The organism is Microcoleus sp. Pol17C6, from assembly GCF_036701145.1.
In the GTDB taxonomy this organism is placed as follows: domain Bacteria; phylum Cyanobacteriota; class Cyanobacteriia; order Cyanobacteriales; family Microcoleaceae; genus Microcoleus.
In genome coordinates this window covers 1-57,671 of sequence record NZ_JAUBQH010000022.1, presented here as the reverse complement: position 1 = coordinate 57,671, position 57,671 = coordinate 1, and the positions used below count along the sequence as shown (strand labels likewise).

Genomic DNA, 57,671 nt, shown 5'->3' with positions numbered 1-57,671 from the left:
CCGAATGTCATCTTGATCAATGCTTTCTGGTATACGGGTCTGAAAGACCCCCAAGATCAAAGGGGATTTCGAGATGCTTTAATCAGTCTAGGTTACACGGTTCGCACTAAAATTCTTAAGGAATATTACGACGATGCTTCGGGCAGATATTCTCAAAAGGCTAATTTAGACATAGAAATTGTGGTTGATATGTTTAATACCGTGGATCAATACGACCAAGTTGTGCTGTTTAGCGGGGATGGGGATTTTGAGCGGGCGATCGAACTGCTCCGCTCGAAAAATACTCATATTACTGTGGTATCAACCGAAGGAATGATTGCTAGAGAGTTACGAAATGCTACAGATAGGTATATAGACCTAAATGAAATTAGGGAACATATCGAGAAGATGGATTATTAGTCATTAGTCATTAGTCATTAGTCAGTAGTTATTAGTCATTAGTCAGTAGTTATTAGTCATTAGTCATTAGTTAGGGGTTAGGGGTTATTAATTATTCGTTATGGGCGCGAGACAGGGGACTGGTGACTGGAGGCTAAAAATCCAGAAAAACGGACAAGTAAAAATCAGGAAAACACTTTTTTAGAGCTATGAAAACTCAACCAAGTCAAGACCGGATTATTATTTTCGATACGACTTTGCGCGACGGAGAACAATCTCCGGGTGCATCTCTGAATGTGGATGAAAAGCTGACGATCGCTCGCCAGTTAGCGAGATTGGGCGTGGATGTGATTGAAGCGGGTTTCCCTTTCACCAGCACGGGAGATTTTGAGGCAGTCCAAAAAATAGCGCGATCGGTTGGCACGGAAGATGGCCCGACAATTTGCGGTTTAGCACGGGCGAGAAAGCAGGATATTAAAACAGCAGCAGAGGCTCTGAAACCAGCAGCCAATGCGCGAATTCATACGTTTCTGGCTACGTCTGATATTCACTTGGAGTATAAGCTGAAAAAGACGCGGGCTGAGGTTCTGGAAATTGTGCCGGAAATGGTGGCTTACGCTAAGTCTTTTGTGGATGATGTGGAGTTTTCGCCGGAAGATGCTTGTCGATCGGAACCGGAGTTTTTGTATCAGGTTCTAGAGCGGGCGATCGCAGCCGGTGCGACTACGGTTAATATTCCCGATACTGTGGGCTACACGACTCCGAGCGAGTTTGGGGCTTTGATTCGGGGAATTAAGGAAAATGTGCCGAATATCGATCGCGCAATTATTTCGGTTCACGGTCACAATGACTTAGGATTGGCTGTTGCTAACTTTTTGGAAGCTGTGAAAAATGGCGCCAGACAGTTAGAATGCACGATTAACGGGATTGGCGAACGGGCGGGAAATGCGGCTCTGGAAGAGTTGGTAATGGCGCTTTACGTGCGGCGCCAATATTATAATCCGTTCTTGGGCCGATCTGCGGATTCTGAGGAACCGCTGACAAATATTGACTCGCGCCAAATTTACAAAACTTCCCGCTTGGTTTCCAATTTGACGGGGATGTTGGTGCAGCCAAATAAGGCGATTGTCGGGGCAAATGCTTTCGCTCACGAGTCGGGAATTCACCAAGACGGGGTGCTGAAAAATAAGCGGACATACGAGATTATGGACGCTGAGTCGATCGGCTTAACTGAAAATCAAATCGTCTTGGGCAAATTGTCGGGGCGCCACGCATTTCACACTCGCTTGAAAGAGTTGGGTTTTGAAATGGCAGACGATGAGCTAAATAAGGCTTTTGTCAAGTTTAAAGATTTGGCGGACAAGAAAAAAGAGATTACGGATTGGGATTTAGAGGCGATCGCCAATAACGAAGTGCACCAAGCACCGGAACTGTTCCGGTTAGAATTGGTACAGGTTTCTTGCGGTGACAAATCGCGGCCGACAGCAACCGTCACTGTACGGAATCCGGCGGGCGAAGAATTGACCGATGCTGCGATCGGCACCGGGCCTGTGGATGCGATTTACAGGGCAATTAACCGGGTGGTAAACGTACCGAACGAGTTGATCGAGTTTTCTGTACAATCGGTAACAGCGGGCATAGATGCGATCGGCGAAGTAACAATTCGCTTGCGCCACGAAGGCAAAGTATTTTCCGGTCACTCAGCAAATACCGACATTATCGTAGCGTCTGCAGAAGCATACATCAGCGCTTTAAATCGCCTGTATCAGGCATTGCAGTCTAATCCTGAAAAAGCCTCCGAAAAACCAACTGCGATCGGAAATCAAGTTGTTGCAGAAGCACAGCGCTGATAAATTTACTGTCAGCCATTTTTCTTGAAACAAACCGCAGACGAACCCAGATCGAAGCAGATAACTCTCAATTAATCTGCGTTAATCCGGGTTTATCTGCGGTTTGAAATTACTTTTTTTACTAATAACAAACTCTTGAAAAATGCAAGACGAAACTTTAAAAAAAGAGCGACAATTCCACGATGCTTGGGCATCCACAATCGATATTGACGGCATTCGAGTCAATGATTACTTTGAAGCTTGCACCGCCCCAGAAAATAGATTTATCGTCCAGCAAATGGGCGATATTACAGGCAAACGCCTGTTAGATTTAGGCTGCGGCGCGGGAGAAAATAGCGTTTATTTTGCTAAAAAAGGCGCCGATTGTGTGGCGGCGGACTATTCTCAGGGCATGGTAGAAGTTGCTCTGAAATTGGCTGAGAAAAACGGCGTCAAAATAGGCGGCTGCACTGTCAATGCAATGGCTATGGATTTCCCGGACAACAGTTTTGATATTGTTTACGCTTCTAATTTGCTGCACCATTTACCGGAACCTGAAAAGGCAATTCGCGAAATGCACCGCGTACTGAAGCCTGGGGGTAAAGCTTGTTTTTGGGACCCGATGAAGCACAATCCGGTGATTAATGTTTACCGTAGAATGGCGACTGAGGTGCGAACTGAGGATGAAAGTCCTTTGGATATTAATATTGTAAATTTTGTCAATTCTTTGTTTTCCGAGACGGCTTATGATACGTTTTGGCTGACATCGCTGTGGATTTTTTTGCGCTTTTATTTAATCGAAAAAGTGCATCCGAATGAGGAGCGTTATTGGAAAAAGATTATCATTGAACAAGAGAGACTGAAACCGGAATACTCTCGATTGGAAGGGTTGGATGGGTTGTTAAAGAAGTTGCCTTTGATGAAGCGCTTGGCTTGGAATTTGGCTGTTGTGGCAACGAAGTAATTAAAAGAAGTACAATAGAAGTACAATAAGTCAAAGCATTTAATTAAGAGGCTAATTATGCCAGAAACTATTACTGCTATCTACGAAAACGGGGTTTTTCGTCCCTTGAGTTCTGTGTCTTTCAAGGATGGGGAAACTGTGCAGATTCAACTCTGGCCAGATGATCCAAAAAAGCAGGCAGAATTGGCAATCCAGTTTTTAGTTGACCGAGGATTGGTGACTCCACTACCTAACAATCCCCATAACGTCGAGGCTGTCACTGATGAAGATGTGTATGAATTGGCTAAAAGGTTAGGGGCCAAACCGGGCAAGCCTCTGTCAGAAATTATTATCGAGGATCGCGGTCCGTGGTAAACATTTATTTTTTGGATAGCAGCGCCCTCATCAAAAGATATGTGGTTGAAATTGGCAGCCCTTGGATAAAAACGCTCACGGATTCCCAGACTGGTAACTCGCTGCTTCTAGTCCGCATTACCTGGGTGGAAGTTCTTAGTGCTTTTGCACGCAGACAACGTGAAGGCGGTATAACTGCTGCGGAAGTTGCTGCACTTATTGCAAATTTTCGATCTGAATTCAATAGTCGGTATAGAGTTATCGAAGTTGATCGGGTACTGGTTGAAAGGGCGGGTGAACTGATTGTTCAATATCCACTGCGGGCTTATGACGCTGTGCAATTGGCGGCTGCTTTGCGCGTTCAATCTGTTTTAACATCAATCCCAGATACTCAACTAATTTTTGTTTCGGCGGACAACAGATTGCTGGATATTGCTCAGTCGGCAGGGTTGGCGATCGACAATCCTAATAATTATCCGTAATCAAGCTGTGTGTACTCAGGAATGCAAGTCTTCATACAAATCAGAGGACTCAAGTAATCACTAGCAACTAATTTTAGTGCGATCGTTATTTAGAGAATTTCTTTCAAAATTTTAAGTAATAGTTGATTCTGTTCCTCCGTACCTAAACTAATCCGCAATTTGTCTTCTAATCGCGGCTGATTGAAGTATCGAATCAATATTCCCCGTACTTTGAGTGTTTGATAAATTCTTTCTGCATCGCCGTTTGGTGGCCGCACTAACAAAAAGTTGGTTTGCGAGGGCCAAACGTCAAAGCCTAATTCCTGGAAGCTAACGGCTAGTTTTGCTCTGGAAGCCTTAATCTTTTCGGCGTTGGCTATTTTGTGGTCTTGATCTGCGATCGCAGCCGCGCCCACTGCATAGGCTAAAGCATCCACATTATAGCTGTCTTTGATTTTATTTAATTCTGCCAGCAGCGCCGGATTTGCTATGCCAAAACCCAGCCTCAATCCTGCTAGGGAATAACCTTTTGAAAGAGTCCTCAAAATTATAACATTACTGTACTTTTTTGTCAAATGCAAAGCATTTTCTTCGGCGAAATCTACATAAGCTTCGTCGATCACAAGAATGCCAGATAACTCTTTAGCCAGTTTCTCCAAATCTGCAATAGATACGGCTGTTCCCGATGGACTGTTTGGCGAAGCTATAAATGTCACTGCACCCTGGGCTGCTATTAGCAAATCGACTGGTAACTTGTAGTCGTCGGGATAAGGAACTTCGACAAATTCTGCATCTTGAATTTCTGCCAAAGTGCGGTACAATACATAGGTTGGCGCGGGACAAACAATCTGTTTCCCTGATTCGCCCACAGCGCGAACTATCAAGTTTAATAAATCGTCGCTGCCGTTACCTACAACAATCCAATCGTCAGCAACTCCCAAAACTTGACTAGCAGCAATACGGAAACTTTTGCCAGTTGGATCAGGATAGCGCCGCAGCATTTCTCCGTCTATTTCCTGAAGCACTTTTAAGGCTTTGGGAGAAGGCGGATAGGGATTTTCATTAGAATTTAGTTTAATAACTTTTGTGCCTAGCGGTGGCTGTTCCCCCGGCACATAGCCAGACATTTCGTGGATGCTTTTGCGAAAGTAATTCATCTATTATCTGTGTTTATCTGCGTTTATCTGCCTTCATCTGCGGTTAAAAAGTCATATCAAACAATTAGTGACTATCCGCGTTATACCCAAATTAATTAACTTTTGCATATCCGCTCGATCGTCCACCGTCCAGGCCACAATGTCAACTCTCTGACTCCGGCTTTCTTGAATTAGTGCGGGGTTTTCCAGCAAAACGCGATACTGGCTGCTAATCAAATTATCCTGATGCGTCACAGCTTGAGCTAATTGAGTTTTGTACGCTTCTAGATTAGCAACAATGTGTCCGATCGCCAAATCACCAGATAGCCGCCGCACTTGTTCGAGAAATCCAGCGTTAAAGGAGGTAATAACGCATTTGTGTTGGATTTCTTCGCCCTTCAAAGTATTGACAAAATCCGCGACATCGGCGTCAGACCACTCGCAGTGAGGTTTGACATCAAAATAAAGAAATTTGCCAACATTTTTGAGTATGGTTAATGATTCTTTTAAAGTAGGAATTTTTTCTTGTGAAAATTCATCGCTAAACCATTTTCCTGCATTAAATGTCTGCAACTCAGACAGGGTTGTTTCCCTAACTTTGCCAGAAACTCCAGTGATTCTATCTAATGTTGCGTCGTGAAAAATCACTGGTACGTTGTCGGCGGATAGCTGGATGTCAAATTCGATCGAATGAGCTCCATGGGCGATCGCCAGTTCAAAAGCTGCTAAAGTGTTCTCGGGGGCGATCGCCGAAAATCCCCGATGTGCGATAATTTCTAAATTCACTGTCTTGTGCCCTCTAAAAAATCTGCCACAGTTTGATTAAAAGTTTCCGGTTGAGTCAAAAAAGACCAGTGATTCCCAGGTACTTTTGCAACGGTAAGATTTTTCAAGTATCTCTTGTATGGCTGCATTTGCCAAGCCATGCGATTTACGCCTTTTTCCGGCTGTACAAACAAAGTCGGTATCTCAATATTTTCAGTTAAACCCGCAACTTTCATCACTTCTGCAAATATCTGATTTCTGGCTGCAATCGCAAATTTACTTCCCCAAGTTCCGTCGGATTTTTGTTCGATTTGGTGTTGGAATACCATTTGCTGCACGTCACTCCAATCTGCGTATTCTCCCGATTGTTTTGCTGCTGCTTCTGCTTGGGCTAAAGTCGCAAACGGGCCCACACATTTTAGACAGTCTAATTTTCGGTAAACAATTGGCAGGGTGAGTTTCATCGCGGCGGGCAGTTTGGTGATGAAGATCGGGTCTATTAAAATCATACTGCAAAAGCGATCGGGATTTTGCCTCGCCCAAATCGCTGCTAGTTTTCCCGTCCAAGAATGTCCTAAAATGTGTGCGTCAGACCAGTTGAGATGTGCCATCAAAGCTTCTAAATCTGCGATCGCACTTTCAAAAGTATAGTCTGTTTTCGGTTTGCTACTCTCTCCGTGACCGCGCATATCTGGCGCTACAATATGATACCGGTTGGAGAAATAATTGCCCAAGCTATTCCAGACACACGAACTATCTGCTAAACCGTGTAACAACAGCAAACGCGGAACTTTTTTACCTGTTTCTGGCTTCCATTCTAGGTATGAAAGTTCCATTCCTGGCAGGTGCAAAGTGTTACGACTTGGCATGATTAGGGGGTTTTATAGTTGGAGAAATTTGATTTAACTTTTTTATGAACAGGCAAGATGCCTGTTCCACAAAGAGTTAATTTTCTTCTACTGTTTTCATAAACAGGCAATATCCCTGTTTCACAAAGAATAAATCTTCTTGTGGGGTGGGGTGGGCTTCTAGCCCGCCCTTCTAACTTAACCTTTGCCCTTCAAACTCAACAAGATAAACTGAGTTTTCTGCGCTTCATCAAAATTGTCATCGCTGACCAAAACTAGACTCTGGCTGCCATCTGGCAAGCGCGGGCCGAGGGTCATCCCTTCTAAATTGTACAGGGGAATCCCGAGTTCGCTTAAGTCTAGCAACAACTTTTTCTTAACAGGTTCGACTGCCACTCGCCCTTTAAAACTCTGGATTCTCGAAGTATCTGTAGCCGCCCCAACCGCTACTTGATAAATCCTAGCGCCGTATCCCGACAGCCCAAAAGAACGTTCTAAACTCAGAATCTGACCGCCACCTACAGTTACTAATTCTGTTAAACCGTTCAAAACTGTCATGGGAACTTGGTCTAACTTGTAAAGATTTTCCGATACTAATTGCGGCGTTTTATCGACGATGACATAATGTAAAAGACGGAGTTTATTTTCCTGTTCCGGGTCTAAATCTTGCATTAACGGCGCTTCCGTAGCTGCAAACAAACGAAACGGATCTAGACCGCCCGGACTAAAGGTTTCTGGGTCGATGGTTAAAGATTCAAAACCTAAATTGTCCACCACTCCTTGCTGCTGTTTTTCATCGCTGGCATCGGGAATATAGCGCTTGGGTATCGGCAAATTTCCCCGCATTTGCCCTGTTTTGAGGTCAAATTCACCGAGAAAAGGAGGGATGCCAACATGAGTCACGCCTTCGCTGGCGACAAATACTGAATTGCGGGGAGAAAGGGCGATGCCTTCGGGATTGATGGAACCCCAAGAGAAGGTTTCACCGTCTGCTTTTTTGAGGGATGTAACGCCTTCAACGGTAACTTTTTGCAGGCGAATATTGCCGGGGTCACTTGATGTGAGGTCGAGTCTGAGACTGTAAAATCTGGCTTCTCCGTTTTCGCTGGGGTCGTCGGAAAGAGCGTAAAAGCGATAAGCTTTATAAGTGACTGCGCTAATACCTTTGGGGTCGTAGGTAATTCCTGACAAACCGCCGACTGGTACTCCTTCAAAATTCATTTTTGGCAATTCGTACTCGCCCAAAAATTCTAGGGACATTTCTGGAAAAGAGCGGTCTTTTGCAACTGCGGGAGGTGGGGCGCAAGCTGTGCAAACAGTTAAAAGAATTAGGGCTAGACTAAATAAGCGTAAAATACGTTGGCGAAGCCCTCGAAGAGGATCGCCCAGCGTCTTTAAATACCCATAATTGCTCAGCACGGTAATTTTTATTTTGTTGCTCTTGTTGAACAGTTTGCTTTTGTGCCATCTTTGTGACATAATTTATACCGTTTTGTAGATATGCAAAACTTGATGTTTCGAGAAGGAATGCCGAATCGCGGCAACCAAATTTTGAGAATGAGAAGTTCTGTACCAATTGGGTGCTTGCTTTTCCTGTGGCTGTGTGCTGGTTCTATTGCTAGCGCCCAAACTAATCCACCAGCCCTCGATCAATTTTCTCCTAATCCTCTAGAAATTACCACACCCGATCCCCTAACTCCCGCCACTGAATCTTTGAGCAGCACTCAGCGGGACGAACTGACAGCGGCTTTGGAAGAGTTAAACTTAGAAGCAGCGACTAAACTGCAAGCTGGAGACGGCGCGGGTGCTTTTGAAATTTGGTTCCGAGAATTGCGGCTGCGGAGGTATCTGGGCCCGGCGGCGGAAATTGCTGCTTTGAGTCGGGTGGGAAGTGTTGCTTGGAGTAACGGTAAAAACCTGGAACTACAGCTTATTACCAAACGGTTGCAAGCAATTCAAAAAGAAGTCAAATCCCAAGTACCACTTAATACTGAGTTGCTCCCCGCCTTCGCTGCGGCTTTTCAGCAGGTGCGCGCTAAAGGCCCGACTGTAGAAGTTTACCAACAAATTCTCGAAAATGCGCGCCAAAACGAAGATATATTGGCTCAAGGTCAGATTTTGAAGGCGATCGGGCTAATTCACATCAATTGGTTGAGTTACGATAAAGCTGCTCCCGTGTATGAGGAATTGGCAACTTTAATTCAGGAAAACCGCGCTTTATTTGCTGCTAATTCTGCTGTGCCAAATTCTGCTGTAGTTGCGGGAAACGGCGCGCCGCCGCAGCCTGTAACTCCTCCAACTGAGGTAGATACCCTGAGACAGTTGGCCTACGTTTACCAGCAGTCGAAACAACCCCTAAAGGCGATCGCAGCCAGGGAAAAACTAGCATCAGTGTATGTCAACCTGCAAAATCCCAGCGCCATACCACCGCTCAAAATTGCGATCGCCAGTGATTACCAAACCATAGGTCAAATCAATTTAGCAGCTCAATACTATCAGGAAGCCTACAATTTAGCCGTTCCCATTCAACAGTATGGCCAAGCTAGCGAAGCTTTAGATAAATTAGCATTGCTTTACCGAGCGCAAAAGCAGTGGGACTCGACTTTGCGGATTTATCAAATGCAGTTGCTGTTAGAAGAGCGGGCTTACAATTTCTACGGATTGATGAACACTTATGACAATATCGGTCAAGTTTATCAAGAGATGAAGGCTTACGATAAAGCTTTGGAATCCTATCAAAAAGGGTTGGACGTGGCTAAAAAATTGGGACACAGACAAGAGTATTTTGCTAAGAAAATTCAAAAAGTTAACAAGCAATTGCAAAGAACTTCGTAATTGTCAGCAGGCAATAATGACAATTTGCAATGTGAGTAATTTAAATGCAGTAAGGTGTGCATTGCACACCCTACTAAACTACTTTTGACTCGTAGGTTTCTCGCGAGATAGAGTAATATAGTACATCAGTTTCGTAATAACGAGCATTTTTTTCATATTTCATGCCAACTTTCTGTATCACCCGCTGGGAGGCGATATTTTCGGGTCGGGCGATCGCAACTATTCTGTCCAAATTTAATATTTGAAATCCATAGTTGAGACTAGCCAAAGATGCTTCTGTAACCAATCCTTGATTCCAATAAACTTTGTCGATCGCATAGCCCACCTCAACTTCCGGTGTTTTGTCCAGAAAAGCCAGTCCGCAGCGACCGATCAATTTACGGTCTATTTTATGTACTAAAGCCCACATTCCGAAGTTGTTTTCTGCCCAACATTTGAGCATGGTATGAATGGCGATTTGTGTTTCTTCTCTAGTTTTAACTCCTCTCAAGAATTTCATTACTTCTGCATCACTGTAAATACGGTACAGCTCATCTAAGTCTTCAGGCGTAAATTGTCTCAGATACAATCGGGCTGTCTCTATTTCGTGCATAATTTATCAGTACAAAGTCTAATACACTTTCATTAAGACGACGGTGAAATGTAGAATCAATCTCTTCAATGCAGTTCACTGCATTTTGAAAACCCAGCATTTGACACAGTAACTAAAACCAGTAGTAAACTCTATGTCTAAAGGCATAAAGTGGCAAGTAGCGGGTATCCGCAATTGTAATAAATATGGGTGACTGAGGGCTGTATGGTTGGAGAATTTGCTGGCTATGTAGAATATTTCCTAATTTGACTGACTCTATTTGCTACAATTATTAGTTGGATATATTGTACAGCTTTTTTGCTCTAAGCTGAGCGAACTGATCTCGCCCGCCCGCCCTACAAGCCACGCAGCGAAAAAAAGCTCGATATCCTCAGAAAAAGGCGCCGGATTTAGCAGCATAATAGCTTCTGCAATCTAAAATCTAAAATCTAAAATCTAAAATCGGATGACAACTTCCTCACCAGTAGCAGATACCAAAAATAAATCCGGCCAGGAAACAGACTGGCGGTTATTCATGAGGTTGGCATCTTACGCAACCCGCAGCAAACGCTTGTTGATTATTTCGATCGCACTATTAGTACCGCTAGCAGTCTCAGGAGCAATTCAACCGATTCTCATCGGACAGGCAATTTCCGTAATTCGCTCGGAACCTACCTACGAATTCTTGCGGGGATTGTCTTTATCTGCTGCCTTGAATATTTTGGCTATTTTGCTGATGCTAACTATCACACTTAGATTAGCACTGCAATCAGTTCAAGGCTATTTAGTCACGAAAGTAGGCCAAATAATTACTACAGATATTAGAAATGATTTGTTCGCCCACGTCACATCGCTAGCAGTGAGATTTTTCGATCGCACTCCTGTCGGTAAATTGATGACTCGCCTCACCAGCGATGTGGAAGCTTTGGGAGAGGTTTTCTCTTCTGGGGCGATCGGCATTGTCAGCGATTTATTTTCCATTTTAGTAATTGCCATTTTCATGTTTACCATGCAGTGGCAACTAGCTTTAATGTTGGTGCTGATGATGATACCAATTACGGCAGTCATAATTTATTTCCAGTACCAATATCGCATAGCAAATTACAATACCAGAGAAGAACTTTCAGATCTCAACGCCCAACTGCAAGAAAATCTGACTGGTATTGGTGTAGTGCAGCTATTCCGCCGCGAAAGATTCAACTCAGAATTGTTTCGCGTCACAAATAAACGCTACATTAAAGCCGTTGACAAAACTATATTTTACGACTCAGCCGTATCTGCGACATTAGAATGGATTGCTTTAGTAGCGATCGCAGCCGTTTTGTGGATGGGCGGTCAAAGGGTTTTAGCCGGTAATCTTAACTTCGGTACTCTCTCTGCATTCATTTTATTTGCTCAGCGTCTCTTCGATCCGCTGCGGCAATTTGCAGAGAAATTCACTGCAATTCAAGCAGGATTTACCGCCGTAGAACGGATTAGCGATATTCTTAACGAACCGATCGAAATTAAAGATCCCACTAGCGGCAAGAAGGAAGAGGGAAGAGGGAAGAACGAAGAAGGAAGAGGGAAGAGGGAAGAACGAAGAAGGGCAGGTTATTCACCGTTGTTGATAACTGGACATCCAGAGGCCACTGCTTACAACTTGTCTCCGTTCGATCGAGGATTGGCAGATAATCATCAAAATCTAGCAAGTTCAGAATATCGTTTATTGGCTAACAATCCCCAATCTCCCCCCGCCACCCCCCCCAAGCTTCGGGGGGGTGAAAATGCCAAATCGCAGAATTCTGAATCTGGAGAAATCCAATTTGACAACGTGTGGTTTGCTTACAAACAAGACGAATATGTCCTGCAAAACCTCAATTTCACCATCAAATCCGGCGAAAAAGTAGCATTAGTTGGCCCCACGGGTGCGGGCAAAAGTTCGATTATCCGTCTCCTGTGCCGCCTTTACGAGCCAACGCGAGGACGGATTCTGGTTAATCATGTCGATATTCGGGATTTGCCTCAAGCAGAGTTACGCAGACACATAGGCGTGATTATCCAAGATGGCTTTCTATTTGCTGGTGACGTGAAGAGCAATATCAGCTTGGGAGAAAGTTACTCGATTGAGGAAATTCAAGCAGCAGCAGAAAAGACAAATGTTGCCCGTTTAATCGAACAGTTGCCTCAAGGTTATGATACGCAATTGCGGGAACGGGGAACCAATCTTTCGGGGGGCCAAAAGCAATTATTAGCGTTTGCTCGCGCGGCTATTCGCAATCCCAGTATTTTAGTGCTCGACGAGGCAACTGCTAGTTTGGATGTGGGGACGGAAGCTTTAATTCAAGAAGCTCTAGAGCGTTTAATGGCGGAAAGAACGGCGATAATTATTGCCCACAGGCTCTCGACTATCCGAAATGTCGATCGCATTTTAGTGCTCAAACGCGGGCAGTTAATAGAGTCTGGCAGCCACGAAGAATTGTTGCAGCAAGAAGGTTTATATGCCAGTTTGTACAAGCTGCAAATGCTGGGAAGTTAATATCTGAAGGAAGAACGAAGAGGGAAGAGGGAAAATTTTCGGAATACCGAGATACAGGACTTGACGGGGTAAGAACCCCGTCAAGTTTTCTATTCAACCTTTGTTTGCACTTTTTATCTGCGATTCACTTCACGTTAAGCTGAGGATTCCGATCGCCCAGCCCCATTGCCAATCCCACCACGTCAGATGCCAGCATCCCACTCAGGAAGGCCCCAAATGCTGTCACCCCCACATTGACTGCATCCAGCGATTGCATAGGGAAAGCGCTGCTGTAGAGAAAGCCTCCAGCAATCCCACCCGCTAGGCCAGAGACTCGGAAGGCAATTTCTCGGAACGGATCGGGAGGAGGAGGGGGAGGAGGAAACCGCCACCAGGGCCCCCTTGGAATGGTTCCGCACCATCCGGCGATCGCCCAAGCAATTAATAAAGCTGTATTCATTTGCTTTTATGTCGATACGTTAGCTCTATTGTGGCGATCGGAGCGAGCGATCGACCAGTCGCATTTTTGAGTGACACTTATTTGAGCGACAGGCATCTGTGCCACCACAGCAGACCTTGGCATACATTCAACTAGATTTGTCCTCCAATCTAAAATCTAAAATCGAAAATCTAAAATTGATTCACTTGCCTGAAATCATTTTCCCCAGGGTTTCCGGCAGGTTAATTATATGTTGAAACAACTGGTTGGGCCCGATGCCAAATAATAACTGCATCGTCAGCACAATTGCTGCTAAACCAATCGCGGTGCCGATGCTGGCTTTCAACACTTTAAACGCCCAATTAAAGACTAGCCAAGATACAAGTAACGAAGCAATTAAAATAATTATTTCTATTGGCATATAACATTTTTAACTCTATTTAAACTCTACATACCTTACGCAGCAATACCAAATAAACCGGGTTTTTTATCTATGTTAAAGGTTCAAATGCAGTATTTCGGTAAAAACCCGGTTTCTGCGTCCAAGACTACTCTACTTATTACTTTAAGCAATACTGCCGCGCTTCCGTGTTTCCTTATAAGAAATTCCGACATTTTTTAAGCCGGCTTTAATCATTTGCTGCTCTAACAAAGCGAAAAAGCGACTTCGATCGCCCCCCGTGACTACCGCTTGATTATGAGCTTCTGCTAGCGTCACCGGATACCCGCCGCCTTTGTGTACTTGAGCGAGCATCATTCCTAATGCTAAATCTAGCTGTGCTGTATCTTGTGCTACCCATTCCGGCACTTCTATTCTAGCAATTTCTGTGCCAACGTGAACGTAACAGAAATAGACGGAATTAAGACCGTACAAATCTAAAATTCGAGCTTGAGATTTCCACAAAGGGCTTCTTTGTCCCGGTGAGAGGATTGTTGCCCACAATATGGCATCTCGCAAAGGTTCAAATTCTTGACAAGGTGCTTTTTCCGCGAAAGAAATTGTGGCGGCAAATCCGACGTTCGGGCAATTTGTCATGCAGTCTGGTACTTCGTGAGTGCAAGCTTCAAACCGCAAAAAAGATAAGCTTTCGCTGCTGCGAGAAGCGCTTAAGTATCCTAACAGCGGGATTCCTGCTAAACGCAACTTGTCCCAAGCTTCTAAAATTGGCAGCAAAATTTGATCGCGCGCATCGGTGGGTAACTGTTCCAAAAACCAATAAATCAGGGAACCGTCTACCATTGCTAAAGCTGGTGCGGGCAATTTATTGTCGTTAACTTTTGCCCAATTGCAGCCCATTTCTGCTAAGGCAATTGCTTCGGAAACTGCTCGCCGGTATCCCATCCATTCTTCGGTTCTAATTCCCCACTGCCGCGAACCGTACAAGTCTTCGGGTTTGTAGAAAACTTCGGGTACGCTGTCTAAAACTGGGTGGCGGCTTTGCCCGTAGTGCAGCATGACTGTGCCGACGTTTAGCAGGTAACAGTAGGCTATTTCGTGATGGTTGGGGGAAATTTGCGAGCCGTCTGTGGCAAAGACTGTGTGGGCGGCGGGGGGTGCGGTGATGTAGGTACGATCGGACAATGGCTCGATCGGCGTGGCAGCATTGAATAAAGTGCGATCGCGCCAATTCTCTTGCAATTCCACCAATTTTTCCTGTTCCGTTGCAGCCTTTATCAGCAAATTCTGAGCCACTTCCAAACGTTGGCGAGCCGCGTGAGCTTCCACATTCAAATGTTGGCTCATTCCCTGCATTGCCTTGGCTGCTTTAGTTAAATCGAGCATTGGTTTTAAGTCTCAATATTAGAAAGCTTTCAAGCTGAGAAATTATCAAAATACTTGTCAATTTTTTGGTGAAGCTTTGTTTTTTGTCATACACGCGGTTTGACCCATTAAAATACTTCGTCCCGGCCCACAGAAATAGTAAAAAACCCGGTTTTGGAGGTTAAGATTACTTCCAATAGTCTATAAAAAAAACATTTTTTTTTCGATAACCTTGCTTTTTTGATGGATTTTTGTTATATTTGTTTTATAATGGGATGGTGACAAAAATATTATTTTTGTCACCATCCCATTATATTAAAATACCATGTCTATGCCGCAAAAGTCAACAAAAAAGATGTAAAATTTTGTGATTTTTTTGACTCTGAAAAGCGAAAAAAAATCCTACCTGTAAACAAATCTAACATCAATAGTCGATCGGCCGCCAATCTGCAAAATCTCCGGCAAACTGCGACAGAGAAAGCAATTGAACTGGTGGATTTTGAGCCACAGATTCCCGTTCTGCCAAAGTATTGTAACCCCAATCAGCCAAAAATAACCTCACCTGAGATAAATCCGGCTGCTGCTTCACCGACAGCAAAGTTTTTAACCTGTCTTCCACAAACCAAATAGTCGAATCTTTGCCAGACGCGGCTAAAAATTCCCGCAAAATTTGGTGTTTCGGCTTGTTGTATTCCTTACCAAAAATCAACTCTGACGGCATTTGTACGCCTGCTAGCTGCAAAAGTTCTCGCACAAAACGACCTTCCTTTGTAGTGACGATCGCCAGTTTCACCGAACTCTCCTGCAACGAGTGCAAGCGATCGGCTACCCCAGGATAAAAGCGGTGCAAAGACAGCCACCCAGCTAAATCCTCAGCAATCCAATTATCGCGCAAGCCGTCTAACATAGCGCCGACAGACTGCGCTTTTAAATTATTTTCGGTCAACAAATACGGTACTATATTGGGCCAATCTCGCAAAATTTGCTCTGGCGAAATTCCTGTCAGTAGTGCGCGGATAAGCAGTGGCATTTCCCAACCACTTTCAATGGCGGGCCGCACTCGGTAAAAACTCAAAGCTAAATTTGGATCGGGTACTGTTTCGACTGGTTTCCAGATTTGACAGTAGGTACGCCAAGCTGTTTGGAAATATTCGATTAGTCCGTCACAAATCACACCGTCAAAATCAAGAGCTAGAATTGTCGGAAAGTTATTAGCCATCAATCGATTTTAGATTTTAGATTTTAGATTTGGGATTTGGGATTGAAGAATTGAACAATTGAACAATTTGAGAATTGAAGAAAGCGATATTACTTATGAATCCGGGGACTGGTTATCGGATATTATTTTTTGGTTGTGCCAGGATAAAGACGGGGGCTTGTACCCTGGCTGCTTTCGGTCACTGGATTGAAGAATTGAAGAATTGACTATGCAAACACTCAGCAATGATTGGTGAAGAGTGGTTATTAAAAAGACTGAACTAGCGGTTGAGCGGCAATCGATTCTAGTCCTTGGGACTGCAACAATTGCGTCCACTCGGTCGTCAGCCGGGAATCATCGGGTGCGAGGCGCCGCATTTCGGCTAGAGTAGCAACAGTCTCGTACCAAATCCCATTTTTAGCATAAGCAATCACCTTAGCCATAGGGTCGGGATTTGCCAAATCGTTCTTGAGATTGGCCTGGGGTTCAATTCGCTGCATCCATCCTTTAACAATATAATCTCCCGAACGCTCCAGCGGATCGCAGGCTAGTGCAAACGACCACACATATCGCTTACCAACCTCAATATTTTTTGTCTGGTCTTTCTCAGAAAGGCTAACTCCAATAATTCCGGCTTTGTCATTTTTTAAAGTAGTTTCGTAAACTACTTCGGATTCATCTTCGTTTAGCAAAATAAACTCTACTTGAGCCGCCGGTTGAGATACATATACAAAAAATGTTGGCGACTCTGTTAGCGTTAAACCAATATTGCTTTCAGGTATTAAGGGAGTAATGAATAAACCATCCCGTAACTTACAGCCTCGATGCGTCCCCCCTTGCCGGTTGTCGGGGGCTGTTACATCGGGAGGTTTGAAATTAACATTCTGACTCAGCAGAATGGGTGCAGGCACAGCCTGCATCGGTGTCAGCAAACTGGGGAGAGTAACGGCGATCGCCAATACAGTCATCACCAGTGCAGTAAAATGTATAAAACGTTTCATTTTTCCACCAACTTGTAGAAATATTTATAGAGCGCATCTCTAAATGTTAACCCGGAGTTTTAGCCCCGGGCGCGATCGAGTAAATGGGTCAATTTTCACATCGCCATCGGCCGACCGACAAAATTTTCAGAAATAGCGAGATTTAAAGCGGCGCAACCAGTGGTTGAGCTGCAACTGATTCCAGTCCTTGGGACTGCAGTAATTGCGTCCACTTGGCTGTCAGCTTCACATCCCCCGGTGTCTGGCGCCGCATTTGGGCTAAAGTAGCGAGTGTTTCGTACCAAATCCCATTTTGAGCATAAACATTGAGCCTAGTCATCGGGTCGGGATTTGCCAACTCGCTCTTGAGAGTTGCCTGCGGTTCAATTCGCTGCACGAACCCTTTAACAACTAAATCCGCAGCTCGGTCTTCGGGGTCGCAAACTAGCGAAAATGACCACACGTATCGCTTGCCAACTTCAAGGGATTTGTTGTTGTCCACGGTAGCAGGAATGGTAACTCCAACAATCCCAGATTTGTCTAGTTTAAATGTTTTTTCGTAGACCACTTCCTCTTCCTTGTCGTTGAGGACAGTAAACTCTATTTTTGCCGAGGTTTGAGGAACATAGACAAAAATTGTGGGAGACTCTGTTAGGGTTAAACCGATATTAGTTGGAGGTACTAAAGGAGTAATAGATAAACCCGCTGGACAAAGCTTGTTGCCGCGATGTGTTCCTCCTTGTCGGTTGGCGGGGGCTGTTACGTCGGGAGGCTTGAAATTAACATTTTGACTCAGCAGAAGCGGCTGGGATTGTGCGCGCATCGGTGCAAGTGAACTGGGTACGGTAGCTGCTATCGCAGATACGGCGACCGCAAGTGTAGCCCGATGTAGAAAACGTTTCATTTGGTTGTACCTTTCACTATAATTGCAAACACAGGCATTCGCTGATGGCGACAAATATTTTTGAGCTGCTAGTCGAGGGTGCAGATACACAATTTATACCTTGACATATCATCAATAACATTAATTAATTCGAGCGGCAAGGGGATTCTCTGTCGGAAAAATCAGGTTTCCTCAACCGCAAGTATCATTGGATACAGTTGGTCGCCACGTACTGTAAATTTTTGTAACAAAGTGGTCGGAGTTTCCGAGTGTTCTAAGATGGAGGAAGTCTCCAGCAGGCGGGAAATGTGAAACAACTGCTGTTCCAGAAACGAGTCAAACTTTTATGCTGGGATAATGAGTAAAATATCTAACAAAATTCGATCGGCAGTGGCTCAATTGAGTCAAATGTATAAACCATCACTAGCATTGGCTAAGTCTGTATTAATTGCCAGCGCAGCAGTAACATTATCATTGATGGGGGCCAGACACCTAGGAATACTCGAACCATTAGAATTAAGCGCTTACGACCAAATGGTGAGGTGGCGTCCCGAGGAACAGCCAGACTCGCGTTTGCTAGTTGTGGGGATTACCGAAGCAGACATTCAGAAACTGAATCAGTGGCCAATATCCGATCGCAAAATAGCTGAAATCTTACAAAAACTTGACAAAATGCAGCCGGCAGTCATCGGTTTAGATGTACTGCGAGACGTACCTTTAGGAGACGGGCGCGAGGAATTAACTAAACTTTTACAAAAAAGCGATCGCATTATCGGGGTATGTTTAGTCACCGACGGCAGCCCGGATAATCCCGGTTCTCCGCCTGCGCCGGGGCTGCCAGAAAACCGGGTGGGATTTGCAGATTTCGGAGTCGATCCGGGTGGCATACTCCGTAGGGCTTTATTATTTATGAAACCCCCGACAATTAAGGGCAATTCCTCGGCCCAAAAACATCTTTGCAATGACGACTCTCAAGTTTTATATTCCTTCAACCTCCAGCTAGCACTCCGCTACCTGCAAGGGCAAAAAATTTCTCCCCAACTTGCACCAGATCAATCTTTATGGCTGGGAAAAACCAAATTAAAACAACTAGCAAGCAATGACGGAGGATACACAAATACCGATGTCAGGGGATATCAAATATTAATTAACTATCGTTCCAGGCGGCAAGTTGCCAACCAAGTCAGAATTACGGATCTTTTAGAAGGGAAAGTTGACCCGAAGTTAGTTAAAGATAAAATAGTGCTCATCGGTTACACCACAGAAACCGTTAAAGATTTCTTTTATACTCCTTACAGTGGGCGACAACAAAGCAACCAATTCATGCCTGGTATCGTGGCCCACGCACAAGTAGTCAGCCAAATTTTGAGTGCAGTTTTAGACAACAGACCGATGCTATGGTTTTGGTCGGAATGGGCAGAAATCTTGTGGATTTCGGGATGGTCAATTGTCGGAGGAACCTTGGCATCGCGGATGGCTCACCCAGCGAAGTTGACGGTGACATTCGGAGCAATGCTGTCCGGGTGTTGCGCGATCGGCTTTGGGATTTTTCTGTTGGGAGGGTGGGTGCCTGTGGCAGCGCCAGCGTTAGCATTAATCTTAACTGGCGGTAGCATTGTCTCAGCAGAGAGATTTAATAAAGCCGGATACGGGAAAGCAATTAGTGATCGAGTAAAACAAGTCTTTAAAATCGAAATAGACCAAGCCAAAAAAGAACAGCAAGTCGCCGAAATCACCGAATCTGATTTCTTTAAAGAATTGCAGCAAAAGAAAGATAAACTGAGGATTAGCAAACAAGAAACCTCTGAAAAACCACCTTCCGAAGCCCAAGAAATAATTGCAAGTACCCCAGAGCTTCCCAAGGTCGAAAGTCAAACAGACGAATACCTAGCTCAGTTGCAGGAAAAAGACAAACAGCAGAAGCAGCGCGCCGCCGTGACTGAATCGGAAAGTGGCTATCAAACGGGTGCGATCAATGCCGGCAGCGGTGCTAGTTCAGCCGAAACTCAACATGACGAGTTCAGCGATTTGCAAACCAAAGCCAAACAGATGCGGCAGCGCAGGGGCGCCCAAAAGATGATAAAAGATGAAAAAATTGATAGTTTAACAGATAAGGAGGATGTGGGGGGCAAGGAAGAATGACAGACAACTCGACTGCATCATCGAGAATTGCATCATAATTGGTTCTCGCCGTTTCTTACCCTAATACGTAGATCATGTCCAAAATCATCTCTGTCCACTCTTACCGGGGCGGAACTGGCAAATCGAACACGACAGCAAACCTGGCATCTATTATCGCTCGCGGCGGAAATCGGGTCGCCATTGTGGACACAGACATTCAATCACCGGGGATTCACGTGCTCTTCGGTTTCAGCGAGAGCAACATGGATCGCTGCCTGAACGATTACCTGTGGGGTCGATGTCCGATCGCAGATACGGCCTACAATGTGAGTTCGCTGCTGCCAAAATTAGCCAGTAACGGCAACCTCTACCTGATTCCTTCGAGCATTAAAGCAGGGGAGATAGCGCGAGTTTTGCGCGAAGGCTACGATGTGGGACTGCTTACCGACGGCTTTCAAGAACTGATCGAGGTTTTGAACTTAGACTACCTATTTATAGACACGCACCCGGGGCTCAACGAAGAAACCCTCCTCAGCATCACCATTTCCGACATCCTGCTGCTGATTCTGCGTCCGGATCAGCAAGATTTTCAGGGAACGGCTGTCACGGTAGATGTGGCCCGCAAATTAGAAGTTCCCAAGATTTTGATGACGATTAACAAAGCCCCAGAATCCCTGGATTTCGAGGATTTGAAGCAGCAAGTAGAGAGTATCTACAACATCCCAGTGGCAGGGGTACTGCCCCACAGCGACAAGATGATGCTGCTTGCCAGCAAGGGAGTGTTTGCGCTGCATTTCCCTAACGACCCTCTAACTAAGGTTGTCGAAGGGATTGCGAAACAGATTGTGGGATAATTGGTGCAGCGAATGCCGATCGCCCGCCCAGCAGTTTCGCTTTGGCTCTCAATTCTTGCGGAGCGATGTCCTCCTGCGTATCCCGAATATTTGGTTAAAGAGTCATGAGAATGGCGACAAAATGAGATACAAATAGATTATGAGAATTTGTTAAAAAACTTTAGGAGGAGAACTCATGGAATTTGACTTCCGCATACTAATAGTATTGATGCCCGTATTGTTGGCGGGCGGCTGGGCTGCTTACAACGTCGGTGCTATAGCTCTCAAACAAGTGCAGAAATTGTTGAACAAGCAAGCATGAACTAAGCATTATCACCAGTAATTTCGCAGCCGGCTGTTTTTTGAGATACAAAACAGCCGGCTATTTTGTGCATTGGCTCAGCTTAAGTGATGGCTGATTCTTGGTGAGCAATTTACGACTGCAGAGAGATGGGATCAAAACCCAAGAAAAGTTAAATTTAAAGGTTAAGCAGAAACCAGGTACGCTCAAGCAAAATACTTTGTTGCAGCAAACGAGCCTGGGTAAAAAAACCTAGCGGTGAAAGCAGGGCGATCGTGTAAGTTCGGATTTTGATGTTTTGAACTCTACTCAGGATTTATGAGTAGAGTGTTATAAAAATATTTTGTAACCACGTTATCGCAGAAAATATGAGACAATCACAAAAGTATTTGCCCTAACAATCGCCATAAAAACTACGAAGTTTAACTGGTAGGGAAGATAGGTCAAATTGTCAATGTTGAATTCCTATATCTTTAGATAGATTATGCTTTTTCCCCGATCAAGCGGCATGCTACTCCACCCCACATCCTTTCCCAGTCGATTTGGCATTGGGGACATGGGAATAGAAGCATATCGTTTTATTGACTTTTTAGTAGAGAGCGACCAGCAATACTGGCAGGTATTGCCGCTGGGCCCCACAGGATACGGCAATTCTCCTTATTCGTGCTATTCAGCAATGGCGGGAAATCCGCTGCTAATTAACCCAGAACTGCTGCGGGATCAGCAATTGCTCGCAGATGAAGACTTCGCTAATTTGCCAGAATTTCCGCTGGATTATGTAGACTTCGAGCGAGCGATCGCCCTGAAAGTGCCTTTGCTTAAAAAAGCTTGCGAAAACTTCAAAGCCAAAGCATCCCCGATCCAGCAAAAAGAATTCTCAGGTTTTTGCAAAAGCAAAGAGAATTGGCTGGAAGATTACGCCTTATTTATGGCACTAAAAGATCACTTTGGCGGTGTTAGCTGGAACAATTGGGAACCAGAAATTGCCCGTCGAGAACCAGAGTCGGTAGAGAAGTGGCGTCAGCAGCTAAATGCGGAGATTTATTACTACAAATACGTCCAGTTTGAGTTTTTTCGCCAGTGGACGGAGTTGAAACGCTATGCTAATATGCGGGACATTAAAATTATTGGCGATATTCCGATTTATGTAGCTCACGACAGCGCGGATGTATGGTCTCATCCAGAAATATTTTGCTTGGATGAAGCCAGCGGAGAACCAGCTTTAATGGCGGGAGTTCCCCCTGATTACTTCAGCAATACAGGTCAATTGTGGGGCAACCCGGTATACAATTGGGAGAAGTTGCAAGCAACTAATTTCGAGTGGTGGGTGCAGCGTTTTGAAGCGATTTTCTCTTATGTAGACGTGACTCGGATCGATCACTTTCGAGGATTTGAAGCTTACTGGGCGGTGAAGCGCGGACAGGAAACTGCGATCGAGGGAGAGTGGATTAAAGCGCCGGGAACAGCTTTGTTGGATCTAATTAACGAGAAGTTTGGCAACTTGCCGATTATCGCAGAAGATTTAGGGGTAATTACTCCAGAAGTGGAAGCTTTGCGCGATCGATACGAGTTTCCAGGAATGAAGATTTTGCAGTTTGCTTTTGGCGCGGGCCCTGGCGATCCTTTTTTGCCTTTCAATTACGATCGCAACTCGGTAGTCTACACCGGCACCCATGACAACGACACGACTGTCGGCTGGTTCAATCAACTGCAAGACTACGAAAGAGATGAGGTTTTGCGTTATTTGGGCTGCATCGATCCCCAAGGAATTCACTGGTCTTTAATCCGCATGGGCTGGATTTCTATTGCTAATATGGCAATTGTGCCGTTTCAAGATTTGTTGGGTTTAGGTACTGACGCGCGGATGAATTTTCCGGGGAAACCAGAGGGAAATTGGGGATGGCGGTATCGACCCGAAGCTTTGAATTGGGAAGTGCGCGATCGGCTCAAAACTATGACTTACATCTCCGGGCGCGCTCCTAATAAACATTGAGCTTCGGTAAGGGGTAGTTGGTAGTGGGCAATTGGTAATTGTTAAGGGGTAATATCAAATCTGTTAGCATCGGAATCATTCCTATCTCTCTACTCTATATCTGCGTGAATCAGCGTCAATCCCTTGTCCGGGGCGGTTAATACATTCTCTGTTTTTAACCGCAGATACAGGCAGATAAACAGAGATTAACGCAGATTAATTAGATCAATTCCGGTTGCACCATCGGGAATTGTTGACGGTTGACTATTCCGATGCAACCGGGTTTGATAGAATGGGTATTTGGTAATTGGTAATGAGGGCATCAAGACGGACATTCTAATTAAAATCTGTGGACTGCCCCCTATTACCTATTACCAATTAACAATTACCAATTAACACTCAACCTTCATTCTTGGGTGGTACTGAAGGATTGAGTTCGTTGGCTTTAAAAACAACTTCTTTGGCGACTCCAGGATCTCCTAGTTGTTCGGCTTGTCCGTTATTAACAGCAACCATTACCCCGCCGGCGTTACCTGCTACCACTACTAATTGCTTTTGAGCCCCCCAGGTGCGAACAGTCCCGGTCGGCAAAGTTCCCTCAAACTCTGTTTTACCATCGACTTCAACCTGCATCCACGATTCGGCTTTAAAAGTGACGCTAACCATTACTGGTTTATTGCCAGATTTATTTAAATTTTGACCGGTTCTTACTGCTTCGACAGCCTCGTAACTATCCGGTTTCTGATTTTGTGAGGAACTCGATGCCTCAGCAGCTAAACGAGCTTGTTCTTGCTGCCCAAGCGCTTGTTCTTCGGCTCCCGCACCGTTTTTTGCGGTAACAGAACCGCTCATCAACTGAGATAAGACATTGACCGAACAGATAATTAGAAATGTGTAAAAGAGGTAGAGGTGCATCGGCCGCAACTGAGGCCCATCTTGCCAAGATAGCTTGGTTCTCGATCGGGGCGCCGGTTCGATCGGGAAAAATTCGGCAAACTGATTTCCGTCCAAACCCATGGCTTCAGCGTAGCGCTTGATCAAACCCTGAGTGTAGACTGGTTCGGGAAGTTGGTCGAGTTGACCGTCCTCGATTGCTTGTAGCAGATTCCGCCGAATCATTGTTACCACGGCTACTTTGTCCAAACAAATCGACTGCTGTTCGCGGTACTGACGGAGTTGATTTCCAATTTCCGCTAGCTTCTTCTGAGCTGTTTCTGGCTCTTGGGAGTGCAGTTTCTGCTTAGTTGTTTTGAAGAATAAAAACAATAAATTCTTTGTCATATGCTGTGCTCCTGGGAATTTACTGGCACGCTTATTGATGTTAGGTTGACTAGATTCCATAAATAAATAATTTCCGCATCTTCTAGGGGTCGGCAGCAGCCTGGTGGCAATATTGGCGAACCAGGCCGCTGCAATTGAATCGGGCCAATGGCTGTGCGGTGCAGGCGCACCACGGGATATCCCAAGAGCTCGGCTGTTCGCCGAATCTGTCGGTTTCTGCCTTCTGATAGAATGACTTCTAACAGAGTTTGGTCTTGCGCGCGTTCTAGAACTTTAATTTTCGCGGGCAAAGTTTTTCTGCCGGACAAGATGATGCCCTGACGCCACGCTTCCAGTATGGGTTCCGGGGGATCGCCACTCACCCAAACCTGATAAGTTTTGGCGATCGAGTGACGCGGATGGGTCAAACAAAATGTCAGCTTACCATCATTGGTAAGTAAGAGGGCGCCGGTGGAATCTGCATCTAAGCGTCCTACGGGGTGGATGCCTTGACCGGAGCGCAGTTGGGGTGGCAGCAAGTCGAGAACTTTCGATCGGGCCCTGGGATCGCTGCAAGTAGAAACTACGCCTGCCGGTTTGTTGAGCAACAGATAGACCTTTGCGGGTCGATCCGTTGGTTTCACCGGGACTCCATCGACTTGGATAAGATCGCGATCGGGATTCGCTTTTTCTCCTAAGCGAACAATATTGCCATTAACTCGGACTCGTCCAGCTACAATCATCTGTTCTGCAAGACGGCGAGAGGCAATGCCCCACTGGGCGAGGATTTTTTGCAGCCTTTCATCAGACATGACGGGAGTGTGGAAATCCCCAACGAGCGAACGGTGGGGAGGAAACACGACACGGTTAATTGATTAACCGTACTAGCAATGCTCAATTCCTGATTGGGAATAAATTATAATGCTGACCAATTATTACAGGACGCCCGGCGTGGCAAAGATTGTCCTTGTGCCCGGTGCAGATTGTCCTGATGGCATTACCCTGAATGCTGTGCAAAAACTACGAGGAAAAGACTCGCGGCAGGCACAGGTTTGCACCGTTGGTTTGCGGCTGGTTTGAAAGGTGTGGGTCTGACCCGACCATAAACCAACACTACCATAAATCCCGTACTGCTGGTTAAATTTATACGCTCGATCGCGAATTTTTCATCGGGATCGCACAACTCGTGAACTACCCCAATATCCCAAGGGGGGAAAGGTGAGAATTTTTCTGCTTCTGGCCTTGCTGATGCCAGATTTCTGCTTGGTTTTGCAGTTAATCGGACTTGTGTACATCAACCCGGTTTCTAAGGAAAATCAGAGGTTGACAGCGGTATATCTGTGCATAAACCGGGTTTTTGAGGCCGGATGTGCAAGTTCTAGTTAAATTTCTGTGCTTGAATATTAAGGTTTATCTTCTGAAATTGTTTATGACTGTCGATCGAAACTCTCTTCAATTTGACAATAGAGATGGGGCTGCTGGGTCTGGTGGGACTGTTAATCTGGGCGAGGAACCGGGGAAACCTTCGCCGAGTCAAGGCAGCCGGATCGCGAGCGCGGTGCTGTCTCCGGCGGTGCAGTTGTGGCTGCGATCGCAAGTTCAGCAGGTGGACGAGTTGAAGGTGAAAATTGAGGGGAGCGATCGACAAATCTTCAGCGGTGCGATCCCCAAAGTCACGGCTGCAGCTCGCGGTGCTGTGTATAAAGGACTACACCTAACAGAAGTTGCCATAGAGGGCTGTGGGATTCGCATCAACCTCGGTCAAGCTCTCAAAGGCCAACCGCTGCGCCTCCTGGAATCCGTTCCCGTGACAGGGGTTTTGAGGCTCAGCCAAGCGGATTTGAATGCGTCACTGAAAGCGCCTTTGCTTGCTGATGCTTTGAGCGAATTTTTGCTGCCAATGCTGCCACTGGCAGATAGGGAAAAGTCGCTGAAGTTGCAAAATTCGCAGATTATAATTGAGGCGGGTTTGTTGACGCTTTCGGCTGCAATTTTGCGCGCTGGCGGTAGGCAAATTCCTTTTGTATTGCGGACGGGTTTGCGGATAGCCAGCGGTCGCGAATTGATGTTTGAATCACCAGAAATCGAAATAGATGGAGAATTAAAGAGCAGTGATTTCAATGGTTTTAAAATTGATTTTGGGCCGGAAGTTGAGATAGAAGAGTTGATCTTGAGTCCGGGGGAGATTGTTTGTCGGGGAGGAATTAGAGTTTTGCCTTAGTTAATTAACAGTTGACAGTTGACAGTTGACAGTTGACAGTTGACTTTAACCTGCGTCCTCGGCAAAGCCTGGGAATATATACCGAATTCCCAATTCCCCATGCCCAATTCCCCATGCCCAATTCCCCATGCCCAATTCCCCATGCCCAATTACCGATTAATTAAAAAAGAGTCGATCGCAGGCAACAGTAAAGTCACAAAATAGTAGACTAAGGGCGCGGTAAAAACATAACTGTCCGTGCGATCGAGAATGCCGCCGTGACCGGGGATCAACTGCCCCGAATCCTTAACGCCGGCGTCTCGCTTCATCATCGACTCAGTTAAATCTCCCAACAGGCTAGCAACCCCAATCAACAAGCCAAAAGCAGCCCCAGTATACGGCCACCCCGGCCAGTGTAAATACCAAGACCCAGCGGCTGCCACGGCGATGCTGCCGCAAACTCCAAACACGGCACCTTCAACGGTTTTTTTAGGGCTGATGTGGGATAGGCTAGTGCGCCCGAAGAATTTGCCGACAAAATAAGCCCCAATGTCAGCGGCCCAGATGCAGAAGAAAGCCAGCAGCAGCGAAGTCAATCCTAAAGATATGTGGCTGGAATTTGTCCAAGACGGGGACGGGTAAATGTTAATCGGCAAATTGCTTGCTACTGCTTGCGAAAGTTGGGTTGTAGCAAGATTGCCTGGGTCGAGGCCGACTCGCAGCCGTACCCAATAGCTGGGCAAATAACCGCCGTAGAACAATCCTAAAACTGAGGAGGCAATATCGGCGATCGTCGATAATTTAGGTTGGAATAACAGGTAGAAACAGATTAAGGTTCCCGCTAAGGGGAACATGGCATCTACGAGTTCCGGTGCTAGGGCGGCAGTAATTAATAGCCCTTGACTGACGGCTAAGGTAGTTTTGGCAGCGGGTGCAATACCTTTAGCCCTGGCTAATTGAAAATATTCCAATTGGCCTAGGTAGACGATGACTCCAAAGCCGACGGTGAAGTACCATCCGCCCATAATAATCATTCCCAAAGCAAGGGCGATCGCAACTATTCCACTCAGGATACGAGACCAAGGCATAAAATGAATTTCTCTTGCAGACGGCGGATCATTCGATGTTGGATTTTGGATGTTGGATTTTGGATTTGAGATTTTGGATTTTTCTAGAGCACGAGTTGATCCCTTGCACAACTAACCCCCATCCCCATCGGTCATCCAATATCTCAAGTCAGGCGGTCAATCCAGCGATGGTGGCCCCTATTCTTAAGTATGAAGGTTAAGTGAACTTAAAAAAGATTAAGAATTACAGAATTAATTCGTGTATCCGTGTCAAAATTCGTGTCGTGCCTTCTTCTTCCTTCTAATCCAGCTTTTCGCCGCTGAGAATAAATATGGGATTGACGGCGGCAAAGGTTTGACTGAGGCCGCGAGTCTCCAAGCGGTTGACGGCGGACTGGACTACTTCGATGTTGCGGACTTGTAACTCGGCGAAGCCTTCGGAAAGGGCGTAAAGATTTTCTAAATTCGAGGCTGTGGCGACCACTCTACCGTGGGGTTGCAAGTAGTGCCAGACTTCTTGGAGAATGGCTTTAATGGGGCGACCTCCTTCGATGCAGACTCGGTGGGGGGGTTGGGGCAGCTTTTCCAGGCATTCCGGGGCACTGCCTTCTATGACTTCTACGTTGTCGAGATCGAATCGATCGCAATTTCTGCGAATCAAGCTTGCTACTTCTTCGTCCCTTTCGACGGCGATAATCCGACCTTTGGGACACAGCAAACCTGTTTCTACGGCGATCGTACCAGTACCTGCACCGATGTCCCACACGACTGAATCTGCTTGCAGCCGCAGGTGGGAGATTAACAGCAGTCGGACTTCTCGCTTACTCATGGGAATTCCCGGTAAACGTTCAAATAAGTCATCCGGGATGCCTGGAGTGACGTAGGGCCAAAGCATAGTTATATTTTTGATTTTTGATTTTTGATTGAAGCAAGACGGCAGTTGGAACTCGCGGAAGAAGTAGAAATTCTCCCAATTTCCCCCAAGCCTTAATATTTACTGTCGCACAACCTTGAGAGTTTGGAGGTTTCTATCGCTACAACCTGTGATTTTTCCGCCGGCGGCAAGGATTTGTTGCAGGTAGTCAATGGCTGCTGGGGTAATGATTTCACCGGGCATCAGGACTGGTATTCCTGGGGGGTAGGGACAGATGAGTTCGGCGCACAGGCGATCGACTGCTTTGTCTGCGGGTACTGTTTCCGCTGGAAAAAAGAAAGCCTCACGGGGGGAGAGGAGAGGGGGAGAGAGGGAGAGAGGGAGAGTGGGAGAGTGGGCCAATCTTCCCTCAGACATCGGACTTCTTCTCTCGGACTTCTTCTTTCGGACTTCTTCCTTCTTCCTGACATTCGTTACATCCGTTACATCTTGTACAGTGCTCGTTGCCGAACTTCCTTCTTCCTTCTGACTTCTTCCTTCTAAAAAAGTACAAGCTTTAACTAAATTGTCAATATCTGATTCTGTATTTCCCAAGCTGATAATAAATGTTAGATGTTGCGGCATTGGTAATTCTGCGGTGACGCCGAGTTGAGAGTGCAGAATATCATCGGCGGCAAATCCTGTGATTCCTAAATCTGATACTTTTACTGTTAGCCTGGTGCGGTCTAATGCTGCAAAACCCGGTGTGTTTAACGGTTCTAAAACTGATAAGCCGGGAATTTGACTGATGCGCGATCGCGCTTTTTCTGCTAGCTGTAAAGTCTGCGCCATTAACTCTTTGCCGTGGAGTGCTAATTGTTGGCGGGCTGCGTCTAGGGATGCTAATAATAAGTAGCTGGGACTGGTAGATTGTACTAGCTGCAATGCTTTATTTATTTTTTGGATATCTATGCGATCGCCCTTGACGTGCAGCATCGATGCTTGTGTCATTGCACCGAGGGTTTTGTGGATTGATTGTACTGTTAAATCGGCACCTGCTGATAGTGCTGGTTCTGGCAAGTTTGGATGAAAGTTAAAGTGCGCGCCGTGGGCTTCGTCTACTAATAACGGTATGTTGTATTGATGGGTAATTTGGGCGATCGCCCGCAAATCCCCACAGACGCCGTGATAGGTTGGGTAAACCATCATTACTGCTTTGGCGTCGGGATGTTGTTCTAATGCTGCGGCTGTGGCTTCTGGGGTGATGCTGTTGGCAATATCCCATTCCGGGTTGTACTCTGGATTGACAAAAATCGGAATTGCACCGGATAAAATCAAACCTGAAATCGCCGAGGAGTGGATATTTCGAGGCAAGATAATTTTATCTCCTGGGCCGCAAGTTGCTAAGATGGCGGCGATAATTCCGCAAGTCGAACCGTTAGCCAAAAACCGAGTTGAGTGAGCTCCAAAAGCTTCGGCGGCTAATTCTTGAGCTTCGGCAATTGCACCTTCTGGGTTAAAGAGATTATCTAATTCCGGCAATTCCGGCAAATCCGAGCGAAATACTGCTGCACCGAATAAGTCAATTAGGGGTTGAGAGATTCCTTGTCCGCGTTTGTGTCCGGGGGCGTAGAATGGGGCGTGCGGGTGATTTGTGCGATCGCGCAAGGCATCTAATAGAGGCGTTTGTTGTTGAGAGTTTGCTGGTGACACGCTTAATCCTGATTTGATTATTGGGAATTATAGCAACCGCCGAGGTTTCATATCACATCCGGTAGCATCGGAATTAATATTACCGACAGCTAGGACACCGCGCAGTGCCGTTTCCCTACAATTAATCGCGGTATGGAAACGGCACTGCCCTGTCCTCTATATCATGTCTGAATGCAACCGAAAACGATTTATTTTGTTACAACTTGCAGATAATTGAGCGCCATTGATTGAAATATCCGTGCCAGTGGTAGCAAAGGTACTTGCTCTTTAAGCATTTGTCGGCTGCGGGAAGATGGATAAATACAGTACGAGCAAAACAGGAGATGCAGAGGCTTGAATGATTTTTATGGTTATTGGGAGGAAAACCTACTATTTTAATAGTAATAAATTAACATAAAAATCTTCTAATTTTTAGTTGAGTTTTGAATTAGCCAAAGGGTCAGCTTGCGACTGACCCTCAGTCGGGGTGACAACCTGTACTTTTGGCTAGGTATAAAACTGAACTAAAAGCTAGAACCCTTGTTCTTGTAGTTTGTTAATCTCAATTCAGTGAGTTCTGCGAGGAGCTATGTGGCATTTGGATAGGCCACAAGTTCTCAGTGAACAGAGTGAAGAGTCAAATAAGATAACGATTAATTATGACTAATAGATCAATAACTAAAAATAAGTGGGCATTGCTAATTGGCATCAACAAGTACCCAAACTACCCACAAAATAAACAACTTTTTGGTTGCCTAAATGATGTCGAGCTTATGAAAGAAATTCTGCAAACAAAGTTTAGTTTTCCCGAAATACAAATTAGTCAATTGTTAGACGAACAAGCGACCCGCGATGGGATTTTAACTGCTTTAGAGACTCTAGTTAATCAAGTCAGCCACAACGACATTGTGGTGATTCACTATAGCGGACATGGTTCTTCGATCACTGACCGTGAGGGAGATAAACCAGATGGTATGGATGAAACGATCGTACCTTACGATAGTGGACGCGCCCCTCATAAAAATCGGGACATTACAGATGATGAACTTTATGCTTGGTTGCTTCAACTGAGTGAAAAAACTCCGTACATCACCCTAATTTTTGATTCCTGTCACTCAGGCGGTATTGTTCGTGATACCTTTGGTGCGGCTGTGCGTTCAGTAGAACCTGACACTCGCTCTATTAAAGACCTTCCTCCATCGCCTATTGCTGCAAATCAGGTTAGAGGAACAACGCGCGAGATTGGTGCTAGTGGCTGGTTGCCGATGAGTCAGCGATATGTCCTGATAGCGGGTTGTAATGCTAAGGAAAGCTCTTATGAATACTTAGAGCGGCAACAGAATACTTCCGTTACTCACGGTGCTTTAACGTATTTTTTATGCAAAGAATTACGCTTTGCTCAGTCAGGAATGACCTATCGCGATGTTTTTGAACGTGCTAGTACCGCAGTCACAGTATATGAGGCTCGACAGCATCCGCAGATGGAAGGAGCGCGGGATAGGGAGTTATTCAACATTCAGGAAATCCAACCGATGCGTTTTGTATCGGTTAAGCAGCGTAAAAACAACCAAGTTACTTTGGCAGCAGGTGCGGCTCTCGGCTTAACTGTAGGCTCTCAATGGGCTATTTATCCTTCTGGAATTCATCATATCGCTCACAAAACTCCCAAACTGGGTCAGGTGAAAATTACCTCTGTTCGAGCATTAACTTCTGATGCCAAGATTATTAAAGAAAGTCAGACTAATAGAATTATCCCAGGAAGTCGCGCTGTAGAAGAAGCTCATTTCTATGGGGAAATGCGTCTCAAAGTTGAATTTAAAGCCGAAACTGACTATCAAGAAGCTGTTAATGAGATGGTTGATTTGATTTCTCAGTCACCCTTGTTACGCCAGACTCAAAATGGTGAAGTTGCTGATGCCCGAATTTATATAATCGCTCCCCGACAAAAGGTGACTCCCGACGATCCAGTACCTCAACTGCAAATGATTGAGCAGCCAATTTGGGCAGTGGTGGGGCAAGATGGTCAACTCCTGATGCCAACTCGCGCTTTGACTGAAGCTGAGGCGACAGTGATACTCAGAGAAAACTTAGAAAAAATTGCCCGTTATCGATTTGCATTAGCGCTGAAAAATCCCAATCCTGAAAGCTGCCTGAAGGATAAAATAGAGTTTATCCTCAAGCGAAAGACATCTGATGGAAATTGGAGAGAAGCTAAACCAGAAGATGATAGAGGTCAAATTGTCTTTCGAGAGGGCGACATCTTAAAGTTTGAGATTGTTAACCATTATCAACACCCCGTTTTTATCAGCATTCTCGACTTTGGTTTAACCTATGGAGTGAATCCTCTTTATCCTGTTACAGGGGCAAATCAACAATTTGAACCGAGTAAAAGGGTGGATATTGGTTTACGTCAAGGTGAACAGATACAACTTTACTTACCTGATAATTTTCCCTTTGTGTCATTTTATGAGCAGGATTCAATAGCGGGTGGCACTGAAATTTTCAAGGTTTTTGCGACAACTTACCCAACGGATTTTGGTGCTCTGGTACAGGGAGGCGTGCGAACCGGAGACAGCCTTTTAGAAGATTTATTAGCTACGGCATTGACAGGTAAAGGCGATCGGGATGGCCGACCTGTTACCGTTCCACCGGATGAGGATTGGACAACTGTAGAACGTTCTTTTTTTCTACAACGCAAGTCTTAGTAAAGTTTAACTCGAATTGGGTTAACTGATTTAGCTGATTGTTTAGCTTTGAGGTAAAAACCATGAAAAAGATTTTGTTCTTAGCAGCTAATCCTGTAAAGACAGACGACTTGGAATTAGATCAGGAAGCGAAGGAAATAAAAAAAGCATTAGGAGGGCATAAAATGGGAGATGATTTTCAATTAATTACGGAATGGGCAGTAAGCATTGATGACTTGCGGAATGCTTTATTGTATGAAAAGCCACAAATTGTACATTTTTCGGGACATGGTATAAAGAATAACGGTCTTCCTGTAGATAATAACTTGGGAGATATGCAGCCTCAAAGAGATGCTGTAATATTGCAAGGGCAACCTGGGGGTATAGTTTTGCAAGATGACTCAGGAAATGCCCAACCAGTCCGTACAGATGCACTAGCAAAGTTATTCTCTTTATGTAAAGCGAAGATTGAGTGTGTCCTGCTCAATGCTTGTTATTCCGAAGAACAAGCAGAAGCGATTTTTAAGCACATTGATTCTGTAATTGGAATGCAATTTTCTATCCGAGATAATGCAGCGATTAAATTTTCTAAAGGGTTTTATGATGCGATTAGTGCTGGCTATAACTATGAAGTTGCTTTTGAAATTGGCAAAAATAATATTGCATTGCATAACATTCCTCAAGATTTAGTTCCTATTATCAAATTTCGTCCAAGTTCTATTTCACATAATTCTAATAATAAAGAACTCACTCAAGATGACATTGAAATATTTACAGATATTTTGATCCGTAGTGGACGTGCAGAACATTCAGCAAGACGACCCTTATGTATAAAAATTGGAATTGATCCTAATGAACTTGGCTTTTTAAGGCAATCAACGGATGCTAATTTTGCTTTAGAGCTCATTACCGATTTGCATAGTCGAGATGATAGACTAACTCTTTTTAAACTATGCAAGGAACTTGAACCTTTCTTTAAAAGAGGCAAGTATGCGCCTTGTTTGGAAAATCTTCAACAAAAATTAAATTGTCAATAGTGTTGAAAACCGGAGTATAATTTTATGTCTTCAAATTTTTTAGAGCCATCTGAAGTAGATATATTGGTAGATTTATTACGTCGTAGTCAACGAGCAAAAGCACGAGAAGCACTATGTAGGAAGATTGGAATTAAAACCGAGCACCTTCACTTTTTAAGAGAGGGTTCAGATGATGATTTTCTAACACAGTTAATTGGTTATTTAGATGACATTGGCAATCAAGAAGCTATCTGTAATCTTTGTTGTAAAGAACTATTACCTATTTTTCGTAAAAGCAGAGAAGCTGATAGATTAGCCACAATTATCTCGAAGATTGATTGTTGTTGTAATTCTGAATATCAATTTCAGGGAACTCCATTTAAATCAGGGCAAGAATCTCTACCTAAACCCAAGGAAAAATTACCCAAAATGATACTGATATCCACTGCTGCTATTATCTCATCAAGTTTAATAGTTGGAATCAAATGGGCAGGGGAACACTCGAAACACGATCCGATAGCTATTCCCGCTCACAGCACCTCTCAAAGAAGTACCTATCCAAATACTTGTGAAAATATCTCTATTAATGAGGATGTACTTTCAGCCCAATGCCGAAAATTCGACGGTAGTTTAAACTCAACAAGCATTAAACTTGAAGGAATTGAAAATATAAATGGAATTCTTGAATTTCACGGATTGGGCAAAGCTAGCACCTATCAAAACACTTGTGAAAATATATCTATTAAGGGGGATGTACTTTCAGCACAATGCCAAAAAGTAGACAAAAGTTTCCAATCAACCAGCATTAAGATTAAAGGAATTGAAAATAACTTGGGAAATTTGCAATATTATTAAAAAACCTATGAACTTTAACGTGATTTTATGGTGCAAAAATTATCCCACCCAGAAAAAATTACATTAATAGACTTACTAAAACGTACCCCATACCCAGTCAAGACAGATGCGAGAACATCACTATGCTCAAAAATAGATGTTGACCATAAGAATTTACCAATGGATGGATCTGCTGATGATTTTTCTACAAATTTGATTCAGCGATTAATCGACCAAGATAATCAAGAAGGACTTTGTAGACTTTGCGAAGTTTTAGAAGAAGAAAAATTGGGTTCAAATCAGAAGAAACAGTTAGAAGAAATTAAACGACAACTTAATTGTCCTAAAAAAAAATCTAAAACAAATTATTTTCCTGTTAATAACGCCTCTCCTCCAACACTTAATAAACTTTTAGTGATTGGAGGTGTAGGAGGAGTAGTATTATTATTTATTTTCGGAGGAATAGGAAAGGATATCAATACTACTCCCACCCCTGCTCCTAGTAATTCTCCTCTACTAAAAAGTGATGATTGTAACGAACGGTTAGACCGCAATAACCCTGATAGGATTTATTTTGGTCACACCAAGGGGGTTAACACTGACGCTGCAACTTCATGGTGTTCACAGGAATACAATGTTAGATGTCGAAAAGTAGCACCTAGTGAGCCGCCAGATCGGAAATTTGGCGTCGCTGAGGGGCAGTGTTATTATACTAAATAAATCTAAAATTAAAGATCATTTTTTATTTTAGTTGATTTACAAAAAACGATATAATTTTAGTCTTTATCGAGAGTCATTTTCTAAAAAGCGGTCTATATAATTCTTAAAATACAGACCGCTCTATTAATGGGTAAGAACAGTGGCAGCAATCCAACTGTGGTATCTTGGTAGCCTAAAAAACTGTCCAATCTTCCCCTAAAAACAAAGCTCTCTCAGCGTTCCGCCGCCTTGTCAATCCTGGTAATTCTTGACCCCCTGCCTTATTCCATCGCGGGAATTGGTCAGCCGCACCATGAAAATCTCCTTGATTTAAAAGTTTTAACAAAGTTGACTCAAACAGAGAACCAGCACCGAGATTAAAAGTAAAAGACACTAACGCAGAAAATTGATTATCATTGATAGAAACTTGCACAGCCTTAGACACATACCCTTCAAATTCTGCTAAATCTTTTCTCAGCAATTCTTCCGCCTGTACTTCCGTAATTGTCATACCCTCATATACGCCTTGGATATGTCCGTACCCAATTGTCCAAATGTCAACGGGGTCAAGATACGCATCCAAATACAAACCTTCAAACGATTTAATCAAATCCAACCCATCTTGGTTGATGGTCATCCCTCCGCGAGCGGCTATTTCCATAACTTGAGGAGGAATTTTATCGGGAGCTGCAATGGTAAATGTTTTAGCTAATGTGAATCGCAAAGCTTTTGAGAGCAATTTCACTTGTCCTTCGGTGGCAGTTACTTTTACTGCGACCTCGCCTTCCATTTCATAAATACTCCCATCAGGGAAGATTTCCAGCACCCGTTCCATCGTGATTTCTCCTTACTTTTTGGATTTAATATTTCAATTCAACCGTGAACCATAAGCTCTATAATTAATTCACTGGCTGTTGTGCAAAACTGTTTGCTGTTGGCGATTCTTTGCCGTTAAATGTATCTGTCTCTTCAGGCAGATTTTCTTTCCAAATTTCGCAGACCGTTTCCGATGTAGTTTCGGCAACCGTAGAAGTTGCCGAAACCAGTGTTTTGATAATCAATACCGCAACAATCATGGCGATCGAAAAAGGTAAATTGAGTTGACTTGCTAAAGCCGGGGCTAAAAATGCCGCTGCTTTCTCAGAGTTTTCTTTGTAGCTGGCCTGAATTTTGGCTATCAGTTCTGGGTCTAACAGTTCGCCGCACATCAATTCATAGGATTTGATATTGAATTTATTAAAGAATTGATCGCCAAATTTCAAAGCAAGACTATCTGAACTAAAACCTCTGGGAGTTGCGTTTAAATCCTCTTCCAGACTCTCAATAGAAGCAGAACGTGCGGTTGTATCTTGCCCTATTTCTTGAACCAGAATCCCAAGCTGTGCCTTGAGAGTATCTTCATCAAGGTCTAACAATTTTTGCGCTACTTCATCAATTTGCGTCATAACTTTAGGGAAGTTGTTGTGACAGACTACAAGGTGAAAGAAAGGGCGGGTTGAGAAGAGCGATCGTTTTGATACTATCAATCTAGGAGACCCGACCCTACAAATATCAATGCTTACTTAGGGAACGGGAAAATGACACCAACTCTCGCCACCCACATCCCAAACAGCTCGAAGGTCGGAATAAGTGTAGCGAACATCTCCACCGCTAGCGTTCTTGTCATATCCACCCTGATAACCTAGCCATTTGCCATTGGGATCGTTGCAGATCCAAACCCCCTCTGCATCGTCATAACCTTTGATGACAATGATATGACCATTTGTAAAATAACCGTGAATGACAACAGGATTACCTTTGGCTAAATGCTGTTTTATTTCCTGTTCAGAGGTGACATTTTTGAAGTAAGTATTCTGAAGTTTTCCATTGCCATATTTTTGACCCCACTCCCGAAGAAGCCGCTGAAGATAACTGGGGATGTGTCGCGTACAAGTGCCGTCTGCGAGAGGATAACCCTCCTTTTCATCCCACTCTTCTGTTTTTCGGAAAAGCACATCTTCAAGCTGTACGTCGTTTTTAATATCTTCTTGCGTTCGAGAATCCACCTCATAATACTTGAGAACCATTGCTATGCAAGTGACATTACAAGCCCCTGAAGGACGTTTTAAATTATTGAGCTGAGAGTGGTAAGGAACTTTTAAATCAACTTTCGGCGGCAGTACCGGCGGGTACTGTTGAGCAACTGACTCGCCTCGCGGAACAGCCGTTAATGAGATTTCAACATCATCGCCAAAACAGTAATATTGTTTTGGGGCTGTTTCTGGTGAACGAATATCAAATTCATCCAGGAAAACCCGAATATACTTACCTTGCAAATTAGGGGTGTACGCACTGATAAAAATTTCCTCTCCGGCTTTGTAGTTGAGGATTTGATCGGGAGATAATAGTGATGTGTCGAGTGGGCGAGCTTTCAGCACCGAATTGTCTTTAAAACGCAATGTATATTCTAGGGTGTTCATTCTTTACCTCGTGGACTGGTAAGATGTTAGGTTCAATCGTAAGAGAGCAATCCCCAAAAAGTTCCTAGCTTTTAGTTGAGTCTTAAATTAGCCAAAAGGCCAGCTCCCAACTGGCCAAAAGTACAGGATATAACCTGTACTTTTCGCTAGGTGTCCTGCCAAACCACAGGCGGGCAAGGCTTTTCGGAGGGCGATCGATTCCGCGATTTTAGATTTTAGATTTTAGATTTTAGAATTGCTCCCACGGGCTGTAGAGCTCGCACGTGATGAGTACGCTATGCTTTTTTCAAGGGTTCACGGCCTGTACCGGGGGGCTGTGACCAAATTGCTTTCGGTCAGGATAAAAAATCAAATACAGATAAATCCGGTTGCTTTCGTCTACTCCAAAAAGCTGATTAAAAATGGTGCAAAATATCAACTTTAATAAATTTTCACTATTTAGATAGATGCCGTATTTTTAGTTTTTTATCTACGCTAATTGTATCGAGTTATTAATAGAATTGTCGTGATTTTTCCCAACCCTACTCCATTTCCCGGCCCGCAGATTCCCAGCACCGAACCGGGGCTGCCGACTATACCCGCATCGCCACCAGTGCCGGGCCCCGTTCCCGAACCCATTCCCGGGCCAGTACCGGAACCGGTACCTGCGCCAATTCCGCAGCCCATTCCCGAACCGGTGCCGGAAACTGTACCCTCTCCCATTCCTCAAACAGTTCCGGGGCCGATTCCTCAGACAATCCCTGAACCTGTTTAAATTATGTTTTAGTCGATCGCGAAATTTAAGATTGTTTGTGAGGTCGATCGCAAAAACCGGTTTCTCCCAAGTCCCCAATCATTTTGTTGAATATCAGACTTGAAAAAACTCGGTTTTTGCCTAAATTATCGATTAATTGAAGTTGAGCGCAGTCTCTTTACAAAGGTCAACAGCCTCCAAATCAGTGGATTTGCCGTCAAGGTATTCGGCCCTGACATCAAAAATACAGCCCGCCTCCGACCCACCGTAGTCAGCTCGATTCCACTCAAAATCTGCCTTTTCCCGATCGGCAATGGGGGCATCTAGCTCGTTTTCTCCCCAAGTATCCTTATCGGGAGGAGACATATAGACTGCTGTCATCGTCTTACCGCTGTTGTTAACCACCGAAATTTTGACCATCTGAGCGAAAACGCTAGCTGCTGTCAGCCCTAACAGGGGCAGCGACAGCCCCACAGCGAGCGTTACTTTGCTTAACAACTTGTTAACCATGGAGCCATCTACCTCAAGTTCGATATTTACTCAAGCTTAGCTGTAGAAGTTAGAAGGGACAAGTCAGATATATTGCTATTGCTTATGATATTTTGAAACAGTGATATGTTTCTAAATAGCTATGCTTACTGCCGGAATTGTCGGACTGCCTAATGTTGGCAAATCTACTTTGTTTAATGCTCTGGTTGCTAATGCCAAGGCGACTGCTGCTAATTTTCCTTTCTGTACGATCGAGCCAAATACGGGTATCGTGGCAGTGCCAGACGAACGGTTGAAGGTGCTGAGCAATATTTCCAATTCCGTGCAAACTGTGCCGACGCGGATGGAGTTTGTGGATATTGCGGGTTTGGTGAAGGGGGCGAGTCAGGGAGAAGGACTGGGAAATCAGTTTTTGTCTCACATTCGGGCTGTAGATGCGATCGTCCACGTTGTCCGCTGTTTTGAGAATGACGATATCATTCACGTTGCGGGTTCTGTCGATCCGATCCGAGATATTGACATTATCAATCTCGAATTAATTCTAGCAGATTTAGCTCAAATTGAACGCCGACTCGATCGCACTCGCAAGCTTGCCCGCAACAACAAGGAAGCTCAGGCAGAAGTGGATGTGCTCGAAAAATTGGTCGGTGTTTTGAATGCGGGAAAACCGGCGCGGCAGTACAATTTCACAGATGAAGAAGCTGAATTAGTTAAAGGTTTGGAATTACTCACCAACAAACCAATTATCTATGCTGCTAACGTGTCTGAGGACGATTTAGCAACAGGAAATAGCTATGTCGAACAAGTGCGGGAAGTAGCAGCTAAAGAAAATGCTAAGGTTGTCATAGTTTCGGCGCAAGTTGAGTCAGAATTGGTGGAGTTATCCGAGGAAGAACGAACGGATTTCCTAGAATCTCTGGGGGTAAAAGAAGGGGGCTTGAAATCTCTGATTCGAGCTACTTACGAATTATTGGGTTTGCGGACTTATTTTACTAGCGGCCCGAAGGAAACTCGCGCTTGGACAATTATCGCGGGAATGTTAGCACCGCAAGCTGCGGGGGTTATTCACTCTGATTTTGAACGGGGTTTCATCCGGGCCGAAACTGTGAGTTATGAAGATTTGGTTGCTACGGGCGCGATGAATGCAGCTAAGGAAAAAGGCTTAGTTCGCAGTGAAGGAAAAGAGTATGTTGTACAAGAGGGGGATGTGCTGTTGTTCCGATTTAATGTTTAGCTTTTTTAAGGAGATGAACACATGGATATCGTTTCGCTGGCAATTGCTTGGCTGGTAACTTCGGTGAGCTTTTTTATTATTTCCAAGTTGCCCATCGGGGTGGACATTGACACTTTTGGAAAAGCGATGATTTCGGCGGCGGTTTTTGGATTGCTGAATGCTTTGGTGCGGCCGCTTTTTGTGGTTTTGGGTTTTCCATTGGTGTTGGTAACTTTTGGTTTGTGGATAATTGTTATCAACGCTATTATCTTTGGATTGGCGGCTTGGCTAGTGGATGGATTTCGCTTGCGGTGGGGAATTTGGAGTGCTTTGCTGGGTGCTATAGCCCTCGGTTTTATCAACTCTTTGCTTTATGAGCTGTTGCGGACTCTGCCTAGTGTAAGATAGAGAAAGGTAACGCGCTGGGCGGAAGAAAGGGGCGGGTTTATTCATCTTGTTAGTTATCGCAAATATTTCAGGTGAAACCCGCCCCTAATGCAAATATTTTAGGTTTAATTCCCCCATATCAGGTATGTATTTTTTAGTATTGGTTGAGTTTTTAGCCTTCGCAGTAGTCGATAAATTGCTCTGGAACTAGGCGCAATTCACCCGATCGAAAGCGCTCGATAGGCATCCAAAGTGCGGTAAATACCCACTCTCCGTCTGCAAAAGCTAGACTCTCCAATTGATAAAATTTGGGATCGACAAATTCGCACTGATAAAGTTGTATTAGTTCGTGTCCGGCCTGACCATTAAAAATAAAAAAATTTTCCAAACAAGCCAAATATTTGATATTTGTTAACTCGGCTTTAATTTCTTCTTGAAACTCTCTTTGCAAAGCGTCGATGCTGTGTTCTCCGAATTCTATGCCACCGCCCAGAGCGCGGTAAAATGTGTCTTTTTTGACCGGATCTTCGCATTCTGACACGAAAATGCGATCGCCCGATTGAATTAATCCTAAAACAATTACGCGAACTTTACCTTTTTGCATAATTAGTCATCAGTCATTAGTGATCAATCCTTAACAGGTTCCTAGGCTATGTCTAGGAATCAATGTCCAGAGGCTCTACCTCGCTTTCGCAGCAGCAAAATAGGAGGCACAGCCTCCGGATATGTGTTACCAGGCAGAGCGTAGTAACGAGTAGAAGCCGCCCCTAATGAGTAATCACTAATCACTAATTATCAGCAGCAAAAGTCTCTCGACGGCGACTGGTGTCAACGGGCCAGTTTCTATTTTCCCCGCCAATAATCAGTTTTTCAATCGTCACAAATTCTTTGCTGAGTTGCTGGAAAACATTAATCAAAACATCGAGGCCAATCGCATCGCTAGTACCCAAATCAAACCAGCAGCGAGCCCAAGAACCTTGATACTCCATTTCTCCCATATTGTGCATCAAAGCCATCATGCTTTGGTCGGCTAGATTAACATCGTAATTCATCTGACTGATATCTAAGCCTTCATCTTGAACTTGCAAATTTTCGGCATTAAATCCTCCGAGTTTTCCCAAGAAAAACCAAGAGTCAAAAACTTCTTCAACATACTGTTTTTCACCGTTTGAAGGCACGTTGCTGAACTTCAGCCAAATCCAGAGGTCAAAGGGGTTAAACTCGCGAAACTCTACTTGCATCAATTTTTTCAAAGAAAGGGAATGGAATTGCAGGAATTGGATTGCAGGAGAGAGGAAAATTGGGAGAGAGGGAGACAGGGAAAATTTTCCTCCTGACTCCTGACTTCTGACTTCCCCTCTGACTCTTTTTATAGTGGTGGTAAGGCTGCCGGCCCCCAGACTCCATCTGCATCTCTGATTTTATCGCGCATCGGGTCGCAGGCGCGAGATTGGCTGTCGAGACGGTTACGGGTTCTGCACTGCTGAAAGAAGATGTCGGCTACTAAACTGCGCGGCAGTTGGTCGGGTTTTGCTAAGGCTGCGTCGAAGTTTTTGCGGGCTTCCTCAAGTAAGGTTTTGTTGCCGTCTTTCCCCTGGGATTGGGAAAACAAAATTTGTGCTTTTAGATAGAGAACTTCGGGATTGTTTGGCGTTTCTGCTAGGGATTTGTTCGCAAATTCTAAAGCGCGATCGTACTTTTTCAAGTCTCGATAGCCTACTGCCATGCCGCGATAAGCTAAATAGCGGGGAGAGGCTTTTTGTTCGAGTCTTTGAATTGCTTCGTTGGGGTTGGAAAAGGGCAGGTTTGTGGCTAGCATTAAGTCCATGTAGCCTTTGATTAGGTTTAGTTCTGGGTCGTTGGGGGCTATTTTGTCGGCGGCATCTAGGTATTGAAATACTACTCGCAATTTACTCAAAGCTTGGGGCGCGCCTTTGGCGGTTCCTTCTTTGGCTATAATGTTCGCCCCTTCTAGAAAGTGACCTGCTGCTGTGTAAATATTGCCGCGCAATGGATTAGTTTTTGCCAATTTTTCGCCTACTTCGCGGGTTTTTTGCGCGTAGGAATTCATCGAGTTTAAGTCCTCCTCGATGTATGAGATGGAGGCTGCCATTGCATAGGCTAGCGGCTCGTTTGGTTCGGCTGATAGTGCTTGTTGAATTTGAGTTTTTGCTTGTTTGTAGTTTCCTTGCTGAAACATTGTTTTGAAAGCGGTTTCGGTGTTGGGCCCGATCGCCTGCGGGTTGCTGCTGCGAAAGGGATCGCCCGCTAATGCCGAGTTAATGCAGATGCTGAGGGCGATCGCCAGTGCAGGAGCGATCGCCCGCACTGTCTGTTTAGAACTTAACATTTGCTTGCCAAGCGATGCTAAAGGGGTTTTCGTCATCGTCAATTCTCTCAATGTAATATACTGTATACTAGAAACAAGAGAGTTAAATTTTCAGACTTTCGGGCCGCGACCAAAAAAAGAGTGCAATTTGCTTGATTTTTTATGGTTTTTGAGGTACATTTTAATAATGTAAGTGTGACTTTTAATAGATTAAAGGACAGATTTTCATTATTAAAATATACCATGAAAAAACAGAAAAATCAAACACCAATCATGAAAAAAAGGAAATTTTTGTTAAGATTTATGTAAAATAATTGTGTGCCATCGACCCACCCAAAAACAGCCTTAACTATCAATAGCACAACCAGAAGTTCCCCGCTCCAACAATAACTATTTTTCTGATTGTTCACTGTTGAGTGTTAACAACTGCCAACTGCCAACTGCCAACTAACAACTGCCGTTAATGCTTTATCTAAAAAACTTAGTATATCATCCCACCGCCTGTCCGAATCCTATTCTGAAAAATATTAACTTAGAACTGCCCTCGCAGCAAATGGGGCTGATTGTGGGTCGCAGCGGTTCTGGCAAAAGTACGCTATTAGAAATATTAGCAGGTTTAGCGGAAAAAACTAGCGGCGACATCCGTTGGCGGGAACAGGAATTAACACCGGAACACTTGCAACAGTTAGGAGGTTTAGTGTTCCAGTTTCCAGAAAGACATTTTTGCGGTGGCACAATTTTAGAAGAATTACGGTTGGGTCATCCTGAATTGGGACAAGAACAAATTAACTCAGCAATGGCAGAAGTGGGACTAGGACATTTGCCGCTGCGCGCTTCTCCCCACGCTTTGAGCGGCGGACAACAGCGGAGGGTAGCCCTGGCGGTGCAGCTAATTCGGCAGCCGCATTTGCTACTTTTGGACGAACCGACGGCGGGTTTGGATTGGTCGATGCGTCGGCAGTTGGTAAGCTTGTTGAGTAAGTTGAAAAGTCACTGGACTTTGTTGATTGTAACTCACGATGCTAGCGATTTGTTGAGCGTTGCTGACCGATTTTGGACTTTAGACCACGGGGATTTGCAGGAGGTCGATCGGTCTAAATTGGAAGCTAAGGAAACGAGTTTTGTTAGTCATTAGTCATTAGTTAGTGCGGGCGGGCTTACCGCATTATGAAGCATTTTTAAGTGCAGAGAATTTGCAGAGCTTACAAAAGAGTGGGAATAGAAGATGAATCAGATTACAATGCCTGTATTGCCCCAGATGAACGAGTTGTGGCAAAAAACGCTGAATTGGCAGCCGGATGAGTCGCAGCAGCAACAATTTCAGCGGCTTTATGAGTTAATTGTCGAGGGAAATCGCTCCTTGAATTTAACTCGAATTACTGAGCCGATGGAGTTTTGGGAAAAACATTTGTGGGATTCTCTGCGGGGAATTGCGAGACTGCTGCCAGCTAATCATAATTCGGCGGAAAATCCCGGATTAGGCGCCGAGTCGGTGCAGAAAGCGATCGATATCGGGACAGGTGGGGGTTTTCCGGGTCTGCCGATCGCGATCGCCCTGCCGCATTTATCAGTTACTTTGCTCGATTCTACGCGCAAAAAAATTACTTTTTTGGAAACAGTTGTGCCGTCTTTAGGGATAGAAAATGCTGCAACTTTGTTGGGGAGAGCCGATGAAATTGCCAGAGCGCCACAGCACAAACAAGCTTATGATTTAGCCGTTCTCCGAGCAGTGGGAGCAGCTCCTCTCTGCGCTAAATGCGCGCTGCCTCTGCTGAAAAATGGCGGTTTGGCTGTACTTTACCGTGGAAATTGGACGGTGGAGGAAGAAACGGAGTTACAAAGGGCGATCGAGCATTTGGGCGGTAAAGTTGAGTCAGTCGAAGCATTCACAACGCCGACGAGTCAGGGGGCGCGGCACTGCGTTTACTTGCGGAAAGTTGTACAGCAGTTCGAGCGTCCCGTGCGCTAGCTAAAGCCGTTTTTCAATACTAACTATGCTTGCCAATAAGATTGCACTTGTGACAGGTAGCTCGAAAGGAATTGGTGCTGGCATCGCCCTTGAATTAGCAAAATCTGGTGCAGATATTTGTGTCAACTATTGCGATTCTCCAACATCTGCGCGAGAAATAGTCAACCAGATTCACTCTCTCGGCCGTCGCGCTATCGCGATTCAAGCAGATGTCTCACAGCGCGACCAAGTGGAAAGGATGGTCGATAGGTGCGAGCAAGAACTCGGTCAAATCGATATTCTAGTAACAAATGCGATCGCCAGCGTCCGAAACACCTTGCTGGAAACTAAATTTGAGGATTTACAGCGGACACTAGAAATAGGGGTGTACGGTGTGTTTCACGTATGTCAAATAGTCGCCCGCCGTATGGTGGAAAGGAAGGCCAAAGGCTCGATTATTCATATCTCATCCCCGCACGCTCATTTTCCGTATAAGGGTGCGATTGACTACAACACCACCAAAGCAGCCTGTCATCACCTCGTTCTTTCGATGGCGAACGAACTGATGTGGCACAAAATTCGGGTCAACATCCTAGAGCCTGGGTGGACTGATACTCCGGGTGAGCGACGCTGGTATAGCGACGAATTGCTTGAGTCGTTCAGCAACCAAATGCCTCTTGGTCGGATGGGCTTCCCGGAAGACTTAGGCAAAGCAGCAGTTTTCCTGGCATCTGATGCAGCTAGCTACATCGCGGGTAGCGTGTTAAAGGTAGATGGTGGGTTGTACATTGAGGGCAGCCCGAGTTTGACCTCAGAATCTCAAGATAAGTAGGTAGGCGGCATTAAACGAACCATCTAACAGTATGGAAACATTGCTCAGTCAGCCACGCTTAAGGCTCAGGATATTTTACAATCGTTTACTTACTTAATTGCGTTTTATAGCGCCTACCTACTTAAAACCGAGTTTGTTGTTGGGCTGTTTGCGCTCGATCGCAACAACAAACTTTGTGGAACTAGGCGCTCGCCTTTTCGTAGCGCTTGTTAATTTCCGCCCAATTAACAACATTCCACCAAGCTTTTAAGTAGTCGGCGCGCAAATTTTGGTATTTGAGATAATAAGCGTGTTCCCAAACATCGTTACCCATAATTGGATAATTTCCCTCCATGAAAGGCGTGTCTTGATTTGCCGTAGTTGTAATCTCAAGTTTGCCAGCTTTATTGCGGACTAGCCAAACCCAACCGCTGCCAAAACGCTTGGCGCCGGCATCGTTAAATTTTGCTTTAAAATCGTCAACACTGCCGAAAGTTTGCTTAATTGCTGTTGCAATTGCCCCTGTGGGTTCGCCGCCACCGTTGGGACCCATGATTTCCCAAAACATACTGTGATTTAGGTGTCCGCCGCCATTGTTACGCACGGTTGTGCGAATATCTTCCGGCACTTTGCTCAAATCTCGCAGCATATTTTCCGCAGTGATATTTTTTAGTTGCGGGTATTTACTGACAGCATCGTTGAGGTTTTTAACGTAGGCGGCGTGGTGTTTGTCGTGGTGAAATTGCATTGTCCGCGCATCGATGTGCGGTTCTAAAGCATTGTATTCGTAGGGAAGAGGTGGCAGTGTAAAAGGCCCGGGGGTTTGGGCTATTTTTGGACTTTCTGCAACTGGACTTGCTTGCGATACATTATTTCCTGACGCTTGGCAAGCACCTGCGGTAATAGCTCCGACCGTGGCAGTCATCAAATACAAGAAATCTCGGCGTTTGAGAGTCATAAAAAGTACCTAAGTGAATTATTAACTGTTTTATCTCAGATTGAAGCAAAATGGGAGCGAGTTGAGAAAAAAAGTCCTATCGCCCGAATGGATGAGACGGATGGGCGATGGTTGTGATAGTTTCTCAAGTATAGGCTAATTGTATGCGCGTAACTAACTCACGTGCTCCGGTTCACTAACCCGGTTTCTGTCTCGAAACCGGGTTTTTTTGCGATTATTCTTGGGACAAGCGTTGGATGGCTTCGCCTCCAAACAGTCGATCGGCTGCTTGAAGAATACCGGGAATTTTAGCAGCGTGGGGACTGTGGGCTAGACAGCGGCGCAAGTCTAATTCATCGAGGCGATCGGCTTTTTGGCCTGGAAACCAGTGGCCCGCATTACCTAAAAGGTTGTAGCGCATCTTGCAATAGTCGATCGTATCGTAAGCCTGCGCCAAGTTCCACAGCCACAGAATCACATAAATATTAATACCTCCGGGAGTATTTTCTATAGTTGGTAAACCGACGTGCCAAGTCTTAAACCAATCTTCTCCTAATTTATCAATTGCTGCATTTTCTAATTTTTTTAATATCGGGGGCAAAATTTCATCGGCTCTATCTAACAATTCTACAGCTTTAAGATGCTCGTTAAAATCTTCAGGTTTTGCGGCGCCCAAACTCAAAGTGTGTACTTGCGGATGCGACAAACAAAACAAATCATTAAACACCATCGGACTCAACGGATAGCACAAGTCTACCAATTTTTGCGGCGGGCTATAAAGCTGACCGCCTTTGTCGGAAGGACTGATAATAAAAACGCCCATATCGTGACGTTTAGCAGCTTCAATAGCTGGCCAATTAATTTGATTGATGTAGTACCAGTGCAAGTTAAGATAATCAAATTGATTAGTTTCAATTGTTTTGACAATCACATCCGTCGGGCCGTGGGTTGAAAAACCAATAAACCGAACTTTGCCTTCTGCTTGCAACTTTCTCGCCACATCCATGCAGCCGCCCGGACGCATGGAATCCTCTAGCAATTCCCACGTATTAATGCCGTGTAGCGACAGTAAATCGACGTATTCCAGTTGCAAATAAGCTAAGGATTTCTCAAATTCTTCGCGAAACTCTTGGGAGTTCGGTTTGGGGCTAACTTTCGTTTGCACTATCAACTTTTCGCGGGGAAAATTCGGAAAAATCCACCCCAATTGCATCTCGGAAGTGCCGTAACCGCGAGCAGTTTCTATGTGATTGATGCCGCATTCAATCGAATAGCTAATCGTCGATTCTAGATTTTGTTGATTGTCTGAGGGAATTTCATTGGCTGGCACGTCTTGCCATTTGTACTGATATCTCATGCCACCGCAGGAAAAGACGGGCATGGATAATTCTGTGCGACCGAATCTGCGATATTGCATCATCATAATCAAAGTCAAAGCTATAGAAGAAAGAAGTTCGGCAACGGATTTTTTAACGGTGTAACGGATGTCAGTCCGATGTCCGTCGGAAGTTGGGCAACGGATTCGTTTTCTTCGGATGTAACGGATGTAACGGATGTCAGTCCGATGTCCGTCGGAAGAAGGAAGAAGGAATATGTAACAATCCCCAGGGTTTGACTGATTAAGAACTTCTTAATAGTCTTGGCTGTTGCTATAGGGTAAAAAACCTTGTTTTTTGTATTTTTGCGGGTTGTAACTCGCATATTGCCGCATTCTCCTGAACAGGCAAGATGCCTGTTCCACAAAGAGTTTTTGACCACCAGTGCGGCAGTTTTGACTATTTAGAAATCTCCCGTACTACGGGTTTTCCGTCTTGGATTTCGCCGACTAAAACCAAATCTGTACAGTCTACAAACAAACCATTTTCTAACACACCGGGAATGTTATTCAAGCTTTTTTCCATTTCTCCGGGGTTGGCAATGTCATCAAATTTGACATCAATTACCATATTACCTTGATCGGTAATTACTGGGCCTGCTTTTTTCACGCCCATGCGGAGTTCGGGTTTGCCACCCAATTTTTCAATGGCGCGCATCACTGGTGTTAATGCCATCGGTATAACTTCGATGGGCACGCGAAAAGTCGAACCCAATTTATCTACGATTTTGGAACTGTCCACTACTACAATAAACTGATTTGCGAGGTAATCGACTACTTTTTCGCGGGTGTGGGCCGCGCCGCCACCTTTAATTAAGTTGAGGTGGGGATCGACTTCATCAGCGCCATCAATAGCAACATCAATTCTATCAATTTCATCGAGTGTTGCCAGCGGTACTCCGTACTGTTTGGCTAACACTTCTGATTGAAAAGATGTCGGCACTCCCTTGATATCTTTAAGTTCACCTGATTTTATGCGATCGCCCAATGCTTGAATAGTATAAGCTGTAGTTGACCCAGTGCCGAGTCCGACAATCATACCAGATTTTACGCGATCGGCTGCAGCAAAGCCGACTTGCTGTTTCATCAATTTTACGGGATCTTGTTCTGTGGTCATGTTCGGTACTCCTTAATAGTTTTAAGATTATACCATTGAATGAAAATCGGATTTCTCGATACCTACACTTGGGATTACAATATTGAAACTCCTTACTGCAAACCTTTGGGGGGCACTCAGTCGGCTATTTGTTACCTAGCCGAGGCGTTGGCTGCACAGGGAAACGAGGTATTTTTGCTCAACAATACTTCCCAGTCGGGGATGTCGCGCGGCGTTGATTGCAGGCGCAGGGTGGGGGACAAATCTAATTTAGAATTGCTGCGATCGCTCGATTTTTTAGTTATAGTCAATATAGTCGGCAAAGCGCAGGAAGTTAAGCCGCTTTTGGGGCATCGAACTAAGTTAATTTTGTGGATTCATAACGAACCGGGCTTTGTATTCCTCCAAGATTTCAATAATCAGCGAGAAATCAATGCTTGCGATGCGTTTGTATTTGTCAGCGAGTGGCAACGCGAGCAATTTCATCGGCGCTTTGGGATTGACTCTAATCGCAGTTGTGTTTTAAGAAATGCGATCGCACCTTGTTTTGCTAACATTTTCGCCGATAATATTTCTATCCTCTCTCATAAATCTCGACCGCCCGTTCTAGCTTACACCAGCACTCCATTTCGCGGACTCGATATTTTGTTAAAAGTCTTTCCCGAAATTCGTCAAGCTGTCCCCGGAACCCGATTAAAAGTATTTTCAAGCATGAAAGTACACCAAATAGACGACAATGATAACAAGCTTTTTTTCGGTCAACTTTACCGCCAGTGCCAGGAAACAGAAGGCGTCGAGTACGTCGGTTCCGTACCGCAACCCGAACTCGTCCGGCAACTGCGTTCAGTCGCGGTTTTAGCTTACCCAAATACCTATTTGGAAACCTCATCTATTGCCGTGATGGAGGCGATGGCCAGCGGTTGCCGCATTGTGACGAGTGAATTGGCAGCTTTGCCGGAAACAACGGCTGGATTTGCCCGTCTAGTTTCCATGTCAGGGGTGAAAAATTTTGCATCGATAACTAATTGGAATCGGGCGGGCAACGCAGATTGGGAGGGATATACAAGGCGGTTTTTAGAGGCGATAGTCGGAGTTTTAAATGAGGGCACGGGTGCGGGCGGCGCAACTGCTGAAAATCATTTAAGACAGCAGGTAGAATATATAAATCGAGGGTGTACTTGGTCGGTGCGATCCCGAGAGTGGGTAGAATGGTTGAATATTATTAGTGTAAAACCTGTACGAGTGGCAGAGCAAATGATCGGGAATTCTTTAGTAGGTTTAGAGGCCGTGAGAGATTATTTTCAAAAGGGAAATTGGCGGAAAGATCAGGGTGATCTCGGTGGCGCCATCGAGAATTATCAAAAAGCTTTAGAGTTCAATCCCGAAGATGCGGAAGTTCATAAAAAGTTGGCGGAAGTTTATGTTTTGCAAGGAAAATTTGAAAAGGCGATCGCCTCTTGCCATGTCGCTCTTACATTTCAACCCAATTTTGCTCCTGCTTACTTAACAATAGGCAATGCTTTGCATAGTCAAGGCAAGCTGGAAATGGCAATTGAAGCTTACTTGCAAGCTTTAGAAATTCAGCCAGAATTTGCTGAAGCCAGCGCGAATCTCGGCAGTATGTATTACAAGTTAGGGCAATTGGAACAGGCGGCCAATTATTACCAGAAAGCTCTGGTAATTAATCCTCAATTGTGTTCGGTCAATATGATGCTGGGCAGCGTTTTGCAGCAGCAAGGAAAGTTAGATGCAGCAATTACTTGCTATCAAAAAGTGCTGCAATTGCAACCGGGAGATGCCAGCGCTGCTGAGAAACTATCGAGTTTGCTCGCAGAAAAACAGCGGGAAACTACCGACAGCAACTTTATCGAATTAGAAACAGAATCAGGCGAACAGCAACCAGTATCTGTCAACAAAGATGAAGGCTACGGCTTGCAGCCTTCGAGCATCAATTTGCCGCCAGCGCCAACCACGGAGACTTTAAATACTCCGTTTACAAACCCCGCCGAACTTTCCGATCAAGTTACCTCGCTCAATGTTCCAGATAGCGGACAAGTTGCCAATTTTCAAGAAGTAGAACCGTACAATAAACTCGCCGAAAACTTTTTAGTTCAAGGTAAAATTAAAGAGGCGATCGCAGCTTGTCAGCAAGCGCTAAAATTTCGACCGGATTTCATCTACGCTTACGTCACTTTAGGCAATGCCTTGCAAGCAGGAGGCAAAACTGAAGCTGCAATTCGATCGTATTCTCAAGCCCTAGAATTGCAGCCAAATTTTGCGGAAGTGCGCGCCAATATCGGCAGTATGTATTTCAAAATGGGGCGTTTGGAAGAAGCGATCGCCCATTACCAGCAAGCCATCGCCCTGAGTCCCGATTTAGCGGGAGCTCACTGGAATTTAGGGAAAGTATATCACCAACACGGCAACATCGAAGCAGCGATCGCCTGTTTTAAAAGAACATCCGAACTCAACCCGCAGCTAGTCGGTGCAGACTTCCACTTTAACTTAGGTAATCGACTTTTCAGCCAAGGAAAACGCGACGAAGCCATCGAAAGCTACGAAAAAGCGATCGCCATTAAACCGGATTGGGCCGAAGCTTACGGTAACATCGGCAGCGCGCGATCGCAACAAGGCAATCTCGACGCCGCCATCGCTTACTATCAGAAAGCTGTAGCTTTAAAGCCGCATTTAGAAGTTTTGCACTTCAATATAGCCAATTCTTTTTTACAGCAAAACAAGTACGAAGAAGCGATTACTAATTATCAAAACACTCTGAAAATTAAGCCCGACTGGCCGGAAGTTCACGCTAACCTCGGCAGTTGTTTTTCCATGCAGGGGCGGCTGGAAGAAGCTTTAGCCAGCTATCAGCAAGCTTTGACCTTAAAACCGAATTGGGCAGAGGTTTACTGCCGGATGGGACACATTCAGAAACAAGATAAGCCGTTGGAGGCGATCGCCAATTTTGAAAAGGCGATCGAATGCAACTCCAAATATAGCGAAGCCTACCAACAACTGTGCGACTTGCTAAGCCATTCTACCAACCTCGCCGGAGCCCGCAGCGTTGCCGACAAATACTGCGAAAACTGCGGCGAAAATGCCCCAGTCATGTCAGCTACAGCCTACGTCTTTTCCTACCTGCAATCAGGTGTCAGCAAACAGGCAATTCAGAAACTAGAAGAAATCGAAAACCTCTGCTACGAAAAGGTCGAAACCTTTAGCGTAATCGAACTAAAACTGCTCTACGAAATCTTCCTGTTTGCAGTTTCTCACCTGCGAGACAACCGCGAAAAGAATGCCAGTTTCTACAGACTTATTGCCAAAGAATATTACCAAAAAGCTGTCCCTAAGCGCCAGGACATTAACAGAATCAACCTAGCAAATTACCAAACAAAAGAACAGCGTCCTTTAAAAATCGGTTTCCTTTCCAAACACTTCCGCCGCCACTCAGTAGGCTGGTGCAGCGAAGCTTTAATTCGCGAATTAAGCCACATCACCCCCCACGTTCACCTTTACGTCACCGGGAAACTCCACCGAGATGAAGTTACGCAGCGGTTTGAAGACATGGCGGGCAAGTTTTACTGGCCTAAAAAATATCCAAACGGCTTTGCTGACGGCGGTGAAATCTTCGCCGAAGTAGTGCAAGACAACTTGGATGTTTTGATAGACTTAGACTCAATGACAGTGCCAACAAATGTCGAAGTGCTGTATCAATATCCTGCGGGAATTTGCGTTTCTTGGCTGGGATTCGACGCACCCTACATTTCAGATAATCACTACTTTCTGTGCGACGAACACACTCACCCCCCTGGTGTTGAAAAAAATTACTTAGAACAGTTAGTAAGATTGCCTGCTTGTTCGGTAGCAATTGGCGCACTGCAAAGCATTCCTGTGAATAGAGAGGCGATTAGAAATGCTCTGGGAATTGGCTTGGATCAAATGACTTATCTGTGCGTTGCGCCAGGTAGAAAAACCAATCCAGAAATGGTACGAGCTCAAGTTACAATTCTGAAGGAAGTACCAGATAGTGTCTTAATCCGCAAAGGTCAAGGCGACCCCGACGTTATTCACAGCACTTACCGCCAAGAATGCGAAATTCAGGGAGTAGATTTTGCTCGGATTAAGTTTATAGGTCAAACCCGAAGTGAGGAAGAACACCGGGCTATTTATTATGTAGCCGACGTGCTTTTAGATTCGTATCCTTACAACGGCGGGACTCATAATTTAGAGGCTTTGTGGGCGAATTTGCCAGTGGTAACTCGCTCCGGCGACCAATATCTTTCGCGCATGGGTTACGCTTTTCTGAAAAGTGCAAATCTTGATGTTGGTGCGGCGTGGAGTTGGGAGGAATACACGCAGTGGGGAGTTAAGTTTGGCCGTGATGCTGGTTTCAGAAATGCGGTGAAAGAGCATTTATTAAAATCTAAGCAGCCAGAACATCTCGCACCTTTGTGGAATCCTAAAAAGTTGGCTGAGGATATGTATCAGGTGTTTCAAAAACTGTTAGCTAAATAGGTGGGGCATTGGGGATTGGGCATTGGCATAGCAATCCCTCATCACTTGTGAACTCCTTTCTTACTCTCTTCTCTTCCTCTGTGCCCTCTGCGCCCTCTGCGGTTCAATAAAAAAAGAGAGTTCAGGTAGAGAAACGTGGTTTCTGAATATTTGTACGCTACTCACGGTAAAGTTTTGTAACAATATCCATGAAAATGCGTAAAAATTCCGCGCCGAGTCTGATAGATAAATAGCTGATTCATAGTACCGCGATCGCACTAACTTTATGCCAGTTAGTGCGATCGCTTTTTTATGGTGCGAGAATTACGCAAAAGTTAAAGATTGCGTAAGTTTTTTGACAGCAGGTACAAAAACGGTGACACTCATTAGTAAATTTGCTAGGCTTTGACATTATCAAACTCAGCAAAATCATCTACCTTTAGATATATCATGCCCAATATTACCCTCTACGACGCGATTACCAACCTTCCAGCCGGAACGCCTCGCGGCATAGGCACGCCCAGCGGCACTGGCCTTGCTTACGGACAGATACCCTTACCTTCGACAACTCCACCTTTTGTTCCTTCTCTGGCTACGGGTGCGTTTACGCCAAACTCGACGGGCATCAATACTGCCACCATCTACACTCCCAATAGCAGCGCTGGCTATGCGGGTTACAACAATTACAATCCACAATCGCTACTTACTCCGACACCAGCGATACTGCCACCTTTCACCGCCGCCACATTAGACCGCACCGCTGGTTATACGATATCTTTTAATGCAGCAATTCCCACAGAAACTAGCAACCCCAACCGCGCGGGTTTTAGCGTCACAGCTATTAGCAGCGACGGCTTAAACGGTTTAGAATTGGGTTTTAAAAACAATAAAATTTTTGGTCAGTCAGATACTTTTGTCGAAGCTGAAACGGCTACACTTCCGGCGGGATTCGATCTAACTTCAAATAACAATTATGTCTTAAAAGTACAAGGCAGCAATTATGAACTTTTTGTTAATAATTCCCCAACTGCAATCCTCACAGGACCACTGCGTCAAATCAAGTTTAACCCCGCTGCAAGTTCTCCTCCTTTAACTTTCAATCCTTACAGATTGCCGAGTTTCCTATTTTTTGGCGACAATACTGACCAGGGAAGCGCTACATTTCGTTTGGGCAGAATAGCTGTTAATGACTTGCCTGTTGCTACTCCAGACAATGCGATCGCAACTGTCGGGACTCCTAATATTAAAATTAATGTGCTGACAAACGATACTGGTGGCACAAAGGCGCTGAAAGTACAGAGTGTTACTCAACCAACAGGCGGCACTGTTACTGTTGATGACTGGATTTATGCAGGAGGATATTTTACGAATATCGGGGGGCAGCCACGCAACAGAATTGCCCGGTTGTATGGCAGTGACGGTACGGCAGATCCTACTTTTAATCCCAGTGTGGATAGTGCTGTCTGGGGGATCGCGATCGATGCGAACGGCAACGCAGTAGTAGGAGGAGATTTCACGAATATCGGGGGGCTGCCACGCAACAGAATTGCCCGGTTGAACAGTAGCAACGGCACGGCAGATCCTACTTTTAACCCCAATGCGAATGATAGAATCTACGCGATCGCGATCGATGCTAACAACAACCCAGTAGTAGGAGACTTTTTCACCAACATCGGCGGGCAGCCGCGCAACTATATTGCCCGGTTGAACAGCAGCAACGGCACAGCAGATCCTACTTTTAACCCCAATGCGAATAATTTTGTCTATGCGATCGCGATCGATGCTAGTGGCAACTCAGTAGTAGGCGGCCGATTCACCAATATCGGCGGGCAGCCGCGCAACAGAATTGCCCGGTTGAATAGTACCAACGGCACAGCAGATGCTACTTTTAACCCCAATGCCGATAGTTATGTCGAGGGCATCGCGATCGATGCTAACAACAACCTAGTTGCAGGTGGCAATTTCACCAATATCGGCGGGCAGCCGCGCAACTATATTGCCCGGTTGAACAGCAACGACGGCACGGCAGATGTTACTTTCAACCCCAATGCGGATAATGCTGTCTATGAGATCGCGATCGATGCTAACAACAACCCAGTAGTAGTCGGCCCATTCACCAATATCGGCGGGCAGCCGCGCAACTATATTGCCCGGTTGAACACCAGCACTGGGTTGGCAGATCCTACTTTTAACCCCAATGCGGATAATCTAGTCGTAGCGATCGCGATCGATGCTAACAACAACCCAGTAGTAGGCGGCCAATTCACCAATATCGGCGGGCAGCCGCGCAACTATATTGCCCGGTTGAACACCAGCACTGGGTTGGCAGATCCTGCTTTTAACCCCAATGCGGACAATACAGTCAGGGCGATCGCGATCGACCCCAAACGCAGCGTCGTCTATACTCCTAACCCCACTTTCAACGGCCTCGACACCTTCTCCTACACAACTACCGACGGTTACAGTACCTCAACAGCACAAGTCAGCGTCCTAGTCAACGATTCCCCAGTCTTAGACAATGCCGGCACGCCTAATTTAACCGCCATTAATATCAACGAAACCAACAACAGCGGCACATTAATATCAGCGATTATCGGCACTCAAATTACTGATCCCAACGACGCCATTTCCCCTCGTCCAAGAGGCATCGCCCTCACCAATTTAGATACGACCAATGGCAGTTGGCAGTATACCACAGACGGTACAACATGGAACAATATTACTACCATTCCTACGGCTACAACTGCACTGTTGTTAGCAGCCGACGCGACAACTCGCCTCCGCTTCGTTCCCAATACCGACTACACCGGAACAGTTACTGACGGCATTACCTTCAATGCTTGGGATAGAATCACCGGCACTAACGGCGGCACGGCAGATGTGACAGGGGATTTAGAAACTAATGGCGTTTCTAGTCCTTTTAGTACAGCCAGCGAAACAGCCAGCATTACAGTTAGTCCATTACCTGTTATTACTAATATCACATCCGATCAGGCAGATGGAACCTACGCGATCGGTGCAACAATTCCCATTACCCTCACGTTCAGTCAACCAGTTACTGTTACAGGTACGCCGCAGCTTACTTTAGCCACAGGCGGTACAGGTACTGTCATTAATTATGCCAGTGGCAGCGGCAGCAATACTCTGACATTTAATTACACAGTAACAGCCGGCAATAGCAGTCTCGACTTAGACTATACCTCGACAACTGCTTTATCTCTCAACGGCGGTACTATTAAGAATGCTACCAATGCTGATGCTGTCTTGACTTTGCCGAATCCGGGTGCAGCTAATTCCTTGGGTCAAAATAAGGCAATAGTAATTGATGGGATCGCCCCAACTGTCAATCCGACGACTATTGCTGATATTACGGTGGCGGGGGGAACCACTCAAGCTTTTACTGTTACTTTTAACGATAATAGTGCGATCGATGTTACAAATCTAGACAGTTCTGACTTTTTAATCAATTGGTCGGGCGGTGGTATTCCTGTTAACTTTGTCAGTGTTGATACTAATACTAATGGCTTGGCGCGGACAGCTACTTATTCATTTACTCCGCCTGGGGGAAGTTGGGATATTGCAGATAATAACCCAACTTACAGTATTAATCTGCAAGGTAATCAAGTTAAAGATACTGCTGGGAATCCTGTAGCTGCTACGAGTTTAGGAACTTTCAGCGTTAATATTACCGCGCCAACTCCAACTCCGACGCCCACTCCGACTCCGATTCCGACTCCGATTCCAACGGAAACTCCGACTCCAACGCCCACTCCCACGGAAACTCCGACTCCGACTCCGACTCCGACTCCAACGGAAACGCCGACTCCGACTCCAACGGGAACCCCGACTCCGACTCCAACGGGAACCCCGACTCCGACTCCAACGGGAACCCCGACTCCGACTCCAACGGGAACCCCGACTCCGACTCCAACGGGAACCCCGACTCCGACTCCAACGGGAACCCCGACTCCGACTCCAACGGGAACCCCGAC

52 protein-coding genes (1 of these 52 running past the window's edge) are annotated in these 57,671 nt (G+C 45.1%); 24 read left to right on the top strand and 28 right to left on the bottom strand.

The genetic code is table 11. The features are described 5' to 3' along the window. From QUA25_RS13240 to QUA25_RS13220, 5 genes are all read left to right on the top strand, one after another. Window positions 1–399, top strand: partial view of a LabA-like NYN domain-containing protein gene (locus tag QUA25_RS13240; RefSeq protein ID WP_006633075.1) — the 3' portion only. It extends 123 nt beyond the left edge of the window; only the last 399 of its 522 coding nucleotides appear in the window; the start codon falls outside the window, past its left edge; the stop codon is at window positions 397–399. 188 nt (window positions 400–587) lie between these two features. Beyond that, window positions 588–2,228 (top strand): 2-isopropylmalate synthase, encoded by a 1,641-nt coding sequence (locus tag QUA25_RS13235; RefSeq protein WP_333038435.1) that lies wholly within the window; start codon window positions 588–590, stop codon window positions 2,226–2,228. Window positions 2,229–2,370: 142 nt separating this feature from the next. Next, window positions 2,371–3,171 carry a class I SAM-dependent methyltransferase gene (locus QUA25_RS13230; RefSeq protein WP_333038433.1) on the top strand — a complete coding sequence of 267 codons (801 nt, stop codon included), beginning with the start codon at window positions 2,371–2,373 and terminating at the stop codon, window positions 3,169–3,171. 57 nt (window positions 3,172–3,228) lie between these two features. Continuing rightward, entirely contained in the window at window positions 3,229–3,525 is a 297-nt protein-coding gene (locus QUA25_RS13225) for an antitoxin family protein (protein WP_333038430.1), read from the top strand. After that, window positions 3,519–3,986 (top strand): type II toxin-antitoxin system VapC family toxin, encoded by a 468-nt coding sequence (locus tag QUA25_RS13220; RefSeq protein WP_333038429.1) that lies wholly within the window; start codon window positions 3,519–3,521, stop codon window positions 3,984–3,986. Before QUA25_RS13225 ends, QUA25_RS13220 begins: the two co-directional genes overlap by 7 nt. Before the next feature lie 89 nt (window positions 3,987–4,075). Here QUA25_RS13220 and hisC read toward each other — a convergent pair whose 3' ends face one another. The 4 genes from hisC to QUA25_RS13200 form a co-directional block, all read right to left on the bottom strand. Next, complete coding sequence (gene hisC / locus QUA25_RS13215) at window positions 4,076–5,122, bottom strand: histidinol-phosphate transaminase (RefSeq protein WP_333038426.1); 1,047 nt, start codon at window positions 5,120–5,122, stop codon at window positions 4,076–4,078. Between the two features lie 51 nt (window positions 5,123–5,173). Continuing rightward, window positions 5,174–5,887 carry a glycerophosphodiester phosphodiesterase family protein gene (locus tag QUA25_RS13210; RefSeq protein ID WP_333038423.1) on the bottom strand — a complete coding sequence of 238 codons (714 nt, stop codon included), beginning with the start codon at window positions 5,885–5,887 and terminating at the stop codon, window positions 5,174–5,176. Beyond that, on the bottom strand, window positions 5,884–6,735 hold the full coding sequence (locus QUA25_RS13205; protein ID WP_333038421.1) for an alpha/beta hydrolase: 852 nt from the start codon (window positions 6,733–6,735) through the stop codon (window positions 5,884–5,886). Before QUA25_RS13205 ends, QUA25_RS13210 begins: the two co-directional genes overlap by 4 nt. Window positions 6,736–6,912: 177 nt before the next feature. Beyond that, window positions 6,913–8,193, bottom strand: a complete 1,281-nt coding sequence (locus QUA25_RS13200) for an esterase-like activity of phytase family protein (RefSeq protein ID WP_333038418.1) — start codon at window positions 8,191–8,193, stop codon at window positions 6,913–6,915. 21 nt (window positions 8,194–8,214) lie between these two features. Between QUA25_RS13200 and QUA25_RS13195 the strand changes: the two genes are divergently transcribed. After that, window positions 8,215–9,549 carry a tetratricopeptide repeat protein gene (locus QUA25_RS13195; protein WP_333038416.1) on the top strand — a complete coding sequence of 445 codons (1,335 nt, stop codon included), beginning with the start codon at window positions 8,215–8,217 and terminating at the stop codon, window positions 9,547–9,549. A 73-nt stretch (window positions 9,550–9,622) separates the two neighbouring features. Here QUA25_RS13195 and QUA25_RS13190 read toward each other — a convergent pair whose 3' ends face one another. After that, window positions 9,623–10,141, bottom strand: coding sequence for a GNAT family N-acetyltransferase (locus QUA25_RS13190; RefSeq protein WP_333038415.1), 519 nt, complete (start codon window positions 10,139–10,141; stop codon window positions 9,623–9,625). Between the two features lie 445 nt (window positions 10,142–10,586). Between QUA25_RS13190 and QUA25_RS13185 the strand changes: the two genes are divergently transcribed. Then, the gene (locus QUA25_RS13185) at window positions 10,587–12,638 is read left to right on the top strand and encodes an ABC transporter ATP-binding protein (RefSeq protein WP_333038413.1); all 2,052 of its coding nucleotides are present in this window, start codon (window positions 10,587–10,589) and stop codon (window positions 12,636–12,638) included. A 124-nt stretch (window positions 12,639–12,762) separates the two neighbouring features. Here QUA25_RS13185 and QUA25_RS13180 read toward each other — a convergent pair whose 3' ends face one another. The 6 genes from QUA25_RS13180 to QUA25_RS13155 all read right to left on the bottom strand — a co-directional run bounded on the left by QUA25_RS13180 (window position 12,763) and on the right by QUA25_RS13155 (window position 17,900). Further along, window positions 12,763–13,077, bottom strand: coding sequence for a hypothetical protein (locus QUA25_RS13180; RefSeq protein ID WP_333038411.1), 315 nt, complete (start codon window positions 13,075–13,077; stop codon window positions 12,763–12,765). A gap of 181 nt (window positions 13,078–13,258) precedes the next feature. Beyond that, window positions 13,259–13,477: a hypothetical protein gene (locus tag QUA25_RS13175; protein ID WP_333038409.1), complete on the bottom strand. Its 219-nt coding sequence runs from the start codon at window positions 13,475–13,477 to the stop codon at window positions 13,259–13,261. Window positions 13,478–13,621: 144 nt separating this feature from the next. Continuing rightward, the gene (locus tag QUA25_RS13170; RefSeq protein WP_333038407.1) at window positions 13,622–14,839 is read right to left on the bottom strand and encodes a DNA double-strand break repair nuclease NurA; all 1,218 of its coding nucleotides are present in this window, start codon (window positions 14,837–14,839) and stop codon (window positions 13,622–13,624) included. 403 nt (window positions 14,840–15,242) lie between these two features. Continuing rightward, window positions 15,243–16,037 (bottom strand): HAD hydrolase-like protein, encoded by a 795-nt coding sequence (locus QUA25_RS13165; protein WP_333038488.1) that lies wholly within the window; start codon window positions 16,035–16,037, stop codon window positions 15,243–15,245. A gap of 245 nt (window positions 16,038–16,282) precedes the next feature. After that, the gene (locus QUA25_RS13160; protein WP_333038406.1) at window positions 16,283–17,017 is read right to left on the bottom strand and encodes a DUF928 domain-containing protein; all 735 of its coding nucleotides are present in this window, start codon (window positions 17,015–17,017) and stop codon (window positions 16,283–16,285) included. 142 nt (window positions 17,018–17,159) lie between these two features. Beyond that, the gene (locus QUA25_RS13155; protein ID WP_333038404.1) at window positions 17,160–17,900 is read right to left on the bottom strand and encodes a DUF928 domain-containing protein; all 741 of its coding nucleotides are present in this window, start codon (window positions 17,898–17,900) and stop codon (window positions 17,160–17,162) included. Window positions 17,901–18,236: 336 nt separating this feature from the next. On the opposite strand from QUA25_RS13155, the gene QUA25_RS13150 reads away from it, so the two are divergent. The 4 genes from QUA25_RS13150 (at window position 18,237) to malQ (ending at window position 23,127) form a co-directional block, all read left to right on the top strand. Continuing rightward, window positions 18,237–20,021, top strand: coding sequence for a CHASE2 domain-containing protein (locus tag QUA25_RS13150; RefSeq protein ID WP_333038402.1), 1,785 nt, complete (start codon window positions 18,237–18,239; stop codon window positions 20,019–20,021). A gap of 74 nt (window positions 20,022–20,095) precedes the next feature. Continuing rightward, complete coding sequence (locus QUA25_RS13145) at window positions 20,096–20,854, top strand: MinD/ParA family protein (protein WP_333038399.1); 759 nt, start codon at window positions 20,096–20,098, stop codon at window positions 20,852–20,854. A 175-nt stretch (window positions 20,855–21,029) separates the two neighbouring features. Then, window positions 21,030–21,155, top strand: a complete 126-nt coding sequence (locus tag QUA25_RS13140; RefSeq protein WP_333038396.1) for a photosystem II protein Y — start codon at window positions 21,030–21,032, stop codon at window positions 21,153–21,155. A gap of 463 nt (window positions 21,156–21,618) precedes the next feature. Continuing rightward, the gene (gene malQ / locus QUA25_RS13135; RefSeq protein WP_333038394.1) at window positions 21,619–23,127 is read left to right on the top strand and encodes a 4-alpha-glucanotransferase; all 1,509 of its coding nucleotides are present in this window, start codon (window positions 21,619–21,621) and stop codon (window positions 23,125–23,127) included. A gap of 378 nt (window positions 23,128–23,505) precedes the next feature. Here malQ and QUA25_RS13130 read toward each other — a convergent pair whose 3' ends face one another. Both QUA25_RS13130 and QUA25_RS13125 read right to left on the bottom strand, forming a co-directional pair. After that, complete coding sequence (locus tag QUA25_RS13130; RefSeq protein WP_333038392.1) at window positions 23,506–24,387, bottom strand: RodZ domain-containing protein; 882 nt, start codon at window positions 24,385–24,387, stop codon at window positions 23,506–23,508. After that, on the bottom strand, window positions 24,384–25,178 hold the full coding sequence (locus tag QUA25_RS13125; protein WP_333038391.1) for a pseudouridine synthase: 795 nt from the start codon (window positions 25,176–25,178) through the stop codon (window positions 24,384–24,386). The genes QUA25_RS13130 and QUA25_RS13125 overlap by 4 nt, the downstream gene beginning before the upstream one ends. A gap of 109 nt (window positions 25,179–25,287) precedes the next feature. On the opposite strand from QUA25_RS13125, the gene QUA25_RS13120 reads away from it, so the two are divergent. Next, on the top strand, window positions 25,288–25,446 hold the full coding sequence (locus QUA25_RS13120) for a hypothetical protein (protein ID WP_333038389.1): 159 nt from the start codon (window positions 25,288–25,290) through the stop codon (window positions 25,444–25,446). A gap of 349 nt (window positions 25,447–25,795) precedes the next feature. Beyond that, the gene (locus tag QUA25_RS13115; protein WP_333038387.1) at window positions 25,796–26,587 is read left to right on the top strand and encodes a DUF2993 domain-containing protein; all 792 of its coding nucleotides are present in this window, start codon (window positions 25,796–25,798) and stop codon (window positions 26,585–26,587) included. On the opposite strand, the gene QUA25_RS13110 is transcribed toward QUA25_RS13115, so the two are convergent. The 4 genes from QUA25_RS13110 to QUA25_RS13095 all read right to left on the bottom strand — a co-directional run bounded on the left by QUA25_RS13110 (window position 26,584) and on the right by QUA25_RS13095 (window position 30,199). Further along, window positions 26,584–26,730 carry a hypothetical protein gene (locus tag QUA25_RS13110; RefSeq protein ID WP_333038384.1) on the bottom strand — a complete coding sequence of 49 codons (147 nt, stop codon included), beginning with the start codon at window positions 26,728–26,730 and terminating at the stop codon, window positions 26,584–26,586. The two genes, QUA25_RS13115 and QUA25_RS13110, sit on opposite strands and share 4 nt — an antisense overlap. A 6-nt stretch (window positions 26,731–26,736) precedes the next feature. Beyond that, a complete protein-coding gene (locus tag QUA25_RS13105) occupies window positions 26,737–27,654 on the bottom strand; it encodes a phosphatidate cytidylyltransferase (RefSeq protein ID WP_333038381.1) in 918 nt (305 codons plus the stop codon). Window positions 27,655–27,934: 280 nt separating this feature from the next. After that, window positions 27,935–28,528, bottom strand: a complete 594-nt coding sequence (cbiT, locus tag QUA25_RS13100) for a precorrin-6Y C5,15-methyltransferase subunit CbiT (RefSeq protein ID WP_333038379.1) — start codon at window positions 28,526–28,528, stop codon at window positions 27,935–27,937. A 99-nt stretch (window positions 28,529–28,627) separates the two neighbouring features. Continuing rightward, window positions 28,628–30,199 carry an aminotransferase class I/II-fold pyridoxal phosphate-dependent enzyme gene (locus QUA25_RS13095; RefSeq protein ID WP_333038378.1) on the bottom strand — a complete coding sequence of 524 codons (1,572 nt, stop codon included), beginning with the start codon at window positions 30,197–30,199 and terminating at the stop codon, window positions 28,628–28,630. A 638-nt stretch (window positions 30,200–30,837) separates the two neighbouring features. On the opposite strand from QUA25_RS13095, the gene QUA25_RS13090 reads away from it, so the two are divergent. The 4 genes from QUA25_RS13090 to QUA25_RS13075 all read left to right on the top strand — a co-directional run bounded on the left by QUA25_RS13090 (window position 30,838) and on the right by QUA25_RS13075 (window position 35,432). Further along, window positions 30,838–32,883: a caspase family protein gene (locus QUA25_RS13090; protein WP_333038376.1), complete on the top strand. Its 2,046-nt coding sequence runs from the start codon at window positions 30,838–30,840 to the stop codon at window positions 32,881–32,883. A gap of 62 nt (window positions 32,884–32,945) precedes the next feature. After that, the gene (locus QUA25_RS13085; protein ID WP_333038374.1) at window positions 32,946–33,899 is read left to right on the top strand and encodes a CHAT domain-containing protein; all 954 of its coding nucleotides are present in this window, start codon (window positions 32,946–32,948) and stop codon (window positions 33,897–33,899) included. 24 nt (window positions 33,900–33,923) lie between these two features. Further along, window positions 33,924–34,733 (top strand): mannose-binding lectin, encoded by an 810-nt coding sequence (locus QUA25_RS13080; protein WP_333038373.1) that lies wholly within the window; start codon window positions 33,924–33,926, stop codon window positions 34,731–34,733. A gap of 27 nt (window positions 34,734–34,760) precedes the next feature. Further along, window positions 34,761–35,432 (top strand): hypothetical protein, encoded by a 672-nt coding sequence (locus tag QUA25_RS13075; protein WP_333038372.1) that lies wholly within the window; start codon window positions 34,761–34,763, stop codon window positions 35,430–35,432. Between the two features lie 172 nt (window positions 35,433–35,604). On the opposite strand, the gene QUA25_RS13070 is transcribed toward QUA25_RS13075, so the two are convergent. The 5 genes from QUA25_RS13070 to QUA25_RS13050 all read right to left on the bottom strand — a co-directional run bounded on the left by QUA25_RS13070 (window position 35,605) and on the right by QUA25_RS13050 (window position 39,113). Continuing rightward, entirely contained in the window at window positions 35,605–36,246 is a 642-nt protein-coding gene (locus tag QUA25_RS13070) for a lysozyme (RefSeq protein WP_333038370.1), read from the bottom strand. 64 nt (window positions 36,247–36,310) lie between these two features. Next, complete coding sequence (locus tag QUA25_RS13065) at window positions 36,311–36,856, bottom strand: hypothetical protein (protein ID WP_333038369.1); 546 nt, start codon at window positions 36,854–36,856, stop codon at window positions 36,311–36,313. 117 nt (window positions 36,857–36,973) lie between these two features. Then, entirely contained in the window at window positions 36,974–37,870 is an 897-nt protein-coding gene (locus tag QUA25_RS13060; RefSeq protein WP_333038367.1) for a C39 family peptidase, read from the bottom strand. Between the two features lie 474 nt (window positions 37,871–38,344). After that, on the bottom strand, window positions 38,345–38,572 hold the full coding sequence (locus tag QUA25_RS13055) for a hypothetical protein (protein ID WP_333038366.1): 228 nt from the start codon (window positions 38,570–38,572) through the stop codon (window positions 38,345–38,347). A gap of 184 nt (window positions 38,573–38,756) precedes the next feature. Then, a complete protein-coding gene (locus tag QUA25_RS13050) occupies window positions 38,757–39,113 on the bottom strand; it encodes a hypothetical protein (RefSeq protein WP_333038364.1) in 357 nt (118 codons plus the stop codon). A gap of 121 nt (window positions 39,114–39,234) precedes the next feature. Here QUA25_RS13050 and ychF point away from each other — a divergent pair, with 121 nt between their 5' ends. Together ychF and QUA25_RS13040 are read left to right on the top strand one after the other, a co-directional pair. Beyond that, window positions 39,235–40,326 (top strand): redox-regulated ATPase YchF, encoded by a 1,092-nt coding sequence (ychF, locus tag QUA25_RS13045; protein ID WP_333038362.1) that lies wholly within the window; start codon window positions 39,235–39,237, stop codon window positions 40,324–40,326. A 21-nt stretch (window positions 40,327–40,347) separates the two neighbouring features. After that, complete coding sequence (locus QUA25_RS13040; RefSeq protein ID WP_333030414.1) at window positions 40,348–40,713, top strand: phage holin family protein; 366 nt, start codon at window positions 40,348–40,350, stop codon at window positions 40,711–40,713. A gap of 151 nt (window positions 40,714–40,864) precedes the next feature. Here the strand turns inward: QUA25_RS13040 and QUA25_RS13035 are convergent, their stop codons facing one another. The 3 genes from QUA25_RS13035 to QUA25_RS13025 all read right to left on the bottom strand — a co-directional run bounded on the left by QUA25_RS13035 (window position 40,865) and on the right by QUA25_RS13025 (window position 43,078). Further along, on the bottom strand, window positions 40,865–41,296 hold the full coding sequence (locus tag QUA25_RS13035; protein WP_333038360.1) for an NUDIX hydrolase: 432 nt from the start codon (window positions 41,294–41,296) through the stop codon (window positions 40,865–40,867). A 184-nt stretch (window positions 41,297–41,480) separates the two neighbouring features. Next, complete coding sequence (locus tag QUA25_RS13030) at window positions 41,481–41,933, bottom strand: DUF3531 family protein (protein WP_333038358.1); 453 nt, start codon at window positions 41,931–41,933, stop codon at window positions 41,481–41,483. 128 nt (window positions 41,934–42,061) lie between these two features. After that, complete coding sequence (locus QUA25_RS13025; RefSeq protein ID WP_333038355.1) at window positions 42,062–43,078, bottom strand: Sll0314/Alr1548 family TPR repeat-containing protein; 1,017 nt, start codon at window positions 43,076–43,078, stop codon at window positions 42,062–42,064. 406 nt (window positions 43,079–43,484) lie between these two features. On the opposite strand from QUA25_RS13025, the gene QUA25_RS13020 reads away from it, so the two are divergent. From QUA25_RS13020 to QUA25_RS13010, 3 genes are all read left to right on the top strand, one after another. Further along, window positions 43,485–44,156, top strand: a complete 672-nt coding sequence (locus QUA25_RS13020) for an energy-coupling factor ABC transporter ATP-binding protein (RefSeq protein ID WP_333038351.1) — start codon at window positions 43,485–43,487, stop codon at window positions 44,154–44,156. A 90-nt stretch (window positions 44,157–44,246) separates the two neighbouring features. Then, window positions 44,247–44,990 (top strand): 16S rRNA (guanine(527)-N(7))-methyltransferase RsmG, encoded by a 744-nt coding sequence (gene rsmG / locus QUA25_RS13015; protein WP_333038348.1) that lies wholly within the window; start codon window positions 44,247–44,249, stop codon window positions 44,988–44,990. Between the two features lie 25 nt (window positions 44,991–45,015). Continuing rightward, window positions 45,016–45,801, top strand: coding sequence for an SDR family oxidoreductase (locus QUA25_RS13010; RefSeq protein ID WP_333038346.1), 786 nt, complete (start codon window positions 45,016–45,018; stop codon window positions 45,799–45,801). A gap of 181 nt (window positions 45,802–45,982) precedes the next feature. Here QUA25_RS13010 and QUA25_RS13005 read toward each other — a convergent pair whose 3' ends face one another. The 3 genes from QUA25_RS13005 to rpiA form a co-directional block, all read right to left on the bottom strand. Then, on the bottom strand, window positions 45,983–46,738 hold the full coding sequence (locus tag QUA25_RS13005) for a Fe-Mn family superoxide dismutase (protein WP_333038343.1): 756 nt from the start codon (window positions 46,736–46,738) through the stop codon (window positions 45,983–45,985). 214 nt (window positions 46,739–46,952) lie between these two features. After that, entirely contained in the window at window positions 46,953–48,137 is a 1,185-nt protein-coding gene (locus QUA25_RS13000) for an aldo/keto reductase (protein ID WP_445242202.1), read from the bottom strand. 355 nt (window positions 48,138–48,492) lie between these two features. Further along, window positions 48,493–49,209, bottom strand: coding sequence for a ribose-5-phosphate isomerase RpiA (gene rpiA / locus QUA25_RS12995; RefSeq protein ID WP_333038340.1), 717 nt, complete (start codon window positions 49,207–49,209; stop codon window positions 48,493–48,495). Window positions 49,210–49,248: 39 nt separating this feature from the next. On the opposite strand from rpiA, the gene QUA25_RS12990 reads away from it, so the two are divergent. Then, window positions 49,249–53,700, top strand: a complete 4,452-nt coding sequence (locus QUA25_RS12990; RefSeq protein WP_333038338.1) for a tetratricopeptide repeat protein — start codon at window positions 49,249–49,251, stop codon at window positions 53,698–53,700. A gap of 429 nt (window positions 53,701–54,129) precedes the next feature. Beyond that, window positions 54,130–57,671: choice-of-anchor Y domain-containing protein (locus QUA25_RS12985; RefSeq protein WP_333038336.1), on the top strand; the 3,542-nt coding region annotated here is incomplete at its 3' end.

Bases quoted from the DNA above. Each gene is read 5' to 3' on its own strand.
- QUA25_RS13235 (WP_333038435.1), top strand. From the start codon at position 588: ATGAAAACTCAACCAAGTCAAGACCGGATTATTATTTTCGATACGACT.
- QUA25_RS13230 (WP_333038433.1), top strand. From the start codon at position 2,371: ATGCAAGACGAAACTTTAAAAAAAGAGCGACAATTCCACGATGCTTGG.
- QUA25_RS13225 (WP_333038430.1), top strand. From the start codon at position 3,229: ATGCCAGAAACTATTACTGCTATCTACGAAAACGGGGTTTTTCGTCCC.
- hisC (WP_333038426.1), bottom strand. From the start codon at position 5,122: ATGAATTACTTTCGCAAAAGCATCCACGAAATGTCTGGCTATGTGCCG.
- QUA25_RS13205 (WP_333038421.1), bottom strand. From the start codon at position 6,735: ATGCCAAGTCGTAACACTTTGCACCTGCCAGGAATGGAACTTTCATAC.
- QUA25_RS13200 (WP_333038418.1), bottom strand. From the start codon at position 8,193: ATGTCACAAAGATGGCACAAAAGCAAACTGTTCAACAAGAGCAACAAA.
- QUA25_RS13195 (WP_333038416.1), top strand. From the start codon at position 8,215: ATGCAAAACTTGATGTTTCGAGAAGGAATGCCGAATCGCGGCAACCAA.
- QUA25_RS13190 (WP_333038415.1), bottom strand. From the start codon at position 10,141: ATGCACGAAATAGAGACAGCCCGATTGTATCTGAGACAATTTACGCCT.
- QUA25_RS13185 (WP_333038413.1), top strand. From the start codon at position 10,587: ATGACAACTTCCTCACCAGTAGCAGATACCAAAAATAAATCCGGCCAG.
- QUA25_RS13180 (WP_333038411.1), bottom strand. From the start codon at position 13,077: ATGAATACAGCTTTATTAATTGCTTGGGCGATCGCCGGATGGTGCGGA.
- QUA25_RS13175 (WP_333038409.1), bottom strand. From the start codon at position 13,477: ATGCCAATAGAAATAATTATTTTAATTGCTTCGTTACTTGTATCTTGG.
- QUA25_RS13170 (WP_333038407.1), bottom strand. From the start codon at position 14,839: ATGCTCGATTTAACTAAAGCAGCCAAGGCAATGCAGGGAATGAGCCAA.
- QUA25_RS13165 (WP_333038488.1), bottom strand. From the start codon at position 16,037: ATGGCTAATAACTTTCCGACAATTCTAGCTCTTGATTTTGACGGTGTG.
- QUA25_RS13160 (WP_333038406.1), bottom strand. From the start codon at position 17,017: ATGAAACGTTTTATACATTTTACTGCACTGGTGATGACTGTATTGGCG.
- QUA25_RS13155 (WP_333038404.1), bottom strand. From the start codon at position 17,900: ATGAAACGTTTTCTACATCGGGCTACACTTGCGGTCGCCGTATCTGCG.
- QUA25_RS13150 (WP_333038402.1), top strand. From the start codon at position 18,237: ATGAGTAAAATATCTAACAAAATTCGATCGGCAGTGGCTCAATTGAGT.
- QUA25_RS13145 (WP_333038399.1), top strand. From the start codon at position 20,096: ATGTCCAAAATCATCTCTGTCCACTCTTACCGGGGCGGAACTGGCAAA.
- QUA25_RS13140 (WP_333038396.1), top strand. From the start codon at position 21,030: ATGGAATTTGACTTCCGCATACTAATAGTATTGATGCCCGTATTGTTG.
- malQ (WP_333038394.1), top strand. From the start codon at position 21,619: ATGCTTTTTCCCCGATCAAGCGGCATGCTACTCCACCCCACATCCTTT.
- QUA25_RS13130 (WP_333038392.1), bottom strand. From the start codon at position 24,387: ATGACAAAGAATTTATTGTTTTTATTCTTCAAAACAACTAAGCAGAAA.
- QUA25_RS13125 (WP_333038391.1), bottom strand. From the start codon at position 25,178: ATGTCTGATGAAAGGCTGCAAAAAATCCTCGCCCAGTGGGGCATTGCC.
- QUA25_RS13120 (WP_333038389.1), top strand. From the start codon at position 25,288: ATGCTGACCAATTATTACAGGACGCCCGGCGTGGCAAAGATTGTCCTT.
- QUA25_RS13115 (WP_333038387.1), top strand. From the start codon at position 25,796: ATGACTGTCGATCGAAACTCTCTTCAATTTGACAATAGAGATGGGGCT.
- QUA25_RS13110 (WP_333038384.1), bottom strand. From the start codon at position 26,730: ATGGGGAATTGGGCATGGGGAATTGGGCATGGGGAATTGGGCATGGGG.
- QUA25_RS13105 (WP_333038381.1), bottom strand. From the start codon at position 27,654: ATGCCTTGGTCTCGTATCCTGAGTGGAATAGTTGCGATCGCCCTTGCT.
- cbiT (WP_333038379.1), bottom strand. From the start codon at position 28,528: ATGCTTTGGCCCTACGTCACTCCAGGCATCCCGGATGACTTATTTGAA.
- QUA25_RS13090 (WP_333038376.1), top strand. From the start codon at position 30,838: ATGACTAATAGATCAATAACTAAAAATAAGTGGGCATTGCTAATTGGC.
- QUA25_RS13085 (WP_333038374.1), top strand. From the start codon at position 32,946: ATGAAAAAGATTTTGTTCTTAGCAGCTAATCCTGTAAAGACAGACGAC.
- QUA25_RS13080 (WP_333038373.1), top strand. From the start codon at position 33,924: ATGTCTTCAAATTTTTTAGAGCCATCTGAAGTAGATATATTGGTAGAT.
- QUA25_RS13075 (WP_333038372.1), top strand. From the start codon at position 34,761: ATGGTGCAAAAATTATCCCACCCAGAAAAAATTACATTAATAGACTTA.
- QUA25_RS13070 (WP_333038370.1), bottom strand. From the start codon at position 36,246: ATGGAACGGGTGCTGGAAATCTTCCCTGATGGGAGTATTTATGAAATG.
- QUA25_RS13065 (WP_333038369.1), bottom strand. From the start codon at position 36,856: ATGACGCAAATTGATGAAGTAGCGCAAAAATTGTTAGACCTTGATGAA.
- QUA25_RS13060 (WP_333038367.1), bottom strand. From the start codon at position 37,870: ATGAACACCCTAGAATATACATTGCGTTTTAAAGACAATTCGGTGCTG.
- QUA25_RS13055 (WP_333038366.1), bottom strand. From the start codon at position 38,572: ATGGGAGAGGGTACAGTTTCCGGCACCGGTTCGGGAATGGGCTGCGGA.
- QUA25_RS13050 (WP_333038364.1), bottom strand. From the start codon at position 39,113: ATGGTTAACAAGTTGTTAAGCAAAGTAACGCTCGCTGTGGGGCTGTCG.
- ychF (WP_333038362.1), top strand. From the start codon at position 39,235: ATGCTTACTGCCGGAATTGTCGGACTGCCTAATGTTGGCAAATCTACT.
- QUA25_RS13040 (WP_333030414.1), top strand. From the start codon at position 40,348: ATGGATATCGTTTCGCTGGCAATTGCTTGGCTGGTAACTTCGGTGAGC.
- QUA25_RS13035 (WP_333038360.1), bottom strand. From the start codon at position 41,296: ATGCAAAAAGGTAAAGTTCGCGTAATTGTTTTAGGATTAATTCAATCG.
- QUA25_RS13030 (WP_333038358.1), bottom strand. From the start codon at position 41,933: ATGCAAGTAGAGTTTCGCGAGTTTAACCCCTTTGACCTCTGGATTTGG.
- QUA25_RS13025 (WP_333038355.1), bottom strand. From the start codon at position 43,078: ATGACGAAAACCCCTTTAGCATCGCTTGGCAAGCAAATGTTAAGTTCT.
- QUA25_RS13020 (WP_333038351.1), top strand. From the start codon at position 43,485: ATGCTTTATCTAAAAAACTTAGTATATCATCCCACCGCCTGTCCGAAT.
- rsmG (WP_333038348.1), top strand. From the start codon at position 44,247: ATGAATCAGATTACAATGCCTGTATTGCCCCAGATGAACGAGTTGTGG.
- QUA25_RS13010 (WP_333038346.1), top strand. From the start codon at position 45,016: ATGCTTGCCAATAAGATTGCACTTGTGACAGGTAGCTCGAAAGGAATT.
- QUA25_RS13005 (WP_333038343.1), bottom strand. From the start codon at position 46,738: ATGACTCTCAAACGCCGAGATTTCTTGTATTTGATGACTGCCACGGTC.
- QUA25_RS13000 (WP_445242202.1), bottom strand. From the start codon at position 48,137: ATGATGCAATATCGCAGATTCGGTCGCACAGAATTATCCATGCCCGTC.
- rpiA (WP_333038340.1), bottom strand. From the start codon at position 49,209: ATGACCACAGAACAAGATCCCGTAAAATTGATGAAACAGCAAGTCGGC.
- QUA25_RS12990 (WP_333038338.1), top strand. From the start codon at position 49,249: ATGAAAATCGGATTTCTCGATACCTACACTTGGGATTACAATATTGAA.